Below are 55,053 nucleotides of genomic sequence, written 5' to 3'. Positions count from 1 at the left end.
CATGGACCTGTCGGAAGTCCATGCCGGTGGTGCGGGCAACGCGCCGATCCTCGGCCAGTACCTGGCCAAGATCATCCTGAACAAGGACACCCAGCGCTTCTCCAGCCCCGACTGGAAGATGATCCACTCCTACCTGATCGACTCCTGCGGCATCAAGGCCAACCAGTCGCGCCTGTACTTCTCGATCTTCAGCGCCGGCGGCGGTACCGGTTCAGGCATGGCCTCGGAATTCGGCCTGGCCCAGCAATACTCCTACATGAACAAAACCTTCGACACCAAGCCAGCCGACGAGCACGACAGCAAGAGCGGCCACTCCTTTGTGTTCGAACCGATCTTCACCAGCGGTATCTGCGTACTGCCGAACATTTCCGATCACCGCAGTGAAATGTCCGAAGCCCTGCACATCAACGCCGGCCGCCTGCTCTGCAAGTACCTGTCCGAAGAATGGGACTTCTCGTACAACTTCGACAATGACGACAGCAGCGAAGCCAGCGTCATGGGGCGCATTCGCCCGTGGAACGCGATGATGCTGATCTCCAACGACATCATGCGTTATGCCGAAGAGAGCGATGACGGCAACATCCAGAACATTGATGTCAATGCCATGGAGAAGCACGCCAACCAGTACATCTCCCAGCAGATCTTCAACATTCTCACTGCCCAGGCGGTGACCACCGACTACGACCAGAACTATTTCCGGCGGGCCGGCATCGACATCGGCGAGACCATTCGCCTGGATGCCAACGACCTGTTTATGAGCCTGGCTGGTCCCGTGGCCATTGCCTACGCCGAATCCGTGGTACCAGAACAGCCGACGCCCACTGGCGACAAGTTCAAAGTGTTCGAGAAAGAGCCCCAACGGCTGAACATCGACGACCTGTTCTTCCGCTCCATCGACCTACCGCACTTCAACAAGGTGACCCAGGCAATCGAAGGCATCAGCCTGCTGCCCATCGAGTCCAAGCGCTATCGCGCGGCCCTGGATCAGTACAAGACCTCGGGTTACGACGCCGCGGCGCTGCACGACCTGCACTTCTTCAAAAACTGCTCGTCGGTGGTCTCGATCGTCTCCCTGCCCAAGGACTACAAACTGTCCTATATGGACCTGAACCGGCTCAAGACCCACCTCAACAGCCTGTTCCCCAACACCACGCTCAAGCGCTACGCCCTGGTCATCGGCGCCTCGGCGAACCTCTCGCTGACCACCCTGATCGCCAAGAGCCCGTGCCTGTCGGACGATTTCCTGACGCTGATCGTGGCCTTTATCAAACGCTGCTTCGCGCGTAACCCGTACCGTTTCGACGATACGCTGGACAACGCGATGCTGGACTTCATCACCCGTGATGAGTTCGATGAAGACAGCCTCGACGAATTGCTCAACGAATTCGAAAACCCGGCGAAGATCCTCGACACCAACTGGTACGCAATCAAGCCGATGTACGAGAAGAAGTACCGCGAGCTGATCAACGACAAGGAAAAGTTCGTCTCGATCAACGATATCCGTCTGTCCCGCGACTGCGTGAAGAAGGCCATCAAGTACCTGCGCGAGATCTACCGTCACCGCATTGGCAAGACCAAGGTCATTTCGCTGAACAACCACACGGGCAAGACCGAGTACTGAGCACAGCCCTAAGTGTAGGAACCGGCTTGCCGGCGATTGCGATGTGATATTCACCACCGCTATCGCCGGCAAGCCGGCTCCTACAGGACAGCGTCGTATTCGAGAGAATCCGAAGTGACCGGACGATTGTAGATTTTCTCTACGGGCAAACTGCCATTACTGCGCAACGCAGTTACGGACCTACACACCGCCCGGCTATAAACGCACAAGGGTTATGCGCAATTACGGTGCACTGAATTATTTTGTTGCTCTTTCCTGGACCATCACCCAGGGCGAAACCACCACCGCCCACAGCGTCGGATCGCGCTCGAATAGATCCAGCGCCCGCGATTCAGACACCTTGCCCAGCTCCCCGCTGTCCAGCCATGCGGCGACTTTTGCGGCCTGGTTCTCGGCCACGGCCTCGGCGGCGGCGATCAGATCCAGTGCCGGCTCGACCCACAATAGGGCACCCCGGGCAAAGAACGGTTGCAGCTCTTCCCAGCGAATAGATGCGGTTTCACCAAGCAGTTTGGCATAGAGGGTGCTAGGTTCTTGAATCATGGGGGTCCACCTGAGAAAAAATCGGCGCAATGATAACGTCGAGACTCGCTTGGAAACACCCAGATGAAACTGAAGGGGTGATCGAGGGGATGGAAGGCGCCAGGGATTGCAGCTGAAAGCCAGCAACATCCAGATAAAAATCTGCATGACAATCTGCCGCTATTCTGTCTTTTTCTTTCACTTAGGCGACATATCTCGATTTTGCCTCCGGCTGCCCGCTATCCAATCGATGAGGGCGCACACTAAACTGTATCGGTACAGTTGCCGGAGCCAGAACCGGGATATCGGCGTTAAATCTGACCCGGTCCCACAGCCCCGGCCGTAGGACTCTAAAAACTACAACAGCAAGAGTGGAGCACTAATGACTAAGCAGATTTCCAAACTGTTCGCCGCTATGGTTCTGGCCGGTATTGCCAGCCATTCTTTCGCTGCAGACACCATCAAGATTGGTATCGCCGGCCCGAAAACCGGTCCTGTGACCCAGTACGGTGACATGCAGTTCATGGGCGCGAAACTGGCCATCGAACAGATCAACGCCAAGGGCGGCGTCGACGGCAAGATGCTCGAAGCCAAGGAATACGACGATGCGTGCGACCCTAAACAGGCCGTAGCCGTGGCCAACAAAGTGGTCAACGACGGCGTCAAGTTCGTAGTCGGTCACCTCTGCTCCAGCTCCACCCAACCGGCTTCGGATATCTACGAAGACGAAGGCGTGATCATGATCACTCCGGCCGCCACCAGCCCGGAAATCACTGCTCGCGGCTACAAAATGGTGTTCCGTACCATCGGCCTGGACAGCGCCCAGGGCCCTGCCGCCGGTAACTACATCGCCGATCACGTCAAACCGAAAATCGTTGCGGTCCTGCACGACAAGCAGCAATACGGTGAAGGCATCGCCACCGCGGTCAAGCAGACCCTCGAGAAGAAAGGCGTGAAAGTGGCCGTCTTCGAAGGCCTGAACGCTGGCGACAAGGACTTCTCCTCGATTATCCAGAAACTCAAGCAAGCCAACGTCGACTTCGTCTACTACGGCGGCTACCACCCGGAACTGGGCCTGATCCTGCGTCAGTCCAAGGAAAAAGGCCTGAACGCCAAGTTCATGGGTCCGGAAGGCGTCGGCAACGACTCCATCTCGCAGATCGCCCAGGACGCTTCCGAAGGTCTGCTGGTGACCCTGCCGAAGTCCTTCGACCAGGATCCGGCCAACAAGGCCCTGGTAGATGCATTCGCGGCCAAGAAACAAGACCCGACCGGCCCATTCGTGTTCCCGGCCTACTCGGCTGTGGAAGTCATCGCCGAAGGCATCAAGGCCGCGAAGAGCGAAGACACCGCCAAGGTGGCCGCCGCCATCCACGCCGGTACCTTCAAGACCCCGACCGGCGAGCTCTCCTTCAACGAGAAGGGCGACCTGAAGAACTTCAAGTTCGTGGTCTACCAGTGGCATTTCGGCAAACCGAAAACCGAAGTATCCCCTCAGTAAGTCAGGCCTGACCGGTCAAGAAGCCCACTGTGCAAGCAGTGGGCTTTGTTTTACGAGGTTTATGGGCCTGACACCCGCGATCCGGGAGCTGGCTCACCTGAAAATCTTAAAACCGTCACCAGCGGTTCGCTGGCAAACGCTCGTGCCGACGTGGCCACAGACCACGGCAGCGGGCCGGAATATGACTCCACCAGTGAAATGCGTATCGGGTTTTTAGGAGCGCTGTAATGCCTGAGATCTATCACTTCTTCCAACAGCTGGTTAATGGTCTGACCATTGGCAGCACCTATGCCTTGATTGCCATTGGCTACACAATGGTTTACGGCATTATTGGAATGATCAACTTCGCCCATGGCGAGGTGTACATGATTGGTTCCTACGTGGCCTTCATCGCCCTTGCCGGGCTGGCCATGCTGGGTATCCACTCCCTGCCGCTGTTGATGACCGCCGCGTTTATCGCAACGATCGTCGTGACCAGTGCCTATGGCTACAGTATCGAGCGCGTTGCCTATCGCCCCCTGCGTGGCAGCAACCGCCTGATCCCGCTGATTTCCGCCATCGGCATGTCGATTTTCCTGCAGAACACTGTACTGCTGTCCCAGGACTCCAAGGACAAGTCCATCCCCAACCTGATCCCGGGGAGTTTCTCCTTCGGTCCAGGCGGCGCAGAGGAAGTGCTGATTTCCTATATGCAGATCCTGGTATTCGTCGTCACCCTGGTGGCCATGACCGGACTGACGCTGTTCATCTCCCGTTCACGCCTGGGCCGCGCCTGTCGCGCCTGCGCCGAAGACATCAAGATGGCTAACCTGTTGGGCATCAACACCAACAACATCATCGCCCTGACCTTCGTCATCGGCGCCGCCCTCGCGGCGGTCGCAGCCGTGCTGCTGAGCATGCAATACGGCGTGATCAACCCCAACGCCGGTTTCCTGGTGGGCCTCAAAGCCTTTACCGCGGCAGTCCTGGGCGGCATCGGCAGTATTCCGGGCGCCATGCTCGGCGGGCTGGTGCTGGGGGTGGCCGAAGCCTTTGGCGCCGATATCTTCGGCGACCAGTACAAGGACGTGGTGGCATTCGGTCTTTTGGTTCTGGTGCTGTTGTTCCGGCCGACCGGCATCCTGGGCCGTCCGGAGGTTGAGAAAGTATGAGCAAATATCTCAAATCGGCGCTGTTCAGCGCCTTGCTGGTCTGGGCCGTGGCCTTTCCGGTGCTCGGGCTCAAGCTGAGCATCGTCGGGATCAACCTCGAGGTGGAGGGTACGGGTCCCGTCACCCTCGGCGTCATCGCCCTGTGCTCGGTCCTGATGTTCCTGCGGGTGCTGTTCAGCCGGCAGTTCAATGCACTGTTCAAGTCATCCCGTGGCCCGCTGGTCTCGCCCAAGGTCGGCCAGTTCCTGACCCTGCCGAGCACCCAGCGCTGGATCATCATCGCGCTGATCGCGACCGCGTTGATCTGGCCGTTCTTCGGCTCGCGCGGCGCGGTCGACATCGCCACCCTGATCCTGATCTACGTGCTGCTGGGCCTGGGCCTGAACATCGTGGTCGGCCTGGCCGGCCTGCTCGACCTGGGTTATGTCGGCTTCTATGCGGTGGGTGCCTACACCTACGCGCTGCTGTCGCACTACTTCGGCTTGAGCTTCTGGATCTGCCTGCCGCTCGCCGGCCTGATGTCGGCCAGCTTCGGCTTCCTGCTGGGCTTCCCGGTCTTGCGCTTGCGTGGTGACTACCTGGCCATCGTGACCCTGGGCTTCGGTGAAATCATCCGGCTGTTCCTGCGTAACCTCACCGGCCTCACCGGCGGTCCCAACGGCATCAGCAACATTCCCAAGCCGACCTTCTTCGGACTGTCGTTCGAGCGCACTGCCGCCGAAGGCATGCAGACCTTCCACGAGTTTTTCGGGCTGACGTACAACCCGGTGAGCAAGGTGGTGTTCCTGTACCTGGTGGCCCTGTTGCTGGCATTGTTCGCACTGTTCGTGATCAACCGCCTGCTGCGCATGCCCATTGGCCGTGCCTGGGAAGCGCTGCGCGAAGATGAAATCGCCTGCCGGGCACTGGGTCTGAATCCCACCGTGATCAAACTCACGGCCTTCACCCTGGGCGCCTGCTTCGCCGGTTTCGCCGGCAGCTTCTTCGCCGCGCGCCAAGGCCTGGTGACGCCGGAGTCGTTCACCTTCATCGAGTCGGCGATCATTCTCGCCATCGTCGTGCTGGGTGGCATGGGCTCGCAACTGGGGGTGATCCTCGCCGCCGTGGTGATGATCCTGCTGCCGGAACTGATGCGTGACTTCAGCGAATACCGCATGTTGATGTTCGGCGCCCTGATGGTGCTGATGATGATCTGGCGTCCACAAGGTCTGCTGCCCATGCAACGTCCTCACATGGAGCTGCGTAAATGAGCCGTGAGATCCTCAAAGTAACCGACCTGAGCATGCGCTTCGGTGGCCTGTTGGCGGTCAACAGCGTGGCCCTGACCGTCCAGGAAAAACAAGTAGTGGCCTTGATCGGCCCGAACGGCGCCGGCAAGACCACGGTGTTCAACTGCCTGACCGGTTTCTACAAGCCGAGTGCCGGCAGCATCCTGCTCGACGGCCAGCCGATCCAGGGCCTGGCCGGCCATGAGATTGCCCGCAAGGGCGTGGTGCGGACCTTCCAGAACGTGCGTCTGTTCAAGGACATGACCGCAGTGGAAAACCTGCTGATTGCCCAGCACCGGCACCTGAACACCAACTTCCTCGCCGGCCTGTTCAAGACCCCGGCGTTCCGCAAGAGCGAACGCGAAGCCATGGAGTACGCTGCGTATTGGCTGGACAAGGTCAACCTGACCGAGTTCGCCAACCGCCCGGCGGGCACCCTGGCCTATGGTCAGCAACGTCGCCTGGAAATCGCCCGCTGCATGATGACCCGCCCGCGGATCCTCATGCTCGACGAGCCCGCGGCCGGTCTGAACCCGCGGGAAACCGACGACCTCAAGGCGCTGATCAGTGTGCTGCGTGAAGAACACAACGTCACGGTGCTGCTGATCGAGCACGACATGAAGCTGGTCATGAGCATTTCCGACCATATCGTCGTGATCAACCAGGGCACACCGTTGGCCGACGGCACGCCACAACAGATCCGCGACAATCCCGAAGTGATCAAAGCCTACCTGGGGGAAGCGTAAATGCTGCAATTCGAAAACGTTTCCACCTTCTACGGCAAGATCCAGGCCCTGCACAGTGTCAATGTGGAGGTTCGCCAGGGTGAAATCGTCACCCTGATCGGTGCCAACGGCGCGGGTAAGTCGACCCTGCTGATGACACTCTGCGGTTCGCCGCAGGCCCACAGCGGCAGTATCCGCTACATGGGCGAAGAGTTGGTGGGGCAGGAATCTTCGCAGATCATGCGCAAGAGCATCGCGGTGGTGCCGGAAGGCCGTCGGGTGTTCTCGCGCCTGACCGTGGAAGAGAACCTCTCCATGGGTGGTTTTTTCACCGACAAGGGCGATTACCAGGCGCAGATGGACAAGGTCCTGGGACTGTTCCCACGCCTCAAGGAACGTTTCAACCAGCGCGGCGGCACCATGTCCGGCGGTGAACAGCAGATGCTCGCCATTGGCCGGGCGCTGATGAGCAAGCCGAAACTGTTGCTGCTGGACGAACCGTCCCTGGGCCTGGCCCCGATCATCATCCAGCAGATCTTCGATATCATCGAACAGCTGCGCAAGGACGGTGTGACGGTGTTCCTGGTGGAACAGAACGCCAACCAGGCGCTGAAAATCGCCGACCGTGCCTACGTGCTGGAAAACGGCCGAGTGGTGATGGAAGGCAGCGGCAACGACCTGCTGACCGACCCGAAAGTGCGTGAGGCGTATCTGGGCGGTTGATCCGCCCAGCGGCCAAAAAAAAGAAGCCCCGACCTGTTCGGGGCTTTTTCTTTTTAAAGAAACCTTAATTTTTTTCCAACAGGCTGTAACAAATCCTGCCGATGCCGCTCAAGTAAGGCAGGAAGGCAATGAAACCCACCCCACAACTGCTTCCCAACCTGACAACAACTGGAGATCTACCATGAGCGCCACTACCCGCACCCTGTCCGCCGCCACCCTGGCCCTGGCCCTCGGTTCCGCCCTGAGCATCGCCGCATTGCCGATGACCGCCCATGCCGCCGATGATATGGAAAAATGCTTCGGCGTCGCCATGAAAGGCAAGAACGACTGCGCCGCGGGCGCCGGCACCACCTGCGCCGGCACTTCGACCAAAGACTTCCAGGCCAACTCCTGGAAGTCCGTGCCAAAAGGCACCTGCTTGAACACGAAAAGCGAGACCTCGCCTACCGGCAAAGGTCAGTTGCAAGCCTTCACCCCCAAGGCCTGATCAACCAGAACCCCGTCACCCGCCAGCCTGAGCGCCGAAGATGCCCATGTCACTGCGACCCGCCCCCCTTCACCGCGCTCAGGCCGTTGTACCTGGGCTCCCGCCCCGCGCCGGGCTGGGGCTCAAGACCGAACACTTTCAAGTCGTACTCGAAACGCGTCCCGACCTCGGTTTTTTCGAGGTCCATGCCGAAAACTACATGGTCGCCGGCGGGCCGTTTCATCATTACCTGGGTTTGATCCGTGAACAGTATCCGCTGTCGCTGCACGGGGTCGGCTTGTCCATTGGCGCCGAAGGCCCGCTGGACCACGAACACCTCAAGCGCCTGGCGACACTGATCGAACGCTATCAACCCCAGTCCTTTTCCGAACACCTGGCCTGGTCGACCCACGGCCCGGTGTTTCTCAACGACCTGCTGCCGCTGGCCTACGACCAGGCCACCTTGCAACGGGTCTGCGAACATGTCGACCAGGTGCAAAGCGCCTTGAAGCGGCCAATGCTGCTGGAGAATCCGGCGACTTACCTGCAATTCCAGCGCTCGACCCTGGATGAGGCGGATTTCATCAGCCAAATCATCCGTCGCACCGGTTGCGGGCTGCTGCTGGACGTGAACAATGTCTACGTCTCCAGCATCAACCACCAGCGCGATCCGCTGGCCTACATCGAGGCGCTGCCACTGCACGCCGTGGGAGAGATCCATCTGGCCGGTTTTGCCGAAGATGCCGACAACCTCGGCGACCGGCTGCTGATCGACGATCATGGCGCGCCGATCGATCAGGCGGTCTGGGCCCTGTATCAGCAGGTGTTGGCGAAAATCGGGCCCATGGCGACCCTGATCGAACGGGACAACCAACTCCCCGCCTTCGCCGTGCTTCTGGCTGAAGCCGGCCAAGCCCAGGGGCTGCTGGACCGGAACGAGGTGCCAGCATGAGCGACCAAGCCACCTTCAGTGCCGCGCTGCTCGACCCACAACGGCCCTGTCCACCCGGCCTGTGCAGCCGCAATGGGGCCGATCCGGCCAGCCGCTTCGCGGTGTATCGCAACAATGTCCAGAGTTCGCTGATCAATGCCCTGGCGGACAGCTACCCGGTGATCAGGGTCCTGGTCGGCGATGAGTTCTTCCGCGACATGGCCGGCCTCTATATCCGCGATTTTCCGCCCATCAGCCCGATCCTCAACGACTACGGCCAGGACTTCGGCAGCTTTATCCAGGGATTTGCGCCTGCGGCGAGCGTGCCTTATCTGGCCGACGTGGCCCGCCTGGAGCGGCTGCGGATCAACGCCTATCACGCCGCCGATGCGCGCCCCTTGAGCCCGGAGCAGATTGGCCTCCACCTCGCCGCCCCCGAGGCCCTCAGCCGCCTGCGGGTTCGCCTGCATCCCAGCCTCGCCGTGCTCGATTCACCCTATGCCGTCGTGTCGTTATGGGAAGCCCATCAAGGTGAAGGCCAGCTGGAACAGATCGACCCGACACAGGGCGAAGCCGCGCTGGTCCTGCGCCAACACTGGCAAGTCGAGGTATTCAGGATCGATATCGGCACCCTGGTATTTATCCAAAGCCTGCAAAACGACTGTCCGCTGGAGTTGGCCATTGCCTACGCTTATGACGCCAGCGAAACGTTCGATCCGAGCCATGCCCTTGCCCTGTTGATTCGCTACAGCGCCATCATCCACCTGTACTCAGAAGAAAAGGCCCGCCCATGAACATCCGCACTGAACCGCAGAACCCCGTTGCGCGCCTGATCGGGCGGATCATCCAGCTCTTCGAGATGATTCCCTACAGCCTGATTGCCTTTGTCGCCCGCTTCTCCATCGCGGCCGTGTTCTGGAAATCCGGCCAGACCAAGGTCGAGGGCTTTGCCGTTGACCTGATCTCCGGCACTTTCGATATCGGCGTGCCGCGCCTGGCCGACTCCACCATCCCGTTGTTCGCCAGCGAGTACAAGGTGCCGCTGCTGTCGCCGGAGATTGCCGCCCATCTGTCCGCGTTTGGCGAACACTTTTTCCCGGTACTGATCCTGCTCGGTTTCGCCACGCGCTTCTCGGCACTGGCGCTGTTCGGCATGACCCTGACCATCCAGCTGTTCGTCTACCCGGGCGCCTACCCGACCCATGGCACCTGGATGGCGATCCTGTTGCTGTTGATGGCCAAGGGGCCGGGGGTGTTTTCCATTGATCAACTGATTGCCAGGCGTTATCGCTGAAGCCGCGCCAACGCCTCGCTGCTGCGCTTGAACCAGCCGACCAGATAGTCGGCGAGTACTTGCGTACGCCGAGGCAGGCCACCCTGGTAAGGGTGCACCAGGTACAACGGCATATCGCGGGTGCGGTAGTCGCGCAACAGCCAACGTAGACGCCCGTCGGCCAGTTCCGCAGGCAGGACGTAGGACGGCAGGCGGGCGATGCCCGCGCCCACCAGCGCCGCCTTCTTCAGCAGATTGTAGTGATTGCTGGCGAAGGGGCCCGCTACCCGCACCCGCAGGAGCTCATGTTCACGGTGGTATTGCCACTCCTCACGACCGCTGTAGTGGCTGTTGAGCAGACAACGGTGGTTCGCCAGCTCCTGGGGCGTCTGCGGTTCACCGTAACGCTCCAGATAGGCCGGACTGGCGCAGGTCAGTTCGTTCATCACCAGCAATGGCCGCGCCACCAGCCGTTCGTCACTGCCGACCTCGGTACGAATGGCCAGGTCGAAGCCCTCCCGTGCCAGATCGCGGAAACCATTGTTCAGGTCCAGTTCGATCTGGACATCGGGATAATCCCGGGAAAACTCCAGCAGCAGACCATCAAAGAAGGTTTCCCCGAGGGACACCGGCACGGTCATGCGCACGGGCCCGGCGATGTCGTCCTTGAGCCGGGCCAGGGCCTGATGCGCCCGCTCCACTTGTATCACCAACGCCTGGGCCTGGGGCAACAAGGCCGCACCGGCGGCGGTAAGGCTCAGGCGCCGGGTGGTGCGGTGCAACAACACCACGGCAAACTGTGCCTCCAATTGACTGATGCGCTTGGACAACTGCCCCTTGCTGCAACCTAATTGCTGGGCGGCCAGGGTAAAACTGCCCGCCTCGACCAACACGGCAAAAGCCGCCAGATCATCCATATCACTCATGGATTGTTTCCAAAAGAAAACCAAAGGTTGCCTATTAGTGCGCTTATCAGCAGGAAAATCCACTCTAGACTGAAGGCTCAATCACCCACTGGAGGAACCGCATCATGAAAATCCTATTGATTGGCGCCCACGGCACCATTGGCTCGGCCGTGGCAGAGGAACTCGGCCAGCGTCACCAGATCATCAAGATCGGTCGCAGCAGCGGTGACCTGCACGTGGACATCAGCGACAGCACATCGATTCGCCAGCTGTTCGAACAGACCGGCAAGTTCGATGCGCTGATCTGCGCCGCCGGCAACGTAAACTTTGTCCCCTTGGCCGACATGAGCGAAAAGGACTTCGCCCTCGGCCTGCAAGACAAACTGATGGGCCAGGTCAACCTGGTGTTGATCGGACGGGAATATGCCAATGACGGTGCCTCGTTCACCCTGACCAGCGGCATTCTGAACCGCGACCCGATCCGCACCGGCGCCTCGGCAAGCCTGGTCAACGGCGCCATCGACGGCTTCGTCAAGGCGGCGGCAATCGAACTGCCACGCGGTCTGCGGGTGAACTCGGTAAGCCCGAACGTGCTGGTGGAAGCCATGGGCAGCTATGCGCCGTACTTCCGTGGATTCAAACCGGTACCAGCGGCGGACGTGGCCTTGGCCTACGCCAAGAGCGTGGAAGGCTTGCAGACCGGTCAGACCTACTACGTCGGTTGAGTGCCCGCGAGTTTTTTGTCGGCCTTTAGGGCCCTTTCGCGGGCAAGCTCCGCTCCCACGGATTCTCGGTCGTACACAGACTTGAGGTTCGACACGAATGACTGTGGGAGCGGAGCTTGCCCGCGAAGAGGCCCCTAAAGACGCCACAAAACCTGGAGACTGGCGCCAAGGCTTGTGCAGCCCTCCCGGCCTGAGTAACGTGGCGGCACTTGCCTGGAGACCCCATGATGCGCGCCGCCCGTTCCTTGATGATTTTCGCCCTGCCGCTGTTCGCCGCCGGTTGCCAGATGCTTGCGCCAGCCACCTCGCCATCCACGGCGGGCCTGAGCCGGATGCAAGGTGAACTCGCCAGCGTCAACGGCAAGCTGATGTTCCAGCCCTGCCAGGAACAACGCCGCTATGTCGTCAGCGACAGCGGCAACACCAGCGTCCTGCAGCAGGCCGCAAGCCTCTCCGGCCCCTCGGGCAAGCTGTTCGCCGACCTGCGCGGACGGTTTTCCTCCAGCACCGCCGATGGCAGCGACGGCCAGTTGAACCTGCAACAGTACTATCGCCTGGAACGCGGCACCGGCAGTTGCAACGATCCCGACTTCAAATTCCAGACCGTGATTGCCAGCGGTCACAACCCGGACTGGAGCCTGAAGGTCGGCGGCAACGGCATGATCCTGCAACGCGAAAACCAGCCGCCCCTGGCCCTGCCTTACCTGGAAGAACAACTGGGTGACGGACGTTTCAGCCTGAGCAGCGAAGCCAATTCCCAGCGCATCGAGTTGTGGGTCGCGCCGCAGTCCTGCGTCGACAGCAGCACCGGCAGTGTGCGCCACCTGAGCGCCGAACTGCGGGTCAACGGCCAGGTCCAGCGCGGCTGCGGCTATTTCGGCGGCGCGCGTAACGACTGATTCGACGAGCTGCTGTTTTAGCCTCACGGAATCTGGCCGTTGGGGCTTATAATCGCCGGTTTGATGTAAAGCCGGCGCGCCCGCGTGGCCCGCACACTGGACCCTGTCATGTTACGAATCACCGAACTCAAGCTGCCAATCGACCATCCCGACGAAGACCTGCGCCCGGCCATCGTCCAGCGCCTGGGCATCGCCAGCGATGACCTGCTCGATTTCACCTTGTTCAAGCGCAGCTACGACGCCCGCAAGAAATCTTCCGAACTCTGCTTCATCTACACCATCGACCTCTCGGCCCGTGGCGAAGACGCCCTGCTGAAAAAGTTCGCCGAGGACCGCAACATCAACCCGGCCCCGGACGTCAGCTACAAGGTGGTCGGCCAGGCCCCGTCTGATCTGCAGGAACGTCCGCTGGTCGTGGGCTTCGGCCCCTGCGGGATCTTCGCCGGGCTGCTGCTGGCGCAGATGGGCTTCAAGCCGATCATCCTCGAACGCGGCAAGGAAGTCCGCGAGCGCACCAAGGACACCTGGGGCCTGTGGCGCAAAGGCGTGCTCAACCCCGAGTCCAACGTGCAGTTCGGCGAAGGCGGCGCCGGGACCTTCTCCGACGGCAAGCTCTACAGCCAGATCAAAGACCCGAACCACCACGGCCGCAAGGTCCTGCACGAGTTCGTCAAGGCCGGCGCGCCGGAAGAAATCCTCTACGTCAGCAAACCGCATATCGGCACCTTCCGCCTCACCGGCGTGGTGGAGAACATGCGCCAGCAGATCGAGGCCCTGGGCGGTGAAGTGCGCTTCCAGCAGCGAGTCACCGATGTGCTGATCGACGCAGGCCAACTGACCGGCGTACAACTCGACAGCGGTGAACAGATCAACTCCCGGCACGTGGTCATGGCCCTGGGCCATAGCGCCCGCGACACTTTCCGCATGCTCCACGGCCGTGGCGTGTACATGGAAGCCAAGCCATTCTCGGTGGGTTTCCGCATCGAACACCCGCAATCGCTGATCGACCGCGCGCGTCTGGGCAAGTACGCCGGGCACCCGAAACTCGGCGCGGCCGACTACAAGCTGGTGCACCACGCCAAGAACGGGCGTTCGGTCTACAGCTTCTGCATGTGCCCGGGCGGCACTGTGGTGGCAGCGACCTCCGAACCGAACCGGGTGGTCACCAACGGCATGAGCCAATACTCGCGCAACGAGCGCAACGCCAACTCCGGGATCGTCGTCGGCATCACCCCGGAAGTCGACTATCCGGGCGGTCCGCTGGCCGGTATCGAGTTGCAGGAGCGCCTGGAGTCCCACGCCTTTATCCTCGGTGGCAGCAACTATGAGGCTCCGGCGCAACTGGTCGGTGACTTTATCGCCGGCAAGCCTTCCACCGCCTTGGGCAGTGTGGAGCCTTCCTACAAGCCGGGGGTGGCCCTGGGCGACCTGGCCCTGGCCCTGCCGGACTTCGCCATTGAAGCCATTCGCGAAGCCTTGCCGGCGTTCGAGCGGCAGATCAAGGGCTATTCCCTGCATGACGCGGTGCTGACCGGGATTGAAACCCGCACCTCCTCGCCCCTGCGCATGACCCGTAACGAGTCGATGCAGAGCCTGAACGTCAAGGGCCTGTTCCCGGCGGGTGAAGGCGCCGGTTATGCCGGCGGAATCCTCTCGGCCGGTGTCGACGGTATCCGCATTGCCGAAGCCGTGGCCCGGGATATGCTGGGGATCGGGGCCTGAGGGGCCGGACCATGACCTACAACGTGTCGCCCATCGGTTTCGTGCGCTCCTGCTTCAAGGAGAAATTCGCCATCCCGCGCCAGCCACAGCTGGCGCCGGCCGCGCGCGGCGTACTGGAACTGGTCGCGCCATTCGACCAAGGCGAGGCCGTGCAAGGACTGGAACAGGTCAGCCATGTCTGGCTGTTGTTCCTGTTCCATCAGGCCCTGGAAGACAAGCCACGGTTGAAGGTGCGCCCGCCACGCCTGGGTGGCAACCAGTCCATGGGCGTCTTCGCCACCCGGGCGACGCACCGGCCGAACGGTATCGGTCAGTCGGTGGTCAAGCTGGACCGGGTCGAAGCCCAGCGCCTGTGGATTTCCGGAATAGACCTGCTGGATGGCACGCCGATTCTCGATATCAAGCCGTACGTGCCCTACGCGGACATCATTCCCGGCGCCGTCAATGGTATTGCCAGTGCCGCGCCGGCGCTGATTCCCGTGCTCTGGACGGACAACGCCCGGCAACAGGCCCATGGCCACGCACAGCGCCTTGAAGAGCCCCTGGTCGAACTGATCGAGCAATGTCTGGCCCAGGACCCGCGTCCGGCCTACCAGACACCGACACCCGATCGGGAATACGGCGCCCAGTTCTGGGACCTGGATGTGCGCTGGCATTACCCCGAAACCGGGACGATACGGGTACTGGAAGTGATCCCCGTCCGATAGAAACGCCAGAAACGCAAAAGCCCGCGTTGCCTTCTCAGGCAACGCGGGCTTTTTGTTTCAACGCGGACGCTTTTTTCTGTGGGAGCAAGCTTGCTCACGATGAACGATAACGCGGTGTACCTGATAAACCGCGTTGTCTGCATCGCCAGCAAGCCGGCTCCTACAAATAAACCGAGGCTTATTTCTCGACGAACGCGCGCTCGATCAGGTAATCACCCGGCTCACGCATACGCGGCGAAACCTTCAGGCCGAAGCTGTTGAGCACTTCGCTGGTTTCGTCGAGCATGCTCGGGCTGCCGCAGAGCATGGCGCGATCGTCCTGCGGGTTGATCGGCGGCAGGCCGATGTCGCTGAACAACTTGCCGCTGCGCATCAGGTCGGTCAACCGGCCTTCGTTCTCGAACGGCTCGCGGGTCACGGTGGGGTAGTAGATCAGCTTCTCACGCAGGGCTTCACCAAAGAACTCGTTCTGCGGCAGATGCTCGGTGATGAACTCACGGTAAGCCACTTCATTGACGTAGCGCACGCCGTGGCACAGGATCACCTTCTCGAAACGCTCATAGGTTTCCGGGTCCTGGATCACGCTCATGAAAGGCGCGAGGCCGGTACCGGTGCTGAGCAGGTACAGGTGCTTGCCCGGCTTGAGGTCGTCGAGCACCAGCGTACCCGTAGGCTTCTTGCTGATGATGATCTCGTCGCCTTCCTTCAGGTGCTGCAACTGGGAGGTCAGCGGACCATCCGGCACCTTGATGCTGAAGAATTCGAGATGCTCTTCCCAATTCGGGCTGGCAATGGAATAAGCACGCATCAGTGGTCGGCCGTTGGGCTGCTGCAGACCGATCATCACGAACTGACCGTTTTCAAAGCGCAGGCCCGGGTCGCGGGTGCACTTGAAGCTGAACAGAGTGTCGTTCCAGTGGTGAACACTGAGGACGCGCTCGTGATTCATGTTGCTCATTGGGATAGGGCTCCTGGAAATTTGGCCTGCGCCGTCAGTGAGCGCAATTGCATAGCATTCTAATGGCGGCGACAATATCTGTTAACTGAATTATTAAGATAAGGGTTATCGGTTATATAGATATGCGATTTACTCTCCGTCAACTTCAGGTCTTCGTCGCCGTCGCCCAGCAGGAAAGCGTGTCCCGTGCTGCCGGGCTATTGGCCTTGTCACAATCCGCCGCGAGCACCTCGATCACCGAGCTGGAACGCCAGTCGAGCTGTCAATTGTTCGACCGCGCCGGCAAGCGCCTGAGCCTCAACGCCCTGGGCAAACAGCTGTTGCCCCAGGCCGTGGCGCTGCTCGACCAGGCCAAGGAAATCGAGGACCTGCTCAACGGCAAGTCCGGTTTCGGCTCACTCGCCGTGGGCGCCACCCTGACCATCGGCAACTACCTGGCAACCCTGCTGATCGGCAGCTTCATGCAGGCGCACCCGGAAAGCCAGGTCAAGCTCCATGTGCAGAACACTGCCAATATTGTGCAACAGGTCGCGCACTACGAAATTGACCTGGGTCTGATCGAAGGCGATTGCAGCCACCCGGACATCGAAGTGCAAACCTGGGTCGAGGACGAACTGGTGGTGTTCTGCGCGCCTCGGCACCCGCTGGCCCAGCGCGGCCAGGCCAGCCTGGAAGAGCTGACCCATGAGGCCTGGATCCTCCGCGAACAGGGTTCCGGCACGCGCCTGACCTTCGATCAGGCGATGCGCCACCATCGTAGCGCCCTGAACATCCGCCTGGAGCTAGAGCACACCGAAGCGATCAAGCGCGCGGTGGAGTCCGGCCTGGGGATCGGTTGCATTTCGCGCCTGGCCCTGCGCGATGCGTTCCGTCGGGGCAGCCTGGTGCCAGTGGAAACCCCGGACCTGGACCTGTCGCGACAGTTCTATTTCATCTGGCACAAACAGAAATACCAGACCTCGGCCATGCGTGAGTTTCTCGAACTGTGCCGTTCCTTCACCGCCGGGGTTCAGCGCAGCGATGAAATCGTCCTGCCGACCATTGCCTGACGCCCGCGGCGTTTAAAGCAGAATCACCGCCCAGACCAGGGCAATCATGCTCAGGGCCACGAATTGCGCGGCACTGCCCATGTCCTTGGCATTCTTGGACAAGGGATGACGGTCGAGGGAGATGCGGTCAATGGCCGCTTCAACCGCCGAATTGAGCAATTCGACGATCAACGCCAGCAGGCACACGGCAATCAACAACGCGCGCTCGACCCGACTGACGTGGAACAGGAACGTCAGTGGGATCAGCACCACGTTGAGCCAGACCAGTTGGCGAAACGCCGCTTCGCCGGTAAAGGCCGCCCGCAAGCCATCGAAAGAGTAACCCGCTGCGTTAAGCATGCGCTTGAAACCGGTTTGACCTTTGAAAGGCGACGGCATAAGTAGGCAACTGCGTGAAATGGAGTAGGAAAGCTAACTCAACCAGCGTCAAACAAAGATGAATAAGCCCGCGATTACGGGCTCGAAATTGACTCAAGTTGTTGCAGCAACAGCGCCGCCTGGGTTCGGGTACGCACGCCCAGCTTGCGAAAAATCGCCGTGACGTGGGCCTTGATGGTCGCCTCCGAAACGCTCAACTCATAGGCAATCTGTTTATTCAACAAACCTTCGCAGACCATGGTCAACACCCGAAACTGCTGCGGCGTCAAACTGGCCAGGCCGGCACTGGCGGCCTTGGCTTCGGCGGACACGCTGACCGCTTCGAACGCCTGGGGCGGCCACCAGACATCGCCGTCGAGGACACTGCGCACCGCTTGCTGGATCACTTCCAGGGAACTGGACTTGGGGATAAAGCCGCTGGCGCCAAACTCACGGGAGCGCACCACCACCGAGGCCTCTTCCTGGGCCGAGACCATCACCACCGGAATCTGCGGGTATTGCCCGCGCAGCAGCACCAGGCCGGAAAATCCGTAGGCCCCCGGCATGTTCAGGTCCAGCAGGACCAGGTCCCAGTCGGCTTTCTCGGTAAGGCGGGTTTCCAGCTCGGCAATGCTGGCCACCTCCACCAGTCGTACGTCGGGCCCCAGGCCCAGGGTCAGCGCCTGATGCAAGGCACTGCGAAAGAGAGGATGGTCGTCGGCAATCAGGATGTCGTACGTGGTCATTTTTCCAATGATCCTGTTTTATGCGTCAGGCTCGACGCTGTGCGGCCACTAGATTACAGGAAAGTCTTCAGATGCTCGTGGGCTTCGTCTTCAGTGTTGATCGGCAGCTGAAACTTGGCGCCCAGGTAATGCGCGGTAAACACGTCCAGCAATGCATCCAAGCCTTGGGCCGCCCGGGTGTCCCCGGCCAGTTCCAGGCACAACGCCGCGACTTCCGCGGTACAGAAATGATCATCGCGCTTGGAACGACGCAGCTTGTAGCGGGACAACTGTTCGGATTCCAGGCTCAGCACCGGAAAACGCTCCAGGTAAGGGCTCTTGCGAAACATCTTGCGCGCCTCGGTCCAGGTCGCGTCCAAGAGGATGAACAGCGGGCGCTTGCCTGGCGCCGAGCGCACCTGTGTCACCACCCGTTCCGGCGCCACGAACTCACCCGGAAACACAATAAATGGCTGCCATTGCGGGTCGTCCAACAAGGCCAACAAGTGCGGATCGACTTCGGTCCGTGACCAACTGAAGGCGCTGGTGTCGGCGATCACATCGGCAATCAGCCAGCCGGTATTGCTTGGTTTCATCGGTTCGACGTCGTGCATCAGCAAGCACATGGCCGAATGCGCAGCCACCCGGGGACGCCAGGCGCACAGGCAATATTCGGGAATCACCCGGCAGCCCGGACAACGCTCGGCTCGCGAGCCGCGTGCGAGGAAAGGCGTTTTGGCACGGGCCAGGCGCTCGGCACGCAAGCGGGATACGGCGTGGCTCATCGCAAAAAAACGCTGGCAGGAGGAAGGGCTGAACACGAAAAATACGACTCGCGAGGGCAAAAGTGCGCGGAGTCTACCAGAGAGCCCTGCCACGTTTGAGCGTTCATCCGTCGACATTTCCGTCACTCTCACCCTAGTAGGGCCTACAACCGCCCTCTATACTTCGGGACCACTGAACGTACGCCCCGGTAACAGGTCGAAGCACCAATTACCGAATCAGGAGAGTTGCATGCTACGCCTTATCGTACCGTCCCTGGCCCTTTTACTGGCCCTGCCCTTCAGTGCCCAGGCGGCGTCGCTGAAGGATTTCGAACTGAACAAGATGCTCAAGGACGTCGCCGAGCAGAGCAACGAAGGCCTGCCCCGCGAACTCGACGAGCACATCCTCGACGTCGGCTACACCGTTGAAGGCGCCGAACTGATCGACCATCTGAGCGTCCAGGCCGATTACGCGCAAAATATGCGCGATAACGCCAAGGCGGCTTACCTGCAACTGGGGGCCAGCGTCTGCCGCAACGCCAACTACCGCAAGTTGATGGCCAAGGGCGCGGTGATGCGCTACGAATTCACCGAGAACAAGACCAACCGCCCCGTCACCTCCGCCCGGTTCGTGGAAAGCGACTGCCCGAAAGAAGCACAGGTGAAGAAAAAGTAACCCCTCTTGCCTCGCGCGCCTTTCTTCAGCATCGGCGCGCCGTTGCACCAGGAACGCCCACGCGGCGCTCCTGACAAGCCGCTAAAGTCCTTTGCAAAAGGGCAATAAGCGGTTGCCAGCCATGACTTTATAGGCTCATCATCAAATCGACATGGCACACATGCGACACATGCAGTGACGCGGCCTTGGCGAACGTTTCTTTCGGCCAAGCCAAGGGTTCCGTGCAGAAGGAGACGTTGAATGCCTTACGAACCGAATGACTTGCTGTCCCGTCATTTCCAGAGCAACGGTATCGACCTGACCCGGGTCGAAGAACAACTCAACCAGGTTGCTCCCGGTAGTCCGAATCTTGCGCTGTACCGAGACATGATGCTGACCGTCCTGCGCATGGCCCAGGATGACCGCAACCGCTGGAATGCCAAGATCGTCCTGCAGACCCTGCGTGAACTGGAGAACGCCTTTCGCGTACTCGACCAGTTCAAGGGGCGGCGCAAGGTCACCGTGTTCGGCTCGGCGCGAACGCCCACCGAACACCCGCTTTATGCACAGGCCCGGGCACTGGGAACGGCCCTGGCACGCTCCAACCTGATGGTCATCACCGGTGGTGGCGGCGGCATCATGGCCGCGGCCCACGAAGGGGCCGGCCTGGAACACAGTCTCGGCTTCAACATCACCCTGCCCTTCGAACAACATGCCAATTCAACCGTGGAAGGCACGCAGAACCTGCTGTCCTTCCACTTCTTCTTTACCCGCAAGCTGTTCTTCGTCAAGGAAGCTGACGCGCTGGTGCTCTGCCCCGGTGGTTTTGGCACCCTCGATGAAGCGCTGGAAGTGCTGACGCTGATCCAGACCGGCAAAAGCCCGCTGGTTCCGGTGATTCTGCTGGATGCCCCTGGGGGCAGCTTCTGGCAGGGCGCGCTGGACTTTATCCGCAATCAGCTGGAGGCCAATCACTACATTCTGCCCAACGACCTGAAACTGATGCGCCTGGTCTACAGTGCCGATGAGGCCGTGGAAGAGATCAAGCAGTTCTACAGCAACTTCCACTCCAGCCGCTGGCTGAAAAAGCAGTTCGTGATCCGCATAAATCATCCCCTCAGTGAGCGGGCGCTGGAGCAGGTACAAAGGGAATTCGCCGACCTGTGTCTCAGTGGCCACTTTCAGCAAAGTGCCCATGTCGACCTGGAACACAATGAGCCGCAGTTCAGTCATTTGACCTGTTTGTCGTTCGCCTTCACGGCCCGGGACCAGGGGCGCCTGCGAGCGCTGGTGGACTTTATCAACCGGACGGAAAACTGGAGCAAGGCCAAGGCATCAACCCAGGAACGCACACGCGAGACGATCAAGACGACGTGATTATCGCCTGACGTCAGTCATCCAGACCACGGCCGCTGAACAGGCGGCCGATCATTTCCATGGAATAACCCCGATAACTCAGAAAGCGTCCCTGCTGGGCACGTTCACGGCCATCGATGGGTAAATGTCCGGCGAATTTTCGGCGCCAGGTGTCTTCCAACTGGGCTTGCCAGTCAAAGCCGCTTTCACGCAAGGCCAGGTCGATATCGGCACGTTGCAGGCCGCGCTGGCTCAGCTCTTCGCGAATACGCAAAGGGCCGTAGCCGGAACGGGCACGGTAGGAAACAAAGCTTTCGAGGTAGCGGGATTCGGACAGCAGTCCCTCTTCCGTCAAGCGGTCGAGTTCTGTGTCGATCATTTCAGGCGGGGCGCCGCGCTGACGCAGTTTACGCGTCAGCTCGACTCGACCGTGCTCGCGCCGCGCGAGCAGGTCCATGGCCGTGCGCCGTACGGCGACCGGGGTATCCAGTACGGCGGTCATCGCTTTACTCAGAGATCAGCGTCAGCCAGGTCGTCTTCGGTGGCGACGACAGCGGCAGCGCCGGAGTTGGCCTTGGTGTCCACACCTGGAGTCAGCAGCTTGTCACGCAGTTGCTTCTCGAGGGTCGCGGCGATTTCCGGGTTGTCCGCCAGGAACTTGGCCGAGTTGGCCTTGCCCTGACCGATCTTGCTGCCATTGTAGCTGTACCAGGCGCCGGATTTTTCGACGAAACCGTGCAACACACCCAGGTCGATCATCTCGCCATTGAGGTAGATGCCCTTGCCGTAAAGGATCTGGAACTCGGCCTGACGGAACGGCGAAGCCACCTTGTTCTTCACGACCTTGACGCGGGTTTCGCTGCCGACCACTTCGTCGCCTTCCTTCACCGCGCCGGTACGACGGATGTCCAGGCGCACCGAAGCGTAGAACTTCAGCGCGTTACCACCGGTGGTGGTTTCCGGGCTGCCGAACATCACGCCAATCTTCATGCGGATCTGGTTGATGAAGATCACCAGGCAGTTGGCGTTCTTGATGTTACCGGTGATCTTGCGCAGGGCCTGGGACATCAGACGGGCTTGCAGGCCGACGTGCATGTCGCCCATTTCGCCTTCGATTTCTGCTTTTGGCACCAGGGCGGCCACGGAGTCGACGATGATCACGTCCACCGCGTTGGAGCGCACCAGCATGTCGGTGATTTCCAGGGCCTGCTCGCCGGTGTCCGGCTGGGATACCAGCAGGTCGTCGACATTGACGCCCAGCTTGCCGGCGTATTCAGGGTCCAGGGCGTGTTCGGCGTCGACGAAGGCGCAGGTCGCACCGGCTTTTTGCGCCTGGGCGATGACGGAAAGCGTCAGGGTGGTCTTACCCGAGGATTCCGGACCGTAGATCTCTACGATACGGCCTTTTGGCAGACCGCCGATGCCCAGGGCGATGTCCAGGCCCAGGGAACCGGTGGAGATCGAAGGGATCGCCTGACGGTCATGATCGCCCATGCGCATTACGGCACCCTTGCCGAATTGACGTTCGATCTGACCCAAGGCCGCAGCCAAGGCTTTCTTCTTGTTGTCGTCCATTAAAGTCCTCACGTAATCAATAAGGCCTGACGGCCAACACCTGTATAAGTAGCCAGTATTATTCCACAGCGTTGGCGGATCGCCTACCCCTGATTTGCGATTTCTGCTTCCGCCCGTCGTAACAGCCCTTCCAGCGCGACCAGAACCGTTTGTCGGCGGACCGCGTCGCGGTCGCCGGGGAAGCGCCGGAGCTCGGCGCTCACCTCGTCGCCGACCCCCCAGGCCAGCCAGACGGTGCCCACCGGTTTCTCGACGGAGCCGCCATCCGGCCCGGCCACGCCGCTGACCGCCACGGCGAAGCGCGCGTTACTGTGGGCCTGGGCACCACGGACCATGGCTTCGACCACTTCCTGGCTGACCGCACCGACCTGGCTGAACAAGGTCTCTGGTACCTTCAGTTGGAGGCTCTTCTGTCGATTGGAGTAGGTGACATAGCCGGCTTCGAACCAGGCCGAGCTGCCGGGAATCCGGGTGATCGCCTCGGCGATGCCGCCGCCGGTACAGGACTCGGCGGTGGTGACATCGGCCTTGAGGGTCTGCAAGCGCTTGCCGAGTTCGGCGGCAAGCCGGGTGATTTCGTCCATGTTTCTCTCCGGGTTAGGCAGCCCTCACCCCCCTGTAGGAGCGAGCTTGCTCGCGATGGTAGCCCAGGCACAGCGGGGTATCAGGTCCCCCGCGTTATCGTTGACGACCATCGCGAGCAAGCTCGCTCCTACAGGGAAGAGATGCCAGCCGATCAGTATTGGGTCAAAGGAACACCCTACACGAGCGGACTACGCTTTCAAGACACGAGATTGCATCAGGATGTCAGCGAGAAACCGCCCCGGCATACGCCTGACAGGCCTTCAAGGCAATCAGGGCGCGGTCGCCGTCGTCGGTGATGGCGATAATTCGTTGAGCATGCGCCGGGTCAAGTCGGGCACTTGTGGCTGCATGAACCACGCCGCTGGCGGCGGTGGCGGCTGGCACGTTGCAGCCACTGGCAGGATCGTTGGCGTCGAGGAGGACTGACAACCGCAGATCAGCAGTGGCAATACGATCACGCAGACGAGCTTGATCCTGTTGCACATCGTTCAGTTCCTTGGAATGGGTTTGGTCGCTGACCTGGAGCCGTTGCTCCAGGGCCAGGCGGTTGTCCTGCTCGGCTCGCTGTTGCGCGGCCGCGGCGAGGGAAAATTGGTTGAGCGTGTCGGCCTGCAACCGGGCTTGATGCTCCAGTTGCTGACCGTAACGCCAGTCTTGAATATGCCAGGCGCTGGCCGCCGCACCACCGGCCAACAAGGCCAGCAGTGCGACGACAATGCCCAGGCGCCAGGGTGCGGGGATCAGGTCGAGGAGGCGCATAGCACCGCCCTCGCCCGGGCCCAGATTTGCAGTCGATCCTCGAGGCCGTTCAGGCCGCCATTGATCTTGCGGGTGATGCTGTTGAACTGATCGGCGTCGGCCAATTCGTTCAACCCTTGCTGCTCCCAGAACCAGGCCGCCGACTCAGCGGCCCATTGCGGTTGTTCCAGCAGTTCCGGTTGCTGCAACAGGCGTTCGTCGCCGAACAGCCCGAGGCTGCATTGGCGATAGTTGCTGCGACCAGTGATCTGGATTAGCCCGCGACCGCGATAGTTCCAGCCATCGCCAGACGATGCATCGCCATTATCCATACGCGATGCGTAGACGATGTTCGCAATCTGCTCCGGCTGCCGGGCCACCTGCGCGGCCAGGGCCGGAGTAAATCGGTTTGGCCAGGTGGCGACCAGAGCCGGCGCGCCATAGTTCAGGTTCTCGACCACGGACTGCAGTTGGCCAGACTCGTGACCAGCTTGCGCCAGGAACGCTGCAACGCGTTGCGTGGTGACGATCTGATAAGCGTTCATTGCTGTGTTGAGCACAGGAACAAAAACGCCGGCTTGGTCGCCGGCGTTGGGGAGGATCTGCAGCAATTGCTGCTGGGTAATGGGCATGGCTTTCTCCGAGCACAAAAAACCGCTCGATGGCGGCGGGTGGTGGTCCGGGTGTTGATCAGGCCGGCGGCGCAGGCCAATCAATGGTTGCAGGGAAGCCGGTTTGCTCAGACACCCGATTGACAGCCACCCGGTATTGTTTCCACAATTTCAGGTTTGCCGTATCCGTATCTGTCGCGCTGCCCAGATCGACAGCATCCTGCAGCGGCGCAATGCGTAAACCTGCCACGGCTAGCAGCGAATCGCGCTGTGCATTGGCAGACTGCAAAACCTGCTCAGGTGTCGGAGCCGTTGCCGCTTCCTGAGCGGCACGAACCTCAGCCAAGCCCTGGTCGTCGAGCAATTCGAGATCAGGACTGATAAACGAGTCTTGCGAGCCGTCAGACTCATAGGCAAACACTTCATTATTTGTTCGATCCATATAATATTTCATTATTTTATGCCCTCAACGAAGCTCAAACCAAGTAACAACACTGCCAACACTAACATTAGCGGAGTAATTAGAACCAGCCGGCACAATAATAGAAACACACCCAATCTGACTATAATTAACCCCCCCAGAGTTACTTGTCGCGACTACAACACCATTGACTAACATGGAAAAAACTTGATAAGGCTGACCCGTAACACTCACTAAAATCATAATTGGGTTACCACTTGTATTTGTATAAGTAGTTCCAGACACCCGATTGGCAGTGACGTTCTGCCACGTCTGGCAGCGCCCAATGCTTGGCATATCAATAGCGTACCAAATCCCGTTACCGCTAACCAGTGTTATTGAAGCCCCGGTCTGAACAGAATACGCTGCCACACTGTATGGAACTGCGAGATTTTCCGCCCCAGCGCAGATTAAACTCATCGTTCCGATACCATAGTTCCAAAGCTTTATAACCGTCCTTAACGGCACACTAGAAGTTAATGGCAAGCTCACATTAAATGCCGCTGTACTACTACCGATAATGAGCGCCCCCGCATGCATCGCAGTAAGTGCGGCGTTCGCACCGATAGCGACAACAGAGCTAAACTGAAATCCAACCCCCTGAACAAATGCAGTGGTTGCAAGTTTGGTTGAATTATCGAATTGTGAAGGGGTTACACCAAACGCGCTTGGCAGCTGATCGAGCAAAACAATGTCGGTGCCGTCATACACAGCATCAGTCAGTTGTCCCTGGATGACAGCAGCAACTTTGTTGCCGTTGGCATCGTATTGCATGATGTTCTTCACCCCGAGGCCTGAGATATTCATCTTGTCAGAGCCGGCGCCTCCCGAATGGAACTTTACCTGAAAGCGCTGATTCACCGCATAGGCACTGATCGCTGGCACAGGGGCCAACGTAAATAAAGGTGCAGTGCCACCAGTCGTGAAAGCAACCAGTGCCTGACTTTGGACTGCCCCGGCCATTTTTTTGGGAGTGACGATGGTCGTATCATCAACACCTGAATTTGTCTGGGCCTGAGTTGCAATTTTCGCCACACCTGAGACGTTTTCAGCCGCTGGGACGACTGATTTTGAAATCGCTTGAGAAACTCGCAGATCAGCAATACTACCAATGGCATCTGTAAGTTGAGCATTATTGCTTTCAGTCGGAACAGCATTGGTGGAACGAATGACCGACAAAATTTCGTCAGTCACCGCATTCCCCCAACTGGAAGGAATCAACGATCCCGGCGTTCCATTCACCAGGTTCTCATCGACAAACTTGCCATTCACCAGCCCAACGCTGGGCACGCTTTTTGGGTAATCCACGTTTCTATCCTCTAGTCATAATTGATGTGCACGAGCGTGTGCGCTGGTGCGGCACGATGTATCAGGCATTCCAGGGCGCTGCCAGGATTAGCGCCAAACCGCTCGCCCCAATAGCTCGCACCGAAACGCCGGCCCATAAGCAACCGGCCACCGGTGTTGAGCGTCCACATGAACTGCGCCTGCCAGGTGCCAAAATGCGCCTTGCCGAACCGTGCCCGGCCCATGCGCGGGGTCTGCAGTTCGGTCACGCTGGCGTTCGGATAGCCCTGGCTGCGGGCGATATCGATGAAGTAACCGATGCTCTGATCACCCACCGCCAGCAACCGCCGACGCACCGCCACACGGCGATCGTCAAACAACGGATTGGGCCCCAGACACGGGTCGGGCAGGTTCATCACCCGCTCCCAATCCGGCACCAGTTCACTGACCGTCACCGGGTCGACTTCGTTGAGCAGGTCCACGGCCCGGGCATCAACCCGTGACAGTTCCTGGGCGATACCCAGCAACACCTGCTGGATCTCCGGCACTTGCTCCGTGTCCCAGGCCGGCCCCGCCGGCAACAGGCTGCGCAACTGCTCCTGGTATTGCGCGGCGGTTCTTACTCCAGCCATACGCAACCTCCGAAGGTCAGCAACTGGTTGGTGGCAGCTGGCACATCGGCGGACGGAGAGACCAGCAGGTGATCCTGCTCGCCGCTGGCACTGCTGATGGACTCGGCGATATGGGTCAGCAACAATGTTTCACCCAGGCCACCCTCACGGTCGTGCAGATCCTGCAACTGGGCCTCGACGGCAGCGCGGATGGCGCTGGTATCCGGGATCAGGCGCAAGGTGTAAGTCACCGGGACCAACACCGGCGCCAGCACATGCAACTCGGCAGTCACCGGGCGCAACGGATCGATATAGGCCTGGACCAATGCCAATTGCCCATCATCCGGCAGCGGCACGGGATCGTCGTCGCGCATCACGAACAAGCCCACGGTGCCCGGCCCCAGGTAGCTGCCGCGACACCAGGCCCGGGTGATCCCCGGGCACTCCAGTGCCCAGGTTTCGTAGTCGGCGGCCGAACCGCCATTGGGAATAATGCGATAAGAGCGAATCACCCGCGCCCGCAACGACTCGACACTTTCCGCCGCCACACCACCGCTCAAGCCCGGGTCCAGCACCGTGAAGGTATTGCCGATCCCTTGCACCGGCTGTACCGGAAACAAGGTCAGGCCGACATCGCCGTTACCCAGGCTGCCCGCATCCAGCGCCTGGATCTGCGCGGTATTGGTCCCACCACTGGTGGTACCACCAAGGGTCACGGTGTAACTGCGCCCATCACTGGTCTGCAGCAAGGTCCCGGCATCCAGCACTGCCCCCGCCGCAGCGGTATAGCTGACGCTGCCACTGGCCGATTGCGCCGCCTTGCGTGGTTGATGCAAACGCAGCGCGGCAATGCGCTCCAGGGTGGTCTCATCGGCGGTGTCGGGCAGGATCTGCTCGGCGATCCAGTCGAGGTAACCGTAGAGGCCGAAGGCCGCGCCACTCAGGGTGCGGGCCAGGACCTGTGCATCGGACTGGCGCAGCGAGTCGCCGGCCAGGTCGCCTTGGGTGCGGTTGATCAACACCGGTAGCGAAGGGGTTTCAAACGGCATAAGTCACCTGCCAACTATGGTTCGGGTTGATATCCAGGCGCTCGCCGCTGGCCAGGGTCAGAACCGTGCGCAGGTTCAGTCGCTGGGCGTCGAGCCGTTCGGTTTGAATCTCGATGGCGCTGCAATGGCCATCGTCAAGCAGCCATTGCAAGGCTTCGCGGGCATAGAACTCGGCGTCGAGCTGGGTCTGCGCGGTGAGCTTGACCCGCCGCAACAGCCACAGCCGCGAGCCGATACGGTCGTCGGTCACCGAGGGAAAACTGTCGCCCCACCAACCGAAACGCTCATCGTCATCAAGCGGGTCGTCGCTGTTGGCGCGACGCCAGCTAAACAGGCTGATCAGCACCGAACGGGTCAGCGCCGTCTTCAGGTCGTTGGATACGAACATCAGGCACCTCCCGTCGGCGCGCCGGTCTGGCCGTTACCCGGCTGGATGCCGCCGTGCACATGTTTCATCTGGCTGATGCCACCAGCGACCTGATCGCCCTGGGAGACGATCTTGCCGGTCTGGGTCAGGCTCGGGCTGTCGATGTTCACCGCGGTACTGGCGCGAATGTTCAGGGTGCCGGTTTCGATATCGATGATCCGGCCACGCTTGAAGTGGATCTTGTCGCCTTCATCGGTGTAGAGGGCGATTTCGCCGGGGGCGAGGTTCTGCAGGCGGTAACGGCGGTCGGCGACCACCAGGACAATGGCGTGGGAACGGTCGCCGCCGAGAAAGGTGGCGATACCTTCGGCGCCGGCCAGCGGGTTGCTGGTGAACCCGTAGGGCTCGAAGTGCTCCATGTCGTCGCTCACTTCACCGGCGGTCAGGCGCATTTGCAGCGATTGCAGTTTGTTGGCCGAGTTGGCGAGCACGACAATGCCGCGCGCCAGCAGGCGTGTTAGTAGGCTCATGGGGATTCCTTGGGCAAGCGGTGTGTCAGGAAGGCCGCCTTCGCGGGCAAGCTCCGCTCCCACAGGGTTGATGTCACGCCGCGAACTTTCGGCCAAACACGGACATTGTGGGAGCGGAGCTTGCCCGCGAAGGCGGCGGAACAGCATCCGGGGAAGACGGGGATGACTACTTATTGGCCTTCGCAGGCGCCGATGTAGCCTCGAAAACCTGCGGCGGCGCCACTTCCAGGGTGGTGATCGAACCCTGCGCGGACAACGACCAGGTCACCTTGGAAATAAGCATGTCCTGGTCCACGTCCAGCACCGGATCCTTCACCCGCACGGTCAGGTTGTGTCGCCACAGATCACCGTTGGACTGTCGCCAGCCCTGCACGGTGTAGGTGGTCTTCAGCACCCTGGCGCGGCGTGCCGCCCGCTCCCAGTCAGCCCGTTGCTGGGCCAGCACCGGAGTGATCTGCGCGCTTTCGCTGATCACCGTGACGCGCTTGCGATCCGGATTGGCCTCGCTGGACACCCCGAAGACTTCGCTCACCGCACTGCCGCTGTTCTGGTCGCTGCCCTTGTGCTGGCCGATCACCCGGTACTCGGAGAACACCGCGCTGTAGTCCCTCGGCGTATTGGCCGAAAGAATATTCTTGCCCAGTTCCAGTACATCAGTCGCCCGCCCGGCGCTGCCGGGTTTGGCGAGTACCAGGTTGCCGCTCGCATCATCGGTGGAGAACACCCGATACAAGGTCAGCAACCGATCGATGGACTTGAATACCGTCTCACCCGGCACGATGCTGTGGGTTTGCAGTTTGGTGGTTTCCGGGATCTCGCTGCGCACAGTGATCTTGTAGGGTTTGGCCAGCGCTTCGACGATCTTCAGCAGGCTCTGTTCACGCCACTGGCTCGGCTGGTTGACGGCCGCACAATCCACCAGGTCCTGGGTCAGCGAACTGCCCTCGACGGTCAGGCTGATCTGATTGCCGTCATAGCTGATAGGCGCCTTGAACACATAACCGGTCAGCACCAAGTCGCAGCCGATCAGCACCGAACAACGGGCACCGGCCTTGATCGGTACGGCCACGGTCTGTCCCGGCCATTTCCAGGTGATACCGAGCTTGAAGGTACGGAACTGACGCTCGAGATCAGCACTGATCTCGATGGTCTTCCAGCCCTCATAACTCAGGCCGTCGACCAACAGGACGACGGCATTGTCGATGTCGTTCATGGCTTACTCCCGGGAGATCTGCAACGGCGCCGGCGGGATGAAACCGGGGTGCGAAATCCGGTTGCGCTGCACCACCTCACCCACTCGCGTGGCATCGCCGAGTTTCTGGTAAGACACGACCAGCGCCGGCTGGGTGCTCTTGGGTGTCAGGTCAACCAGCCGCACCCCGTTGGATGCCACCGCGTTGAGATGCTGCGTTAGTGCCTGACGGACGGTACTGAGTGCCTGGTACTGCACCGCGTCGGCCTTGAGCGCCGCCTGCCAGATCACCTCGTTGAGGCTGTCACGCAGCGCCAGCACATCGTCGACCACCGGTACATCGGCCCGTTGCACCGGCTGCTGGGCTTGTTGGGCCAGTGACGGTGTGGTCGTCAGTTTCACCGCCGGCGTCGCCACCGGAATCATTGACACAAACTGGGAGATCTGGACCAGCAAGGCATCCTGGATCAGGTTCACCGTGGCCTGTGAGGCCGCGGCGGAGTCCTTGCCAATGGTCAGTTGTGAGGTGTCGAGGGACTTGGCGTCCTCGACCTGTTTCGAGAGGTCGGCCAGCATGCCGTGATAGCCCTGGACGGCAAAGTCTTTCAAGCCCCGTACTTCGCCCACAACGCTCTTGACTTCGCCGACCAAGCCCTTGAATTCGCCCAGCACGCCTTTAACCGCGGCACTCACTTGCTGGGGGAACTCCTTGATCGTGCGAACCAGGGCGTAGATGTTCGCGTATGTCTCGATCAGCGGCTGCAACTCCTGTTCGATCACGTGATACGCCAAGGTAATGCCCTTGCGCAGGTTTTCCAGGCCGACCCGCGCCTGGTTGATCTGTGACATCGCCCCATCGAAACGCGCCAGCGAAGAGTCGAGCAATGTGTCCGACGCCACCTGCAATTGCTTCTGGGTGTCGACGACGACCTTGGGGAACTGCAGCGGTTCATCCGGATAGAACTTCAGGTTGAAGGTCACCAGCCCGCCATCCTTGCGGGTCTGGGTCATATCACAGGCGCCGACCTTGACCTGCATCCGGCCCAGCCACGGGTGGACCAGTTCGCCACTGCCCTCCTCCAGAGCCTTGAGCAGGCTGTCGCGCTGCTCAAGGCAATCGGCACCGACGATAAACGCCGTCAGATCATGGATCTTCGCCTGCTGGCCGAGACCTTCGAAGAACGCTTGGTCACGCTGAGGGTATTCGTGCAACTGGCCTTTCTGGCCGACCGGGGTTTTCGCCACGTCGACCCAGAACGGTACGCCGCGAAACGACGCCGGCAACAAACGATCACGCCAGCTGGTCGCCATAGGTACCTCCGAGGGAAAGCGAGCGATAGCCGACGCGAGGCGTCAGGTCCAGGCCCGGTTGATTGGTTTGCGCTTGGTCGACGCGCAAGCCCGCTGGCGCGTCTTTGAAGCTCACGGTCAAACCGCCTTCAAGTTGTGTGCGGTTGTTGGCGGCGGTTTGCTGGACCAGGCCGCTGGCGTTGCTGGTCAGACCGGAGTCAGTACCGCTCGACGAATCGCCCCAGTTCCAGAAAGAAGAACCGCTGTCATTGGCCGCCTTGGCATTGCTCGCCTCTTGTTGCTGCGCCAGGCCCTCGACCTTGCCGGTGACCTTGGCGACAAAGTCACCGAAACCACCACTGAACAACTCTTTGATCGGCGTGATAAAGCTTTGCAACTTGCTCCACCAGCCCGCGAACCAGGCGACAATCGGATCCCAGTTCTTGATGATCATCCCCAGCGGCGACCAGTCGAACATCGTCTGGAAAAAGTCCATGACGGGGGCCGCCAGGCTTTGCAACACCTCCCACAAGGCAGAAAAGACCTGGCTGATGGGCTCCCAGTTGGCAACGATCAGCCCGACAGGAGACCAGTCGAACAAGCTCTGGAAGAAGTCCTTGAGTAACTGCGCCGGGTCTTGCAGTGCCGCCCAGATAGTGTCGAAGTAAGCGCTGATAGCGCCCCAGTTGTTGATGACCGGCCCCAGCGGTGACCAGTCGAACAGCGTCTTGAGAAAGTCCACCGCCGGTGCGCTCAGCGCTTTGATCGTGTCCCAGAACGCCCCGAAGTAAGCGCTGATCGCCCCCCAGTTATTGACGATCAGCCCCAGCGGCGACCAGTCGAACACGCCCTTGAGAAAGTCCATCACCGGCGCGGCCAAGGCCTTGAGCAAGCGCCAGATCGAATCGAAGAGCCCTGTCAGCGGCACCCAGTTGTCCATGACCAGGCCCAGCGGCGTCCAGGAAAACAGCGCCTTGAAAAACTCGAACACCGAAACGGCCGCCGTCGTGATCGACTCCCAAAGGCCAGCGAAAAACCCGCTGATCGTCTCCCAGCCCGCGGTAATCATCGGCATCGGCGACCAATCGAGCACCGCGTGCAATCCCGACATGAAGCTGGCCGCCGCGCTTTTGATGCCGTCCCAAAGCCCGCTGAAAAAGCCTGAAATCGGTTTCCAGTAAGCAACAATCAGCGCCGCGGCAAGGGCAAAGCCCACCACGACCAAACCGATCGGCGAAGCGAGCACAGCCACCACCGCCGCCACCCCGGCCACCGCCGCTTGCAGGACGGTGAACGCCACCGCACCCGCCGCCAGGCCCTGGACCAGATTCGGATTGGCCGCCACGAACTCGGCGACGCGGCTCACCAGCGGCACCAACGCCGTCACTACGGAGTTCACCACAGGCAACAACGCCTGGCCGAACTTCAGGGAAACCTTGTCGACCGCTTCACTCAAACTGGCCAGATTTTTTGCCGTGGGCCCTGAATCAGCCCCCTCGGCCCCCTCGGCCCCCTTGCGGGCCGAGGCCAGGGTGTTTTCTGCCTCGATCGCTGCCTTGACACCCTCGACAAAAGGCGCCGCCAGTCCTTCGCCCTTGAACAGCGCCGAGAGATCCAGCTCACCCAGGCCGCTGTCCTCGAGGCTCTTTTTGAAACTTTCGACTTTCTTGCTGACCGCTGACATGTCGTCGTCCATTTTCTGGACGCCATTCACGACAAGAGCCATGTTCACAACCGTCTGGGGATTTGCCGTGAGCGTATTAGTTGTCGTAGCCATCACTGCACCTGCTGCATCGCATTGATCCGTTGCGCGTGCTCCAGGGATTCCCGGAGCACATCCAGTGGCCTGGCCATCATCTGTTCGGGGTCAACCTTCCAGAACCAGGCCAGGTCATAGGCGACCGCAATCAGCTCGCCGATGGCTGCGATGCCGCACTCATGAAAAAACCCGCCACCGCCCAGCTCAAGGTGTTGAGGTCGGACAGGTCCAGCTGGTTGACCGACGATGGCGGGATACCGGCGCAGACCGCGATGTACTTGGCCGCGACATCCATGTCGAGGCTGACGTCTTCGCCCTTGTCGATCTTGTACGGCAGCGCCTTGATCGCCCGCACTTCCTGCACCGTCGGACGACGCAGGGTGAGTTCGCTCAGTGGTTCGCCGTGGGCCTCGATGGGCACCTGCAACTTCACTGGATCAGTCATTGCCAGGTCCCCTTGATGCCTTCGAATTTCAACGCGATGGTCGCATCGTCACCCTTGGCGGATGGGGTGTCGGTCAGATAGGCACCGGCCAGGACGTAGACCTTGCCATTGCTGAACTCGCAGGTGACGGTCATGTCGGTGCCGGCGACCAGTTGCTTGAGCGGGAAGTCCGGCGTGTACAGCGCGGTTACCGCAAAAGTGGGGGCGACGTCGGTTTCCTTGTAGAAACCCGGCACGACCGTTTCCCGTTTGACGAACATCAGCGGGGCTTCGCAACCGCCGTTGATAGTCAGTTGAGCGCCGTCCACTTTGACGTAGCAGGTGCCCGCAATCAGTTGACCCATGGTGTATCTCCAAAAAATAAGCCCGCGTTCGGCGGGCTGAAATTAAATAGTGAACGTTGAGTAACGCGCTTAAAGCTTTTCGACGATTACATTATCGATAAAAGCGTAGTAAACAAACGGATCTTGCTCGTTGGAGAATGCCAAAGTAGTTTGAGGTGTCGTCGCAGTGAAATCATAAGTGTTCACTCCCCATACCACTGTCGTGCCGGGTGCAACGGGCGTATTGAAAGTAACGCTTTGCCCCGCCACCTTGACCTGAATCAAACCGGTACCCGAACGGCCAGCATATTTTGCATTACCCGCACTAAACGTAAGCCGATATTTGGCTCCCACAACAGTTGCAAAATTCTGCTGGATTCCGCCACCGTTTTTGTAAACATAATTAGCCAGATCAACAATTGCGACCCCATCGGCAGCAACTGAACTCGGAATAGAGGCTGGCATATTGAAATATTCTGCTCCTGACAGAAATGTCGTCCATCCTGTAACAAAGTTCGCTTTCGTAGGGGTATCCAATACACAGCTACCCGTACAGCCCGGTAATTCAAAGCTACCGTTGACCAGTAGATTCTCGGCAAACGCGAAGTTACCCAGCCCTAGAATCGAAACCGACATCAGGAGCTTAAATAGGTATTTTTTTACCGCTTTCATTTTCCACCTATCAGGTTTAAATTTCTGATAACACTGTAAATGGCTTCCTTATTTCACTCGAAATAAGCCAGTCACGACGCTCTTCTTTTTACATTCAATGCAGCACCAGACTCAGGCCGCCGCGTCGTACTGCAGGCGGAACTGGTTGAGCAACGCAAACACCCGCAGGCCATTGATGTAGTCCGGCGGGAACAGCACGTTGACCCGGCTCGGGTCCAGGCTGTCGCGCTCGACGATCAGGTGCTCGGCGAACATTTCGGCGTTCTCTACGTGGCCTTCCAGTTCGAGCTTGGCGTACTGGGCGATCAGTTCACCGCGGATGGTGCTTGGGGTGATGATCGGCTGGCCGGCGCCGAAGCGGGTGCCGTCGGCCGCGAGCTTGTGCCGACCGTACTTGCTGGTGATCACGCTTTGCAGGCGGCGCACGATAAAGGCCGACTGGTGCATGGTCTCGCTGTCCAGGTAGGAGTTGTCCGCCTGGCCGTAAGCGTTCTTCTGGTAGGTGGTGATCGCCCGCTGGATACGCACGTAACCGCCTTCGTAGTACGCGGTGGCCAGACCGTAGCTGAGCAGCGACTGGCGTTCGGTCAGGGTGAAGCGCTCACTCGCGGCAGCCGGGTCGATACCCGGCAGGCTACCGCTCTGGGTCGGACGGCTGGCGTCGGCGGAGATGAACACCGAAGTGCGCGCGGCCAAGGCAGCGGCCTGGACCCAGACCGGTTGCGGCACACCCGGCTCCATGGCCAGGAGGGTCACGTGCTGGTCGTTGCGGGTTTGACCGGCGGCCACCAGGGTGCCGACAGTGCCGCGCTTGGCGCTGTAGACATGGCCGAACAGCTGCTTGGACCAGGACCAGCGACCGACGCTGTCGTCCATCGCCGCTTGCCAGGCATTCAGGGTCACCACATCGGACCAGGGCTGGCAGATGAACTCGAAGGGCTCGTCGCCGAGTGCCGCGAGCGCGGCAACTTGATCCGGTACACCGCTACCACCGGCCATTGGCGCGGTGACGATGGTCAGGCCGGCCGGGGTCTGCTCGCCATTGCTTTTGCCCAGGCGGTTGAACTGCAGGCTGATGTCGTTGCCGCTGTCACCGGTCCATTTGCAGCTCAGCGTCACGGTACTATCGACAGCCACGGCGCTGACCGGCAGGTCGGTAGCGGCATTGACTTGCAGCGCCAGGGTGGTGGCAACCTGGGCAGCGGTCGCTCCGTTGACCACGGCGGCCTGGACCCGCACACCACCGACATACAGGTTGAGCACGCCGCTTTCGGTGGCGGCGCCCGTCAGTTTCAGATCGGCCTTGGCCAGGCCGCCCACGGTATTGCGCAGTGGCAGGCACCAGATCTCGCCGACCGGATCGGTCTTGCGCCAGGTGTCGTACATCGCGGCGAGCATCGAGCCCTGGCCGCCAATGCTTTTCGCCAGGGCGACGCTGGAAACCAGTACCAGGCTGCCGACTTCGGTGCTGGTGACGTTGTCATTGACCTGGGCGACGATCAGCCGACGCAGGGTCGACGACGCGCTATTGGCCGCCGAGTTGTCCATTTCGGCGTAGAACAGCGGAACACGCAGGTCCGCGGGGATATTGCTGAATCCGATAGCCATTATTGGGCATCCTGTGGTTGTGCCGCTTGCACGGCGTTGAGGGTGATATCGCCATCGGCCAGACGACGGCGCCACCAGGCGCCGTCAGCCACTTCACGGCCTTCGAGCGGTAGCAGGTCGCCGGCTTCCGGGTCCGGTACGGCGCGGCCTGGGGCCGGCACTACGGTGATGCGTTGGGTCATTGCGTTACGTCTCCAGAGAAAGTCAGCTCCAGGCGCCCGTCGGGGCCTGGGCGGTGCAGATTGGGGTCGGCGGGATCGATGGCATCGACCTTCACCGTGACCCCGGTAAAAGACGGCAAGCCGTCCAATTCGCGCTCGTGCCAGGTTTCCGCTGGGTCCGTGGAGCGGTTGCGCCCCAGTTGGAACTCGGCGAAGAAATGCAGGCGATAGAGCAGGCGGCTGGCGTTGATCGAGATCAGTTCGCCACCGTCGTATTCGATGGGGTTGTAATCGGTGTCGGGTTTGAAACCGACCAGGGCGCGCCAGAGCTCGGCGCGCAAGCCGTGGAGTTGGTCGAAGGCTTGAGCGCCGTTGCTGGCGTCGAGCACCAGGGTCAGTTCCAGGCGATCGGTCAGGGTTTGGCGGGTGACGTTTTGTGAGGCGTCCTTGCTTGCCAGATCGGTGATCACGCTGACAAATGCCGCTGGGGTTTGCAGCGTGGTGTTGCTTTGCAACAGGTCGAGATCAAGGCCGGTCGAGATGTGTTGGGCAAGACTGGGGCATTGAGCACGCAGTTGCGTGAGGATCGGGGTGATATTCATCGGAGGCACCGGGTAATAAGAAACCGTCGATTGACGGGTTCGACAGACGATCACTCGCCTTCAGAAAGCCCGCGTCCTTGCGGGCTGGGCCCTGCTCTCGGGCCCGGCAGCTCCAGTCCGTTGGTGATATCCGAGGGGGGCATGAGCATTTTGTTCGGATCGCTGTCCGTCTATTGTTCCGGCCGGGTCTCCGGGGGAGGCACTTCGTCCACCCCCAGGCGCTTGGCCGCCCAGCGTTCATAAAGGCCGATGGCGGCATCCGCACCAGCCATGGCGGTCAGGCAGCCAAAGGCACCGGCGGTCCAGATCGACACCCCGGCGGCATACAGCAGCATGATGGTCGACACGCCACAGACCATGCAGGCCCCGGAACGCAGTACCAGGCGCCGCAGCAGCACCCAACCGCGGGCACCGTCCTTGTCGGCGCGCCACATTTCGCCGGAAACCCCGCCGACCACGGCCAGCAAGATGACCAGCCAGATAGGCATGTCCACCAACGCTTGTTGCTCGCTCGTCATGTCGCGCCTCCTGCAATAAAAAAGGGCCATTCATTGGCCGGTGATGGTTTGGGCTTGTCGTTCAAGGTGAAGGGTTCTCTTCAGAGCCCGCGTTCGGTGGGCATTCCAAAAAGCCCGGTCGCCCAGGCTTTTCAGTAATGCGGTCCTGATGCCCTGCCCTGAAACCGCTCGCGCTTTCGGCGATGGCGGCGCCAGCCGGACACCTGATCTTTCGGCGCTACTGGCGCGGTACGGATCGATGCAAATTGTTTCTCCGACCGCGACCCTGTCCGCCGGATAACTGCTTACGGTGCTTTACGCTGCACACCCGGGTCAGTTGCCAACCCTCTGAACCGTCAAGGCCGGTTCATCGCTGCCTGTTCTTTGAAGCGGTGCCACTAAAGAGCGCTGGGTTGCCCCTGGCATCTCTGCCTGTCACCAACCTTTCCGGCCGGCTTGAGACAAAGAATATGCATGTATGCATATACAGTCAATGCACAAATGCATTTATTTATGCATTGTCGATGCACGAACGCATGGAAGCCGCGCGGCTCAAGGGTTTGGGCTTTTTTGCAGGCGTAAAAAAACCCACATCGCTGTGGGTTTTTTCCGAATCAGGAAGGCTTAGCGGGCGTACATGCCCCACCAGAAGACATGCCCGAGGATGGTGATCTGCTCTTCCTGGATCTCCTGGAAGCTGTAGTCCTCATCTGGATGTTCGTCGCGATTGAAGCTGCGCAGGCGAATCCCGGTCGGTAGACGATAAAGCTGCTTCACCCGCAGTTGGCCGTTGTGGTTGATGGCGTAAAGGTCGCCGTCGACGATATCGCCGATGGCGCTCTTGCCGGCGTTGACCCCGACCGTGGCTCCGTCGCGCAGCACCGGCAACATGCTGTTGCCACGCACGGTCACGCATTTGGCCTGGTCGAACTGCACGCCGTTGTGGCGCAGGCTGCGCTTGCCGAAGCGCAGGCTGGCCTTCTCGCTTTCTTCTATGACGAATCTTCCTGATCCAGCAGCCAATTCAACCTCGCGAAGAAAGGGAACGGACACTTCGTCTTCATCGACGGGCGTGTCATCGTCCCACAGGCTTATATCCTTGAGTTCGGAGTGCAGCGTGCCCTGCTCCTGATCCCGGGCGACGGCAACCGCCGCGCGTCCGCGCAACTGGTCGGTACTGATGCCGAAGTACTCGGCGATCTTCGAAATGTGTTTGTCCGAAGGATCGACGATCTTCCCGCTGAGAATCCGCGACAAGGTGGATTGGGGCACGCCGGTACGACGGTGAAGCTCCGTGGGGGAGATCCCGTGGCGATCGAGCAATGCTCGTAGGACGGTAGAAACGTTGCGTATTTGCATAACGCGCATATTGCTTGCGCTTTTTGAGATTGGCAAATGCCGATTTGCATATTTTATGCATAACCATTTGCACAAGCTTCAAAAGGCCATGCCTGCGGACGCCGGACCGCCCGTGTTAACCTTGCCCTCATCGAAAAAGTCCCGCGCCAGGCGCTCGACTTCGCACTCCACTCAAAACGAATCCGCCTAAGTATCCGATGAGTAAAAATAGCCCCGATCTGTCCAGCCACACGCCAATGATGCAGCAATACTGGCGCCTGAAGAACCAGCACCCCGACCAGCTGATGTTCTACCGCATGGGCGACTTCTACGAGATCTTCTACGAAGACGCGAAGAAGGCCGCCAAGCTGCTGGACATCACCCTGACTGCTCGTGGGCAATCGGCCGGACAGGCCATTCCAATGTGTGGGATTCCTTACCATTCCCTCGAGGGTTATCTCGCCAAGCTGGTCAAGCTCGGCGAGTCGGTGGTGATCTGCGAGCAGATCGGCGATCCAGCCACCAGCAAGGGGCCGGTGGAGCGCCAGGTGGTGCGGATCATCACCCCTGGTACCGTCAGCGACGAAGCGCTGCTCGATGAGCGCCGCGACAACCTGATCGCCGCCGTGCTCGGCGACGAGCGCCTGTTCGGCCTGGCCGTGCTGGACATCACCAGCGGTAACTTCACGGTCCTGGAAATCAAGGGCTGGGAAAACCTGCTGGCGGAGCTGGAGCGGATCAATCCGGTCGAACTGATGATCCCGGACGACTGGCCACAGGGCTTGCCTGCGGAAAAGCGTCGCGGGACACGTCGTCGCGCCCCGTGGGATTTCGAACGGGACTCTGCGCTCAAAAGCCTCTGCCAGCAATTCTCCGTGCAGGATCTCAAAGGCTTCGGCTGCGAAACCCTGACCCTGGCCATCGGCGCCGCCGGTTGCCTGCTCAGCTACGCCAAGGAAACCCAGCGCACCGCCCTGCCGCACTTGCGCCGCCTGCGCCATGAACGCCTGGACGACACCGTGGTGCTCGATGGCGCCAGCCGCCGTAACCTGGAACTGGATACCAACCTCGCCGGTGGTCGCGAAAACACCCTGCAATCGGTAGTCGACCGTTGTCAGACCGCCATGGGCAGCCGTCTGCTGACCCGCTGGTTGAACCGCCCGTTGCGCGACCTGCGTGTCTTGCAGGCACGCCAGAGCTCCATCACTTGCCTGCTGGAAAGCTACCGCTTCGAAAAACTGCAGCCGCAGCTCAAGGAAATCGGTGACATCGAGCGGATCCTCGCGCGGATCGGTTTGCGCAACGCCCGCCCTCGTGACCTGGCACGCCTGCGCGATGCCCTCGGCGCCCTGCCGCAGTTGCAGGACGCAATGCTCGAACTGGACGCCCCGCACCTCAAGCAACTGGCCGTCACCACCAAGACCTATCCGGAGCTGGCGATCCTGCTGGAACGCGCCATCATCGATAACCCGCCGGCGATTATCCGTGACGGTGGCGTCCTGAAAACCGGCTACGACGCCGAGCTGGACGAGTTACTGTCGCTGAGCGAAAACGCCGGGCAGTTCCTGATCGACCTGGAGGCCCGGGAAAAAGCCCGCACCGGCCTGGCCAACCTCAAGGTCGGCTACAACCGGGTCCACGGCTACTTCATCGAGTTGCCCAGCAAGCAGGCGGAATCGGCCCCGGCGGACTACATCCGGCGCCAGACCCTCAAGGGTGCCGAGCGCTTTATCACCCCGGAACTCAAGGAGTTCGAGGACAAGGCACTGTCGGCCAAGAGCCGCGCCCTGGCCCGGGAGAAGATGCTCTACGAAGCCTTGCTCGAGACCCTGATCGGCGAACTGCCGCCCTTGCAGGACACCGCCGCGGCCCTGGCCGAGCTGGATGTGCTGAGCAACCTGGCCGAGCGGGCACTGAACCTGGACCTGAACTGCCCGCGCTTTGTCGACGAGCCGTGCATGCGCATCAGCCAGGGGCGCCACCCGGTGGTCGAGCAAGTGCTGAGCACACCGTTCGTGGCCAACGACCTGGCGCTCGACGACAACACCCGCATGCTGGTGATCACCGGTCCGAACATGGGCGGTAAATCCACCTACATGCGCCAGACCGCCCTGATCGTGCTGCTGGCCCATATCGGCAGTTTCGTCCCGGCGGCCAGCTGCGAGTTGTCCCTGGTGGATCGGATCTTCACCCGGATCGGTTCCAGCGACGACCTGGCCGGCGGGCGTTCGACCTTCATGGTGGAAATGAGCGAAACCGCCAACATCCTGCACAACGCCACCGAGCGCAGCCTGGTGCTGATGGACGAAGTCGGCCGCGGCACCAGCACCTTCGACGGCCTGTCCCTGGCCTGGGCTGCGGCGGAACGTCTCGCTCACCTGCGGGCCTACACCCTGTTCGCCACTCACTACTTCGAACTGACCGTACTGCCGGAAAGCGAGCCGCTGGTGGCCAACGTGCATCTCAACGCCACCGAGCACAATGAGCGGATCGTCTTCCTCCACCACGTGCTGCCTGGCCCGGCCAGCCAGAGCTACGGCCTGGCGGTGGCGCAGTTGGCCGGCGTGCCGAGCGATGTGATCAGCCGCGCCCGCGAGCACCTGAGCCGCCTGGAAACCACCAGCCTGCCCCACGAGCAACCGGTCGCCAAACCCGGGAAACCGGCCGCGCCGATGCAAAGCGATATGTTCGCCAGCCTGCCGCACCCGGTCCTGGATGAACTGGCCAAGCTCAACCTCGACGACCTGACGCCGCGTCGTGCACTGGAAATGCTCTATACATTAAAGACACGGATCTAACGCAGCGGACAACAAGCTGCTAGAATCTCGCGCGGTTTGGGATGCTGCGGACTATTAGCCTGGTTCGCAGACTATCGCTCCCAAACCTGGCGAGCCCATTCTGATAGGGTCTCGCTGCCGCCGCCTGAGGAGAGAACTAGAAATGACCTTCGTCGTCACCGACAACTGCATCAAGTGCAAGTACACCGACTGCGTAGAAGTCTGTCCGGTGGACTGCTTTTACGAAGGCCCGAACTTCCTGGTCATTCACCCGGATGAGTGCATCGACTGCGCGCTTTGCGAGCCGGAATGCCCTGCTGTGGCTATTTTCTCCGAGGATGAAGTCCCGGAGGACATGCAAGAGTTCATTCAGTTGAACGTTGAGCTGGCCGAGATCTGGCCCAACATCACTGAGAAGAAAGAGTCGCTGCCGGACGCTGAAGAGTGGGATGGCAAAAAAGGCAAGATCAAGGATCTCGAACGCTGATTGCAGCGTGTCCGACAAAAAGGCCCTTTGCGGGCCTTTTTTTGTGCGGCACTTTTCTACAGGCAAAAAAAAGGGGCGGTATGACCCGCCCACATTTTTTCCCTAGTCCCTTTTTTCCCTTTCATCGTCCTGATGAATCGCATCCCGCGATGTTCCTTCCAGCAATCTGTCCTTGATCGCCGTGTCTATCCGTCGACACAGGGGCGATATTAAAGACTTTCTGAGTTGCCGCAACAGGATCCAAAATGCCATCACTGCAATATTGGATCCATTAAAATAACAAAAAAACTATATATTTCAATTAGTTGAATGAAACACTCGGTAATCGAGACGGCAAATTATCCTCGATCGCTTACGCAAGATGTAAGCAATGGCTTACACACTCAAGCAGCTAAAAAAGAACTTCTGGATCCAACTCTGGTCTGGGACGCCCAGGAGCAACCGTGGATCAAGCAAAGGTCGCCCATAAAAAAGGCCTCGATCAATGCGAGGCCTGCGAGGCGGACAGAATGCTTTCAACTTTGCGGCTTGAGCCCTTGGGAAAGGCCGAACATGAACAACAGCAGATCGTGATCGGGTTTGGCATCGGTCACCTTGACGACACGGGGCAGAGGACAATGCCCCGCCCCCACCGCCGCGGTCAGCACCTTGGGACTTGGCTGCTCCCAGGCCACCAGGGCCAGGGAAGCCACAGCCAGCGCGCTGACCAGAAACAAACCTCGAGCGACTTCTAACTTCATTACCATAAGCCTTTGACAGGACTGCTGAACACCTATTCTCAAAATAGCTGAGTTTTCCTTGGGCCGTGGCACTCAACGACGAATGGCGTCGTGGCCGTTTGAGATCAAACTGCGTGTCTCAAGGCTTACCTGGGAGATCAGAAATCCGCCCCTTCCCAGGTGAAAATTTCGCCGCCGATCAGGCATCAGACCCGTGCAGGTCGACATGAAAACGGCAGCCGTTGGGTTGCATGGTGGTCAGGCTGACATGCCAACCCTGGTTTTCGCAGATCCGCTGGACCAGCGAAAGGCCCAGCCCGAGGCCTTCGCCGCGCTTTTCGTTACCCCGTACGAAGGGCTGGAACATGGCTTCGCGCTTCTCTTCGGGAATCCCCACGCCGCTGTCTTCCACCACGAACCCGGCAGGCTCCAGGCTCAAGCGGATAAAGCCCTGGTCGGTGTAGTGCAACGCATTGCGCAGCAGGTTACCCATCACCGCGTGCAAAAAGATGGCGTTGTAGCGGATATCCAGGGGGTTGCCAAGATCGACGATCAAGCTCAGGCCCTTTTCTTCAATGGGGCCGCGCCACAGACCGAGCAGGTCCTCCGCCACCGCGTTCAGGGAAACCTGCGGCGACATGCTCGCGTCCTCGCGCTGGGCCCGGGCCAGCATCAGGAAGGTCTGCACCAGCTCGCGCATTTCCTCGCTGGCCCGGGCAATACGTGCAACCTGATTGCGCCCGCGCGAGTCGATGGCCGGGTTTTCCAGCAGCAGTTCACAGGAGCTCGCCAACACCATCAACGGTGTGCGCAGTTCGTGGCTGACATCGCTGGTGAACAGCCGCTCACGGGTCAGGGCATCGCGCAAGCGACCCAGGGTGGCATCGAACGCCACCGCCAGCTCACCCACTTCATCGGCGGCGTAGTCGGGTGCCAAGGGCGGTGCCAGCCCCAGTAACTGATCGCGATGACGCACCTGGCGGGCCAGGCGCACCACCGGGGCCATCACTCGTCGGGCCAGGATCCAGCCAAGGAACACCGCCAGGACCAGGGCCAGGACGAAGCCCACCAGCACCACGGCAAACAGCACGCGCTCACGCTCTTCAAAATCACTCTGGTCCTGCAACAGCACATAACGCCGACCGTCGACCACCTCGACCATGGCGTGGTAGGACACCTGCTCGCGAAACACTTCATGGAACCCGGCATCCAGGTGACGAAGATCCCTTGGCAAGGCAAAGTCGCCCTGACCACCACTGAAGTAGAACAGCTGGTCGGGCTCGGGCCGGTGCTTCCAGTCGCTGACACTGTCCATCAGCAACAGACGTTGCAGATCGCCCCCCAGGCCGGCGGAAATCAGTTTTTCCTCAACCAGGTGAACCGTCGCCACGATGCCCAAGGCAAAAGTCCCCGCCACCAAGGCGCTCATCAGCGCAAAGGCGATGATGATCCGCTGGGCGAGGCTTTGTTTAAACTCCATCGCGGCCTTCGGCCAGGCGATAACCAACACCATGCACGGTATGCAGCAAGGCCTTTTCGAAGGGTTTGTCGATCACCTGGCGCAATTGGTGGACGTGACTGCGCAAGCTGTCGCTGTCCGGGCAATCGTCGCCCCACAGGGCTTCCTCGAGGACTTCGCGGCGTAGCACGTGGGGGCTTTTCTGCATCAGTACCGCCAGCAGTTTCAGGCCCACGGGGTTGAGCTTGAGCAGGCGCCCTTCTCGGGTCACTTCCAGGGTGTCGAGGTCGTAGCTCAGCTCACCGACCTGCAAGGCCCGCCGTCCACCGCCCTGAGCCCGACGCAGCACCGCTTCGATCCGCGCCGCCAGCTCCGACAAGGCGAACGGCTTGAGCAGGTAGTCGTCAGCCCCGGACTTGAAGCCCTGCAGACGATCATCCAGTTGGTCGCGGGCAGTGAGCATGATCACCGGGGTGTCGCGCCGGGCATCTTCACGCAGGCGCTTGCACAGGGTGAAACCATCGATCCCGGGCAACATGATATCCAGCACGATCAGGTCGTAGTGCTCGGTGGCGGCCAGGTGCAAGCCCGACAAGCCGTCCTGCGCACAGTCCACGGTATAGCCTTTAAGCCCCAGGTAATCAGCCAGGTTGGCGAGGATATCGCGGTTGTCTTCAACCAGTAGAATTCGCATGGGTACTCTCTCCGTACGCGGTAACGGCCATGTCTTGGCCCGCGCAGCTTAAGGGCAAGCCTGTGGTAGCTACAAGCTGCACGATAAAAGCAGCCGTTGCGTCTGTGGCTTGCCGAAAAAAAGAAACCCCGCACAAGGCGGGGTTTCTTTGTAGCGGGTGGGGCCGACTTACATCATGCCGCCCATACCGCCCATGCCGCCCATATCTGGCATACCACCGCCAGCTGGAGCGTCTTCCTTGATCTCGGCGATCATGGCTTCGGTGGTGATCATCAGGCTGGCAATCGACGAAGCCGCTTGCAGAGCCGAACGAGTCACTTTGGCCGGATCCAGGATACCCATTTCGATCATGTCGCCGTATTCGCCGGTCGCAGCGTTGTAACCGAAGTTACCCTCGCCTTGCTTGACCTTGTCGACCACGACGCTTGGCTCGTCGCCGGAGTTGGCAACGATCTGACGCAGTGGCGCTTCAACAGCGCGACGCAGCAACTGGATACCGACGTTCTGATCGGAGTTGTCGCCCTTCAGCTCGGAGATGGCCTGCAGAGCGCGAACCAGCGCCACGCCACCGCCAGGTACCACGCCTTCTTCAACGGCCGCACGGGTAGCGTGCAGGGCGTCTTCAACGCGGGCTTTCTTCTCTTTCATTTCAACTTCGGAACCGGCGCCAACCTTGATCACTGCAACGCCGCCGGACAGCTTGGCCAGACGCTCTTGCAGTTTTTCACGGTCGTAGTCGGAGGAAGTATCGGCAACCTGGGCACGGATCTGAGCGATACGGGCTTCGATATCGCCTTGTACGCCAGCACCGTCGACGATGATGGTGTTTTCCTTGGACAGGGTCACGCGCTTGGCGTTACCCAGGTGTTCCAGGGTGGCGCTTTCCAGGCTCAGGCCGATTTCTTCGGAGATCACGGTGCCGCCGGTCAGGACAGCGATGTCCTGCAGCATGGCCTTGCGACGATCGCCGAAGCCCGGAGCCTTGACGGCTGCGACCTTGACGATACCGCGCATGTTGTTCACAACCAGAGTCGCCAGGGCTTCGCCTTCAACGTCTTCGGCCACGATCAGCAGTGGACGGCCGGCTTTGGCAACGGCTTCCAGCACTGGCAGCATTTCGCGGATGTTGGAGATCTTCTTGTCCACCAGCAGGATCAGCGGACCGTCGAGCTCGGCGGTCATGGTCTCTGGCTTGTTGACGAAGTACGGGGACAGGTAGCCACGGTCGAACTGCATGCCTTCTACAACCGACAGTTCGTTTTCCAGGCCCGAGCCTTCTTCAACGGTGATCACGCCTTCTTTACCGACTTTTTCCATGGCTTCGGCAATGATGTCGCCGATGGTGCTGTCGGAGTTGGCGGAGATGGTGCCGACCTGAGCGATGGCCTTGGTGTCAGCGCAAGGCTTGGACAGGGCTTTGAGCTCTTTGACGATGGCGATGGTCGCCTTGTCGATGCCGCGCTTGAGGTCCATCGGGTTCATGCCGGCAGCGACAGCCTTCAGGCCTTCGTTGACGATCGACTGGGCCAGTACGGTGGCGGTGGTGGTGCCGTCGCCAGCGTCATCGTTGGCACGGGAAGCAACGTCCTTGACCAGCTGCGCGCCCATGTTTTCGAAACGGTCTTTCAGCTCGATTTCCTTGGCAACGGAAACGCCGTCCTTGGTGATGGTCGGAGCGCCGAAGCTCTTCTCGATGATCACGTTACGGCCTTTCGGACCCAGGGTCGCTTTTACCGCGTCAGCCAGGACGTTGACACCTTTGAGCATTTTTTTGCGGGCGGAGTCGCCAAACAGAACTTCTTTAGCAGCCATGATCGTAATTCCTTGAATACTTTGTCGTAACGGGAAAAATGAGCGGGAATCAGCCTTCGAGAACAGCGAGAATCTCGTTCTCAGCCATTACCAGCAGGTCTTCGCCGTCTACTTTCACAGTGTTGCTGCCGGAGTAAGGGCCAAACACCACCTTGTCACCCACTTTCACGGCCAACGCACGGACTTCACCGTTGTCCAGCACGCGGCCGGTGCCTACAGCGAGAACTTCACCGTGGTTGGCTTTCTCGGCGGCCGAACCTGGCAGCACGATACCGCCTGCGGTTTTCTTCTCTTCTTCGCTGCGACGGATGACGACGCGGTCATGCAGAGGACGAAGCTTCATTGTCGATCTCTCCTAATTATGGTTTTCAAGGGCCGATGTCGATACCGACCGGTTTAGCAAATCCGGCGTTGCCGGTTGCGGCTCGCCAAGCGAACCGCGAAAGACTGTCTGGCGATTTTCGCCAAAACCTTGCGGTGACCGTTACATGAGGTCACCCAAGGCGATTTCAAGGGCAAGGTGACGTTTTTTTTACCTGAGCGTGTCGAAAACCAACACCGCAGCCGAAGGTGCCGTGTCGATGCCATGACCATCAGGAGTCGCGGTGTTCGAACTCGCCTTCGATCACCTGGGGTTGCCGGCTATTGGCCGGTACCGACCCCGACGGACCACGAGATTGCAAGTCGTCGGCAAAGGCCCGCTGACGCAGCGCCTGCTCTTCGACCCGCCGACGCATCCGGTCGGCCAGCAAGCGACGGCTCATCGGCAGCAGCAGGACCAGGCCGATAATGTCGCTGATAAACCCCGGCAGCAGCAGCAGGCCGCCGCTCAGGGCCAGCATCAGGCCCTCGAGCATGGTCTGCGCCGGCAGTTCGCCACGGTTCAGGCTTTCCCGCGCCCGCAACGCCGTGGCGATCCCCGCGACCCGCAGGACCAGCCCACCGAGCATCGAACCGAGAATGATCAACGCCAGGGCCGGGAAAAACCCGATCGCGGTGCTGACCTGGAAAAATACATACAGCTCTAGCACTGGAAACAGCAGAAAGAGCAATAGAAAAGCGCGCATCAAATGGTTCCTCTACGGAAGAATGCCTTCCACTTCACCTTAGATGACGTCGGCAGTTCGTGAATTCAAGCTCAAACCACTGCGTTTTTTGGCCAATGCTCGGCGTGAGCCAGGGAAACCAAGGCTTCGCGAACTTGTGTCGGCGTGTTGCAAGGTGCTTCGAAGGGCAGCCAGTACAGCGCCTGGCCAATGCGCAGGTGCATGCCTTCGGTGTCGATACCCGCCAGTTGTGCCGGCACCACATCCGGCAGGCCGGCCAGGGCGACGTAGTGGGCGATGGCCTTGGCGTGGTCGCTGTTCATGTGCTCGACCATGCCAGCCTCGGCCTTGCCGGCGAAGGGATTGGCCAGGGTCACCTGATCCAGCCAGTGGATCGCCCCGAAGCCGCCAATGTAACGATGCCGCACCGGGTTGAGCACCCAGAAATCGAAATCGTGGGCCTGGTGGTAGTTCTGCGAGTCGGGGAAGTAACGGTAGTAGCGCACGGCCGCCGCTTCGATCGCCTCGGGATCGCTGAGTTTTTCGGCCTCGGCCAGGTAGGTCAGGCGCCCGGCAGCCTGCACGTCCGCGGCTTCGCGCTCGCCCACCAGCAAGGAACACTTGGGGTCCTTTTGCAGGTTATGGGTGTGCTGGGCGATCCGGCTGATCAGGATCAGCGCCCGGCCCTGGTCGTCAAGGCAGTAAGGCACCACGGAGCCAAACGGGAAACCGGGCATGGCCTTGGAGTGCGTGGACAACACACCCCGGTACTCCTTGAGCAGCAGCTCGCGGGCATTCTTGGCAACTTCAACGCTCACCTTTTGACTCCTCGTCAGAAACCGTCGACAAGCCCTGAGACCCGCGAATGGAAATCAATGACAAAATAAACGTTATCCGCGACGGATGCCAGGCTCGGCAAGGCCGATCTTACCGCTCAGGCAATCGCCGTTCTTCAACCGGACGCTATCGGCCAGCAACGCCGTCGAGGCGCTGAAAACGGCAAGCCCCAGCAGGGTTCTGGATAATATAAGCAGAGAGAGGACTCGGGTTTGCGCGAAAGAACCTACACCTACAGCCAAATCCCTGAACAGGATTGCCCCCGATGACAGAACACAGCAGCGCAGCCGAAAGCCCCGCGCAGATGCGCCGCACGGCCCTTTACCTGACCCTGGCGCAAGTCCCCGCAGGCCGGGTCGTGACCTATGGCCAACTCGCCGAGCTGGCAGGCCTCGGGCGTGCCGCGCGCTGGGTCGGACGGACCTTGAGCCAATTGCCCGCCGACACGCGACTGCCCTGGCACCGGGTACTGGGTGCCGGCGGTCGGATCAGCCTGCCCGCCGGCAGCCCATCCGGCGACGAACAGCGAGCCCGGCTGCGGACTGAAGGCCTGAGCGTGCTGAACAATCGTGTCGATATCAAGCGCCATGGCTGGCGCCCGATAGAGCACAGCGGTTAGAGTGCGCGCTTTGTTTCCGTCAACCTGAGGCAGATTCCAGCCCATGCCCCGTAAAACCTGGCGCGCCGCGCTCGCCGCTTATGCCAGCCCCTCGACACTCGTGCTGTTGCTGCTCGGCTTCGCCGCCGGCCTGCCTTATATGTTGGTGTTTTCCACGCTTTCCGTCTGGCTGCGTGAAGCCGGCGTGGCCCGCGAAACCATCGGTTATGCCAGCCTGATCGGCCTTGCCTACGCCTTCAAATGGGTGTGGTCGCCGCTGCTCGACCAATGGCGCCTGCCGTTGCTCGGCAAGCTCGGTCGACGCCGTTCCTGGCTGGTGCTGGCACAGATCCTGATCGTCCTCGGATTGATCGGCATGGGTTTCTGCGATCCACAGAAACATCTGTCCTGGCTGATCGCCATTGCCGTGGTCGTGGCCTTTGCCTCCGCGACCCAGGACATCGCGGTGGACGCCTATCGCCTGGAAATCGCCAACGACAGCCAGCAGGCCGCCCTGGCCGCCAGCTATATGTCCGGCTATCGGGTCGCCGCCCTGCTGGCCACCGCCGGCGCGCTGTTTATCGCCGAAGGCTTCGGTTCCACCGGTTTCAGCTACAAGCATTCGGCCTGGACCGGCACCTACGTGTTGTTCGGCCTGCTGATGGTCCCGGCGCTGCTCACCACCTTCTTCATGCGCGAACCGCCGGTGCCGCTGCGCACCCAGCTCTCCGCCGGACGCTACAGCTTTGTGCACCAACTGGCCTCGGTCTTCGTGCTGATCGTCCTGCTGGTCTCGGTACCGGCGATGTTCACCCAGCTCTACAACACCGATTTCGCCAGCGTGCTGTTCCAGGGCCGAAGCATGCTCAACCTGCTGCTGGAAGACCGCGCCTTCCTGCGCGCCATCCTCTATACCCTCCTCACCACCCTCTGCCTGTCGAGCATGGGCCGCCGCGGCCTGGCGCCGGTACTGACGCCGGTCAATGATTTCATCGTCCGCTATCGCTGGCAGGCCCTGCTGCTGCTGGGGCTGATCGCCACCTACCGGATGTCGGACACGGTCATGGGGGTGATGGCCAACGTGTTCTATATCGACCAGGGCTTCACCAAGGACCAGATCGCCGGAGTCAGCAAGATCTTCGGTCTGATCATGACCCTGCTGGGAGCCGGCATGGGCGGCCTGCTGATCGTGCGCTTCGGCATCCTGCCGATCCTGTTCATCGGCGGCGCGGCCTCGTCGGCGACCAACCTGCTGTTCATGCTGCTGGCCGACATGGGTCCGAACCTGAAGATGCTGATCGTCACCATCTCCCTGGACAACTTCAGTTCCGGCATGGCGACCTCGGCCTTCGTCGCCTACCTGTCGAGCCTGACCAACCTGAAGTTCTCCGCCACCCAGTACGCCCTGCTCAGCTCGATCATGCTGCTGTTGCCGCGCTTGATCGGTGGTTATTCCGGGGTGATGGTGGAAAAGTTCGGCTACCACAAGTTCTTCATAATCACTACCGTGATAGGCATACCGACCCTGATCCTGATTGCCCTGCACTGGTATCAATCCAGTCGTGGCGAAGGCCCGGAACCTGCCGCCGTCGGCGAAGAAACCCCGTAAACACTGGCCCCCGCCGCCCTCCTCCGGGGCGGCGCGGCGACACGCCTGTACGTCGCCGGATCACACCCGTACAATGCCCAGTCATTTTCAGTCATCAGCAAGCGACAACGGCCAACCATGCGCACCAGTCAATATTTGCTCGCCACACAGAAAGAAACGCCTTCCGACGCGGTTGTGATCAGCCATCAGTTGATGCTGCGCGCCGGGATGATCCGCAAACTCGCTTCCGGCCTGTACACCTGGCTGCCCATGGGCCTGCGCGTGATGCGCAAGGTCGAAGCCATCGTGCGCGAGGAAATGAACGCGGCCGGGGCCCTGGAAGTGCTGATGCCCGGTATCCAGCCGGCTGAACTGTGGCAGGAATCCGGTCGTTGGGAACAATACGGCCCTGAGCTGCTGCGCCTGAAAGATCGCCACGACCGCGACTTCTGCGCCGGCCCCACCCACGAAGAAGTGATCACCGATCTGTGCCGCAACGAGCTGAGCAGCTACAAGCAGCTGCCGATCAACCTGTACCAGATCCAGACCAAATTCCGTGACGAAATCCGTCCACGCTTCGGCTTGATGCGCGGTCGCGAATTCATCATGAAGGACGCCTACTCCTTCCACGTCGACCAGGCCTCGCTGCAGGTCACCTACGACCGCATGCACCAGGCGTACTGCAACGTCTTTACCCGCCTGGGCCTGAAGTTCCGCCCGGTGGAAGCGGACAACGGCTCCATCGGCGGCGCGGGCTCCCATGAGTTCCACGTGCTGGCCGAGTCCGGCGAAGACGATATCGTCTTCAGCAACGGTTCCGAGTACGCCGCGAACATCGAGAAGGCCGAAGCCGTGCCTCGCGAAACCTCGCGCGCGGCGCCGAGCGAAGCGCTGCGTCTGGTCGATACCCCGGACGCGAAAACCATCGCGCGACTGGTCGAAGGCTACAACCTGGCGATCGAAAAGACCGTCAAGACCCTGATCGTCCACGCCGAAGAAGAAGGTAAGCTGATTGCCCTGATCATCCGCGGCGATCACGAACTGAACGAAATCAAGGCCGCCAACCAGCCTGGCGTCGCCAGTCCGCTGGTCATGGCCTCCGATGCCGAACTGCGTGACGCCATCGGCGCCGGTGCCGGCTCCCTCGGCCCGCTGAACCTGCCGCTGCCGATCATCATCGACCGCTCGGTCGAGCTGATGAGCGACTTCGGTATCGGCGCCAACATCGACGACAAGCACTACTTCGGCGTCAACTGGGAACGCGACCTGCCGGTCCCGACCGTGGCCGACCTGCGCAACGTCGTGGCCGGCGATCCGAGCCCGGACGGCAAGGGCACCCTGGAGATCAAGCGCGGCATCGAAGTCGGCCACATCTTCCAGCTGGGCACCAAGTACAGCGAAGCGATGAAGTGCCAGGTACTGGGCGAAAACGGCAAGCCGGTAACCCTGACCATGGGCTGCTACGGTATCGGCGTATCCCGCGTGGTCGCCGCCGCCATCGAGCAGAACAACGACGCCAATGGGATCATCTGGAGCGACTCCCTGGCGCCGTTCCAGATCGCCCTGGTACCGCTGCGCTATGAAACCGAGCAGGTTCGCGAAGCCACCGACAAGCTCTACGCCGAATTGACGGCCGCTGGCTTCGAAGTGCTGCTGGACGACCGTGACAAGAAAACCAGCCCGGGCATCAAGTTCGCGGACATGGAACTGATTGGCATTCCCCATCGGATCGTGGTCAGCGACCGCGGCCTGGCCGAAGGCAACCTGGAATACAAGAGCCGTACCGAGGCCGAGGCGCAAGCCCTGCCGGTCGCCGAGGTGCTGTCGTTCCTTCAGGCCCGTATCCGTCGCTAAGTCCAGATAGAGCGCCCATGTTCAATCGAAGTACCTTAGCCCTCGGGGGCGCCGCCTTGTGCGGCGCCCTGCTGGTCAGCGGCTGTGCCAACCAGATGTCACAACGCACCGAGCATGAAGAGCGCGTCGAGCGCAAACTGCTCGAACACAATCTGCAGATCGATGTCGGTGATCCCAAGGTCCTGGAGCTGCCGCAACGTCGCGTGCGGATTCACGAGCAAAAAACCTTCGAAGTCACCGAGTTCGACGTCACCCGTCGCTATGAGCGCTACACACCCTATCAAGGCTGGCGCAAGGTCTATGAAATCCCGCTGGGGGCCGTGGCGCTGGTCGGCGGTATCGGTGCCAACGTGGCGAATATCTTTGCCCTCGGCCACCTGCCGGACAACATGACCCATGGCTGGCTCAAGGACGGCATCGACGGCCTCAATCCGTTCATGAACGTCGAGTCCGGCGGGCGTGCCCAGCAGAACCTGGCCGGGGTCGAGGAAGTCCAGCGCGACAAGCGCCTGGAACACTCAAGCCTGCCGTGGTCCGAACGGCCGGTGGAAGTGCTTGCCGGCAAGCAGACCGCCGAACTGACCACCGACCGCAATGGTGTGTTGCGCCTCAACCTGCTGGACAGCCCGTTTGCCGAGCAGGACCTGTATCGCATCGGTAATCTGCAGATCCGCGTGGAAGATGCCCAGGGTCAAGCCCACTCGGACTCGAGCCTGTCCATCAGCAGCAAGCTGCGCGGTAAGCTGCTGGAGGCCCATGACCTGATCTACAACGACCTGGAGGGTGACGACGTCAACCAATGGGTGCACCGGGTCAAGCGCCTGTCAGAGCTGGGACTGGAGGACGAAGCCAGTGAGCTGGAACAGAGCCTGATCGAACTGACCCGCAACGATCCCGAGTTGCAGCGTGAGTTTCTCCAGACCCTGACCAAGAAGGCCGGGCGACTGGTGGCGGACCCCGGGGCCAACTAAGGCGTTCAGACGAAATACTGAATCTGTAGGCGCCCGGCTTGCCGGCGATAGCGTCCGCGAGAGCGATGCAAGGCCCAAGGGCCCCATCGCCGGCAAGCCGGGCGCCTACAAGTTGCTCGGTGCGTCCAGGAAAGCAAGCGCCGGCCTCAGCCGCTGAACAACTCCAGCTGCTCATGCCCACCGCGCAAATCCTGCAGCCGCACCCCAATCCCCAGCAGCCGCACCGGCCGCTCGCCTCGGGCAAAGGCCTGGCTCAGCAACTGCCGATAACTCTCCAGGTCCCGCCCGGCTCCGGCCTGCTCCAGGGTCGTCTGGGTAAAGTCGTGAAACTTTATTTTGACGAACGGCTTGCCCGGTCGATAGCTGCTGTCGAGTCGGGCGACACGTCCCGCAAGGGTCTCCATCAGTTCGGGTAGCTTTTCCAGGCAACTGGCAAGGTCCGGCAGGTCGGCATCGTAGGTATTTTCGACACTGACCGACTGGCGCCGGTTGTCGTTATGCACCAGTCGCTCATCGATCCCCCGAGCCAGCCCCCACAGACGCTCGCCAAAACTGCCAAACTCGCGGACCAGGGCCAGCTTGCCCCACTCGCGCAATTGCCGGCAATCGACAATCCCCAGCCGCCCGAGCTTGTCCGCCGTGACCTTGCCAACCCCGTGCAATTTGTTGACCGGCAAGCCGGCGACGAAATCCTCCACCTGGTCCGGAGTGATCACAAACAACCCATTGGGCTTTTTCCAGTCGCTGGCAATCTTGGCCAAGAACTTGTTTGGCGCCACCCCGGCAGAGACGGTGATATGCAATTGCTTCGAGACCCGACGCCGGATGTCCTGGGCAATGCGCGTCGCGCTGCCGGCAAAATGCGGGCTGTCGGACACATCCAGATAGGCTTCATCCAGAGACAAGGGTTCGATCAGGTCGGTGTAGTCGCGAAAGATCGCCTGGATATCTTTCGACGCTTCCTTATAGGCATCCATCCGCGGCTTGACGATGACCAGGTCCGGACACAGGCTCAAGGCATGCCGCGACGACATCGCCGAACGCACGCCAAAGGCTCGCGCCTCGTAATTGCAGGTGGCGATCACCCCACGCCGATCCGCTGAGCCGCCCACCGCCATGGGCTTGCCGGCCAGGCTCGGGTTGTCACGCATCTCGATGGCGGCGTAGAAGCAATCACAGTCAACGTGGATGATTTTGCGTTGCGTCATGAAAACACGGGTTCATTCAGGGAACGGAAACGGTACAGGCCAGCAGTATCTCACTGACACCTGTATATAGCACCAGTAGTTTGATTCTTCCTCTTTGCCCGTAGGAAATAGCCCTATTGAATTTAGTTTCTCAATCGAAAAGCATCCGCCGATAGAGCTGCAACCCTTGCCCGGCATGGCCCCGGGGCTTGGCACAGGCACCGCCTCAAGCGCTAAGCAATTGAACAATAAAGGGGTTTTCCTAATTAAGGTTTGACAGCCGAGCGTTTCGCTGTAGAATACCGACACACAGACGCGGGA

Annotated in this window: 59 protein-coding genes and 1 pseudogene (1 of these 60 cut by a window edge); 23 read left to right on the top strand and 37 right to left on the bottom strand. The window is 60.6% G+C overall.

All coding sequences use genetic code 11. The features are described 5' to 3' along the window. A protein-coding gene (locus AC07T0_RS01300; RefSeq protein ID WP_494999491.1) for a hypothetical protein crosses the window boundary here: on the top strand, positions 1-1,621 show its 3' portion. It extends 554 nt beyond the left edge of the window; 1,621 of the gene's 2,175 nt are visible here — the last part of the coding sequence; its start codon lies beyond the left edge, outside the window; the stop codon is at positions 1,619-1,621. 237 nt (positions 1,622-1,858) lie between these two features. Here the strand turns inward: AC07T0_RS01300 and AC07T0_RS01295 are convergent, their stop codons facing one another. Continuing rightward, positions 1,859-2,164, bottom strand: coding sequence for a DUF2288 domain-containing protein (locus AC07T0_RS01295; protein ID WP_494999490.1), 306 nt, complete (start codon positions 2,162-2,164; stop codon positions 1,859-1,861). 361 nt (positions 2,165-2,525) lie between these two features. Between AC07T0_RS01295 and AC07T0_RS01290 the strand changes: the two genes are divergently transcribed. The 9 genes from AC07T0_RS01290 (at position 2,526) to AC07T0_RS01250 (ending at position 10,202) form a co-directional block, all read left to right on the top strand. Further along, entirely contained in the window at positions 2,526-3,644 is a 1,119-nt protein-coding gene (locus AC07T0_RS01290; protein ID WP_494999489.1) for a branched-chain amino acid ABC transporter substrate-binding protein, read from the top strand. Positions 3,645-3,871: 227 nt separating this feature from the next. Then, entirely contained in the window at positions 3,872-4,795 is a 924-nt protein-coding gene (gene livH / locus AC07T0_RS01285) for a high-affinity branched-chain amino acid ABC transporter permease LivH (protein WP_494999488.1), read from the top strand. After that, positions 4,792-6,045: a high-affinity branched-chain amino acid ABC transporter permease LivM gene (locus AC07T0_RS01280; RefSeq protein WP_494999487.1), complete on the top strand. Its 1,254-nt coding sequence runs from the start codon at positions 4,792-4,794 to the stop codon at positions 6,043-6,045. The genes livH and AC07T0_RS01280 overlap by 4 nt, the downstream gene beginning before the upstream one ends. Continuing rightward, positions 6,042-6,809 carry a high-affinity branched-chain amino acid ABC transporter ATP-binding protein LivG gene (gene livG / locus AC07T0_RS01275; RefSeq protein WP_494999486.1) on the top strand — a complete coding sequence of 256 codons (768 nt, stop codon included), beginning with the start codon at positions 6,042-6,044 and terminating at the stop codon, positions 6,807-6,809. Before AC07T0_RS01280 ends, livG begins: the two co-directional genes overlap by 4 nt. Beyond that, positions 6,810-7,511: an ABC transporter ATP-binding protein gene (locus AC07T0_RS01270; protein ID WP_494999485.1), complete on the top strand. Its 702-nt coding sequence runs from the start codon at positions 6,810-6,812 to the stop codon at positions 7,509-7,511. It begins immediately after the preceding gene. Positions 7,512-7,692: 181 nt separating this feature from the next. Continuing rightward, the gene (locus tag AC07T0_RS01265; RefSeq protein WP_494999484.1) at positions 7,693-7,998 is read left to right on the top strand and encodes a BufA1 family periplasmic bufferin-type metallophore; all 306 of its coding nucleotides are present in this window, start codon (positions 7,693-7,695) and stop codon (positions 7,996-7,998) included. A gap of 46 nt (positions 7,999-8,044) precedes the next feature. Further along, positions 8,045-8,929, top strand: coding sequence for an MNIO family bufferin maturase (gene bufB / locus AC07T0_RS01260; protein ID WP_494999483.1), 885 nt, complete (start codon positions 8,045-8,047; stop codon positions 8,927-8,929). Next, positions 8,926-9,702 carry an HvfC/BufC N-terminal domain-containing protein gene (locus tag AC07T0_RS01255; protein ID WP_494999482.1) on the top strand — a complete coding sequence of 259 codons (777 nt, stop codon included), beginning with the start codon at positions 8,926-8,928 and terminating at the stop codon, positions 9,700-9,702. Before bufB ends, AC07T0_RS01255 begins: the two co-directional genes overlap by 4 nt. Next, positions 9,699-10,202: a DoxX family protein gene (locus tag AC07T0_RS01250; RefSeq protein WP_494999481.1), complete on the top strand. Its 504-nt coding sequence runs from the start codon at positions 9,699-9,701 to the stop codon at positions 10,200-10,202. Before AC07T0_RS01255 ends, AC07T0_RS01250 begins: the two co-directional genes overlap by 4 nt. Here the strand turns inward: AC07T0_RS01250 and AC07T0_RS01245 are convergent. Beyond that, a complete protein-coding gene (locus AC07T0_RS01245; protein WP_494999480.1) occupies positions 10,193-11,107 on the bottom strand; it encodes a LysR family transcriptional regulator in 915 nt (304 codons plus the stop codon). The genes AC07T0_RS01250 and AC07T0_RS01245 overlap by 10 nt on opposite strands. A 104-nt stretch (positions 11,108-11,211) precedes the next feature. On the opposite strand from AC07T0_RS01245, the gene AC07T0_RS01240 reads away from it, so the two are divergent. The 4 genes from AC07T0_RS01240 to tsaA all read left to right on the top strand — a co-directional run bounded on the left by AC07T0_RS01240 (position 11,212) and on the right by tsaA (position 15,139). Beyond that, positions 11,212-11,811: a short chain dehydrogenase gene (locus AC07T0_RS01240; protein WP_494999479.1), complete on the top strand. Its 600-nt coding sequence runs from the start codon at positions 11,212-11,214 to the stop codon at positions 11,809-11,811. A gap of 224 nt (positions 11,812-12,035) precedes the next feature. After that, entirely contained in the window at positions 12,036-12,710 is a 675-nt protein-coding gene (locus AC07T0_RS01235) for a COG3650 family protein (RefSeq protein ID WP_494999478.1), read from the top strand. A gap of 108 nt (positions 12,711-12,818) precedes the next feature. Next, positions 12,819-14,432: an NAD(P)/FAD-dependent oxidoreductase gene (locus AC07T0_RS01230; RefSeq protein ID WP_494999477.1), complete on the top strand. Its 1,614-nt coding sequence runs from the start codon at positions 12,819-12,821 to the stop codon at positions 14,430-14,432. A gap of 11 nt (positions 14,433-14,443) precedes the next feature. After that, on the top strand, positions 14,444-15,139 hold the full coding sequence (tsaA, locus tag AC07T0_RS01225) for a tRNA (N6-threonylcarbamoyladenosine(37)-N6)-methyltransferase TrmO (protein ID WP_494999476.1): 696 nt from the start codon (positions 14,444-14,446) through the stop codon (positions 15,137-15,139). A gap of 178 nt (positions 15,140-15,317) precedes the next feature. Here tsaA and fpr read toward each other — a convergent pair whose 3' ends face one another. Then, on the bottom strand, positions 15,318-16,097 hold the full coding sequence (gene fpr, locus AC07T0_RS01220; RefSeq protein ID WP_019827846.1) for a ferredoxin-NADP reductase: 780 nt from the start codon (positions 16,095-16,097) through the stop codon (positions 15,318-15,320). Between the two features lie 122 nt (positions 16,098-16,219). Here fpr and AC07T0_RS01215 point away from each other — a divergent pair, with 122 nt between their 5' ends. Then, positions 16,220-17,146, top strand: coding sequence for a LysR family transcriptional regulator (locus AC07T0_RS01215; RefSeq protein WP_494999475.1), 927 nt, complete (start codon positions 16,220-16,222; stop codon positions 17,144-17,146). 12 nt (positions 17,147-17,158) lie between these two features. Here the strand turns inward: AC07T0_RS01215 and AC07T0_RS01210 are convergent, their stop codons facing one another. From AC07T0_RS01210 to AC07T0_RS01200, 3 genes are all read right to left on the bottom strand, one after another. Beyond that, the gene (locus AC07T0_RS01210) at positions 17,159-17,524 is read right to left on the bottom strand and encodes a diacylglycerol kinase (RefSeq protein ID WP_494999474.1); all 366 of its coding nucleotides are present in this window, start codon (positions 17,522-17,524) and stop codon (positions 17,159-17,161) included. Positions 17,525-17,598: 74 nt separating this feature from the next. Then, on the bottom strand, positions 17,599-18,249 hold the full coding sequence (gene erdR / locus AC07T0_RS01205) for a response regulator transcription factor ErdR (protein ID WP_494999473.1): 651 nt from the start codon (positions 18,247-18,249) through the stop codon (positions 17,599-17,601). Between the two features lie 53 nt (positions 18,250-18,302). After that, complete coding sequence (locus tag AC07T0_RS01200) at positions 18,303-19,013, bottom strand: tRNA-uridine aminocarboxypropyltransferase (protein WP_494999472.1); 711 nt, start codon at positions 19,011-19,013, stop codon at positions 18,303-18,305. A 229-nt stretch (positions 19,014-19,242) separates the two neighbouring features. Between AC07T0_RS01200 and AC07T0_RS01195 the strand changes: the two genes are divergently transcribed. Next, on the top strand, positions 19,243-19,668 hold the full coding sequence (locus AC07T0_RS01195) for a PA3611 family quorum-sensing-regulated virulence factor (RefSeq protein ID WP_494999471.1): 426 nt from the start codon (positions 19,243-19,245) through the stop codon (positions 19,666-19,668). Between the two features lie 240 nt (positions 19,669-19,908). Beyond that, positions 19,909-21,024: an LOG family protein gene (locus AC07T0_RS01190; protein ID WP_494999470.1), complete on the top strand. Its 1,116-nt coding sequence runs from the start codon at positions 19,909-19,911 to the stop codon at positions 21,022-21,024. A 13-nt stretch (positions 21,025-21,037) separates the two neighbouring features. Here the strand turns inward: AC07T0_RS01190 and recX are convergent, their stop codons facing one another. The 22 genes from recX to AC07T0_RS01080 all read right to left on the bottom strand — a co-directional run bounded on the left by recX (position 21,038) and on the right by AC07T0_RS01080 (position 38,733). After that, positions 21,038-21,505: a recombination regulator RecX gene (gene recX / locus AC07T0_RS01185; RefSeq protein ID WP_494999469.1), complete on the bottom strand. Its 468-nt coding sequence runs from the start codon at positions 21,503-21,505 to the stop codon at positions 21,038-21,040. Positions 21,506-21,513: 8 nt separating this feature from the next. After that, positions 21,514-22,578, bottom strand: coding sequence for a recombinase RecA (recA, locus tag AC07T0_RS01180; RefSeq protein ID WP_103499726.1), 1,065 nt, complete (start codon positions 22,576-22,578; stop codon positions 21,514-21,516). Between the two features lie 83 nt (positions 22,579-22,661). Further along, the gene (locus tag AC07T0_RS01175; RefSeq protein ID WP_494999468.1) at positions 22,662-23,162 is read right to left on the bottom strand and encodes a CinA family protein; all 501 of its coding nucleotides are present in this window, start codon (positions 23,160-23,162) and stop codon (positions 22,662-22,664) included. Between the two features lie 223 nt (positions 23,163-23,385). Beyond that, complete coding sequence (locus tag AC07T0_RS01170; protein WP_494999467.1) at positions 23,386-23,922, bottom strand: lysis system i-spanin subunit Rz; 537 nt, start codon at positions 23,920-23,922, stop codon at positions 23,386-23,388. Further along, the gene (locus tag AC07T0_RS01165) at positions 23,904-24,533 is read right to left on the bottom strand and encodes a glycoside hydrolase family 19 protein (protein WP_494999466.1); all 630 of its coding nucleotides are present in this window, start codon (positions 24,531-24,533) and stop codon (positions 23,904-23,906) included. The genes AC07T0_RS01170 and AC07T0_RS01165 overlap by 19 nt, the downstream gene beginning before the upstream one ends. A 58-nt stretch (positions 24,534-24,591) precedes the next feature. Beyond that, positions 24,592-24,966, bottom strand: a complete 375-nt coding sequence (locus tag AC07T0_RS01160; protein WP_494999465.1) for a tail fiber assembly protein — start codon at positions 24,964-24,966, stop codon at positions 24,592-24,594. A gap of 12 nt (positions 24,967-24,978) precedes the next feature. Continuing rightward, complete coding sequence (locus AC07T0_RS01155; protein ID WP_494999464.1) at positions 24,979-26,280, bottom strand: hypothetical protein; 1,302 nt, start codon at positions 26,278-26,280, stop codon at positions 24,979-24,981. A gap of 11 nt (positions 26,281-26,291) precedes the next feature. After that, entirely contained in the window at positions 26,292-26,891 is a 600-nt protein-coding gene (locus AC07T0_RS01150; RefSeq protein WP_494999463.1) for a YmfQ family protein, read from the bottom strand. Beyond that, positions 26,879-27,919: a baseplate J/gp47 family protein gene (locus AC07T0_RS01145; RefSeq protein WP_494999462.1), complete on the bottom strand. Its 1,041-nt coding sequence runs from the start codon at positions 27,917-27,919 to the stop codon at positions 26,879-26,881. Before AC07T0_RS01145 ends, AC07T0_RS01150 begins: the two co-directional genes overlap by 13 nt. After that, positions 27,909-28,307, bottom strand: coding sequence for a phage GP46 family protein (locus AC07T0_RS01140; RefSeq protein ID WP_494999461.1), 399 nt, complete (start codon positions 28,305-28,307; stop codon positions 27,909-27,911). The genes AC07T0_RS01145 and AC07T0_RS01140 overlap by 11 nt, the downstream gene beginning before the upstream one ends. After that, positions 28,307-28,816 carry a phage baseplate assembly protein V gene (locus AC07T0_RS01135; RefSeq protein ID WP_494999460.1) on the bottom strand — a complete coding sequence of 170 codons (510 nt, stop codon included), beginning with the start codon at positions 28,814-28,816 and terminating at the stop codon, positions 28,307-28,309. The genes AC07T0_RS01140 and AC07T0_RS01135 overlap by 1 nt, the downstream gene beginning before the upstream one ends. Positions 28,817-28,982: 166 nt before the next feature. Beyond that, positions 28,983-30,029 carry a phage baseplate assembly protein gene (locus AC07T0_RS01130; protein ID WP_494999459.1) on the bottom strand — a complete coding sequence of 349 codons (1,047 nt, stop codon included), beginning with the start codon at positions 30,027-30,029 and terminating at the stop codon, positions 28,983-28,985. Between the two features lie 3 nt (positions 30,030-30,032). Beyond that, on the bottom strand, positions 30,033-31,319 hold the full coding sequence (locus AC07T0_RS01125; protein ID WP_494999458.1) for a DNA circularization protein: 1,287 nt from the start codon (positions 31,317-31,319) through the stop codon (positions 30,033-30,035). Continuing rightward, on the bottom strand, positions 31,300-33,024 hold the full coding sequence (locus tag AC07T0_RS01120; RefSeq protein WP_494999457.1) for a phage tail protein: 1,725 nt from the start codon (positions 33,022-33,024) through the stop codon (positions 31,300-31,302). The genes AC07T0_RS01125 and AC07T0_RS01120 overlap by 20 nt, the downstream gene beginning before the upstream one ends. A gap of 181 nt (positions 33,025-33,205) precedes the next feature. Beyond that, a complete protein-coding gene (locus AC07T0_RS01115) occupies positions 33,206-33,502 on the bottom strand; it encodes a phage tail assembly protein (protein WP_100938666.1) in 297 nt (98 codons plus the stop codon). Further along, complete coding sequence (locus AC07T0_RS01110; RefSeq protein ID WP_248794566.1) at positions 33,499-33,846, bottom strand: phage tail tube protein; 348 nt, start codon at positions 33,844-33,846, stop codon at positions 33,499-33,501. Before AC07T0_RS01110 ends, AC07T0_RS01115 begins: the two co-directional genes overlap by 4 nt. 69 nt (positions 33,847-33,915) lie before the next feature. Next, the gene (locus AC07T0_RS01105) at positions 33,916-34,497 is read right to left on the bottom strand and encodes a DUF642 domain-containing protein (RefSeq protein ID WP_494999456.1); all 582 of its coding nucleotides are present in this window, start codon (positions 34,495-34,497) and stop codon (positions 33,916-33,918) included. A 111-nt stretch (positions 34,498-34,608) separates the two neighbouring features. Further along, positions 34,609-36,105, bottom strand: a complete 1,497-nt coding sequence (locus AC07T0_RS01100; protein ID WP_494999455.1) for a phage tail sheath subtilisin-like domain-containing protein — start codon at positions 36,103-36,105, stop codon at positions 34,609-34,611. Then, positions 36,105-36,287 carry a DUF2635 domain-containing protein gene (locus tag AC07T0_RS01095; protein ID WP_248794568.1) on the bottom strand — a complete coding sequence of 61 codons (183 nt, stop codon included), beginning with the start codon at positions 36,285-36,287 and terminating at the stop codon, positions 36,105-36,107. The genes AC07T0_RS01100 and AC07T0_RS01095 overlap by 1 nt, the downstream gene beginning before the upstream one ends. After that, a complete protein-coding gene (locus tag AC07T0_RS01090; RefSeq protein ID WP_494999454.1) occupies positions 36,284-36,868 on the bottom strand; it encodes a phage tail terminator protein in 585 nt (194 codons plus the stop codon). Before AC07T0_RS01090 ends, AC07T0_RS01095 begins: the two co-directional genes overlap by 4 nt. 170 nt (positions 36,869-37,038) lie before the next feature. Then, on the bottom strand, positions 37,039-37,386 hold the full coding sequence (locus tag AC07T0_RS01085) for a phage holin family protein (protein ID WP_100938660.1): 348 nt from the start codon (positions 37,384-37,386) through the stop codon (positions 37,039-37,041). Positions 37,387-37,989: 603 nt separating this feature from the next. Further along, positions 37,990-38,733: a LexA family transcriptional regulator gene (locus AC07T0_RS01080; RefSeq protein WP_494999453.1), complete on the bottom strand. Its 744-nt coding sequence runs from the start codon at positions 38,731-38,733 to the stop codon at positions 37,990-37,992. A 188-nt stretch (positions 38,734-38,921) separates the two neighbouring features. Between AC07T0_RS01080 and mutS the strand changes: the two genes are divergently transcribed. Together mutS and fdxA are read left to right on the top strand one after the other, a co-directional pair. Then, positions 38,922-41,501, top strand: a complete 2,580-nt coding sequence (gene mutS / locus AC07T0_RS01075) for a DNA mismatch repair protein MutS (protein WP_494999452.1) — start codon at positions 38,922-38,924, stop codon at positions 41,499-41,501. A 142-nt stretch (positions 41,502-41,643) separates the two neighbouring features. Next, entirely contained in the window at positions 41,644-41,967 is a 324-nt protein-coding gene (fdxA, locus tag AC07T0_RS01070; RefSeq protein WP_100938647.1) for a ferredoxin FdxA, read from the top strand. Between the two features lie 515 nt (positions 41,968-42,482). On the opposite strand, the gene AC07T0_RS01065 is transcribed toward fdxA, so the two are convergent. The 8 genes and pseudogenes from AC07T0_RS01065 to AC07T0_RS01030 form a co-directional block, all read right to left on the bottom strand. Then, a complete protein-coding gene (locus AC07T0_RS01065) occupies positions 42,483-42,707 on the bottom strand; it encodes a hypothetical protein (protein WP_494999451.1) in 225 nt (74 codons plus the stop codon). A gap of 178 nt (positions 42,708-42,885) precedes the next feature. Then, entirely contained in the window at positions 42,886-44,166 is a 1,281-nt protein-coding gene (locus AC07T0_RS01060; RefSeq protein WP_494999450.1) for a sensor histidine kinase, read from the bottom strand. After that, complete coding sequence (gene colR / locus AC07T0_RS01055) at positions 44,156-44,839, bottom strand: two-component system response regulator ColR (RefSeq protein WP_494999449.1); 684 nt, start codon at positions 44,837-44,839, stop codon at positions 44,156-44,158. Before colR ends, AC07T0_RS01060 begins: the two co-directional genes overlap by 11 nt. Before the next feature lie 168 nt (positions 44,840-45,007). Continuing rightward, the gene (gene groL / locus AC07T0_RS01050) at positions 45,008-46,651 is read right to left on the bottom strand and encodes a chaperonin GroEL (protein WP_494999448.1); all 1,644 of its coding nucleotides are present in this window, start codon (positions 46,649-46,651) and stop codon (positions 45,008-45,010) included. A gap of 49 nt (positions 46,652-46,700) precedes the next feature. Beyond that, the gene (locus tag AC07T0_RS01045) at positions 46,701-46,994 is read right to left on the bottom strand and encodes a co-chaperone GroES (RefSeq protein WP_121137262.1); all 294 of its coding nucleotides are present in this window, start codon (positions 46,992-46,994) and stop codon (positions 46,701-46,703) included. Positions 46,995-47,244: 250 nt separating this feature from the next. After that, positions 47,245-47,718 carry an FxsA family protein gene (locus AC07T0_RS01040; RefSeq protein WP_494999447.1) on the bottom strand — a complete coding sequence of 158 codons (474 nt, stop codon included), beginning with the start codon at positions 47,716-47,718 and terminating at the stop codon, positions 47,245-47,247. Positions 47,719-47,789: 71 nt separating this feature from the next. Continuing rightward, on the bottom strand, positions 47,790-48,515 hold the full coding sequence (locus AC07T0_RS01035; protein ID WP_494999446.1) for a HugZ family pyridoxamine 5'-phosphate oxidase: 726 nt from the start codon (positions 48,513-48,515) through the stop codon (positions 47,790-47,792). 87 nt (positions 48,516-48,602) lie between these two features. Further along, a pseudogene (locus tag AC07T0_RS01030) lies at positions 48,603-48,725 on the bottom strand (DUF481 domain-containing protein); the annotation flags it as partial. 74 nt (positions 48,726-48,799) lie between these two features. Between AC07T0_RS01030 and AC07T0_RS01025 the strand changes: the two are divergent. The 4 genes from AC07T0_RS01025 (at position 48,800) to AC07T0_RS01010 (ending at position 53,545) form a co-directional block, all read left to right on the top strand. Next, positions 48,800-49,153 (top strand): MGMT family protein, encoded by a 354-nt coding sequence (locus tag AC07T0_RS01025; RefSeq protein ID WP_494999445.1) that lies wholly within the window; start codon positions 48,800-48,802, stop codon positions 49,151-49,153. A 43-nt stretch (positions 49,154-49,196) separates the two neighbouring features. After that, positions 49,197-50,741: an AmpG family muropeptide MFS transporter gene (locus tag AC07T0_RS01020; protein ID WP_494999444.1), complete on the top strand. Its 1,545-nt coding sequence runs from the start codon at positions 49,197-49,199 to the stop codon at positions 50,739-50,741. A 117-nt stretch (positions 50,742-50,858) separates the two neighbouring features. Next, on the top strand, positions 50,859-52,574 hold the full coding sequence (locus AC07T0_RS01015) for a proline--tRNA ligase (protein ID WP_494999443.1): 1,716 nt from the start codon (positions 50,859-50,861) through the stop codon (positions 52,572-52,574). A gap of 17 nt (positions 52,575-52,591) precedes the next feature. Continuing rightward, the gene (locus AC07T0_RS01010) at positions 52,592-53,545 is read left to right on the top strand and encodes a hypothetical protein (protein WP_494999442.1); all 954 of its coding nucleotides are present in this window, start codon (positions 52,592-52,594) and stop codon (positions 53,543-53,545) included. Between the two features lie 146 nt (positions 53,546-53,691). Here AC07T0_RS01010 and dinB read toward each other — a convergent pair whose 3' ends face one another. After that, positions 53,692-54,753: a DNA polymerase IV gene (gene dinB / locus AC07T0_RS01005; RefSeq protein ID WP_494999441.1), complete on the bottom strand. Its 1,062-nt coding sequence runs from the start codon at positions 54,751-54,753 to the stop codon at positions 53,692-53,694. Positions 54,754-55,053 lie beyond the last annotated feature (300 nt).

Source organism: Pseudomonas sp. GW821-FHT04D07, from assembly GCF_059420225.1.
This window is presented reverse-complemented; position numbering and strand designations above follow the sequence as displayed.

Excerpts from the sequence above, each read along its gene's own strand:
- AC07T0_RS01295 (WP_494999490.1), bottom strand. The coding sequence starts at position 2,164 with ATGATTCAAGAACCTAGCACCCTCTATGCCAAACTGCTTGGTGAAACC.
- AC07T0_RS01290 (WP_494999489.1), top strand. The coding sequence starts at position 2,526 with ATGACTAAGCAGATTTCCAAACTGTTCGCCGCTATGGTTCTGGCCGGT.
- livH (WP_494999488.1), top strand. The coding sequence starts at position 3,872 with ATGCCTGAGATCTATCACTTCTTCCAACAGCTGGTTAATGGTCTGACC.
- AC07T0_RS01280 (WP_494999487.1), top strand. The coding sequence starts at position 4,792 with ATGAGCAAATATCTCAAATCGGCGCTGTTCAGCGCCTTGCTGGTCTGG.
- livG (WP_494999486.1), top strand. The coding sequence starts at position 6,042 with ATGAGCCGTGAGATCCTCAAAGTAACCGACCTGAGCATGCGCTTCGGT.
- AC07T0_RS01270 (WP_494999485.1), top strand. The coding sequence starts at position 6,810 with ATGCTGCAATTCGAAAACGTTTCCACCTTCTACGGCAAGATCCAGGCC.
- AC07T0_RS01265 (WP_494999484.1), top strand. The coding sequence starts at position 7,693 with ATGAGCGCCACTACCCGCACCCTGTCCGCCGCCACCCTGGCCCTGGCC.
- bufB (WP_494999483.1), top strand. The coding sequence starts at position 8,045 with ATGTCACTGCGACCCGCCCCCCTTCACCGCGCTCAGGCCGTTGTACCT.
- AC07T0_RS01255 (WP_494999482.1), top strand. The coding sequence starts at position 8,926 with ATGAGCGACCAAGCCACCTTCAGTGCCGCGCTGCTCGACCCACAACGG.
- AC07T0_RS01250 (WP_494999481.1), top strand. The coding sequence starts at position 9,699 with ATGAACATCCGCACTGAACCGCAGAACCCCGTTGCGCGCCTGATCGGG.
- AC07T0_RS01245 (WP_494999480.1), bottom strand. The coding sequence starts at position 11,107 with ATGAGTGATATGGATGATCTGGCGGCTTTTGCCGTGTTGGTCGAGGCG.
- AC07T0_RS01240 (WP_494999479.1), top strand. The coding sequence starts at position 11,212 with ATGAAAATCCTATTGATTGGCGCCCACGGCACCATTGGCTCGGCCGTG.
- AC07T0_RS01235 (WP_494999478.1), top strand. The coding sequence starts at position 12,036 with ATGATGCGCGCCGCCCGTTCCTTGATGATTTTCGCCCTGCCGCTGTTC.
- AC07T0_RS01230 (WP_494999477.1), top strand. The coding sequence starts at position 12,819 with ATGTTACGAATCACCGAACTCAAGCTGCCAATCGACCATCCCGACGAA.
- tsaA (WP_494999476.1), top strand. The coding sequence starts at position 14,444 with ATGACCTACAACGTGTCGCCCATCGGTTTCGTGCGCTCCTGCTTCAAG.
- fpr (WP_019827846.1), bottom strand. The coding sequence starts at position 16,097 with ATGAGCAACATGAATCACGAGCGCGTCCTCAGTGTTCACCACTGGAAC.
- AC07T0_RS01215 (WP_494999475.1), top strand. The coding sequence starts at position 16,220 with ATGCGATTTACTCTCCGTCAACTTCAGGTCTTCGTCGCCGTCGCCCAG.
- AC07T0_RS01210 (WP_494999474.1), bottom strand. The coding sequence starts at position 17,524 with ATGCCGTCGCCTTTCAAAGGTCAAACCGGTTTCAAGCGCATGCTTAAC.
- erdR (WP_494999473.1), bottom strand. The coding sequence starts at position 18,249 with ATGACCACGTACGACATCCTGATTGCCGACGACCATCCTCTCTTTCGC.
- AC07T0_RS01200 (WP_494999472.1), bottom strand. The coding sequence starts at position 19,013 with ATGAGCCACGCCGTATCCCGCTTGCGTGCCGAGCGCCTGGCCCGTGCC.
- AC07T0_RS01195 (WP_494999471.1), top strand. The coding sequence starts at position 19,243 with ATGCTACGCCTTATCGTACCGTCCCTGGCCCTTTTACTGGCCCTGCCC.
- AC07T0_RS01190 (WP_494999470.1), top strand. The coding sequence starts at position 19,909 with ATGCCTTACGAACCGAATGACTTGCTGTCCCGTCATTTCCAGAGCAAC.
- recX (WP_494999469.1), bottom strand. The coding sequence starts at position 21,505 with ATGACCGCCGTACTGGATACCCCGGTCGCCGTACGGCGCACGGCCATG.
- recA (WP_103499726.1), bottom strand. The coding sequence starts at position 22,578 with ATGGACGACAACAAGAAGAAAGCCTTGGCTGCGGCCTTGGGTCAGATC.
- AC07T0_RS01175 (WP_494999468.1), bottom strand. The coding sequence starts at position 23,162 with ATGGACGAAATCACCCGGCTTGCCGCCGAACTCGGCAAGCGCTTGCAG.
- AC07T0_RS01170 (WP_494999467.1), bottom strand. The coding sequence starts at position 23,922 with ATGCGCCTCCTCGACCTGATCCCCGCACCCTGGCGCCTGGGCATTGTC.
- AC07T0_RS01165 (WP_494999466.1), bottom strand. The coding sequence starts at position 24,533 with ATGCCCATTACCCAGCAGCAATTGCTGCAGATCCTCCCCAACGCCGGC.
- AC07T0_RS01160 (WP_494999465.1), bottom strand. The coding sequence starts at position 24,966 with ATGAAATATTATATGGATCGAACAAATAATGAAGTGTTTGCCTATGAG.
- AC07T0_RS01150 (WP_494999463.1), bottom strand. The coding sequence starts at position 26,891 with ATGGCTGGAGTAAGAACCGCCGCGCAATACCAGGAGCAGTTGCGCAGC.
- AC07T0_RS01145 (WP_494999462.1), bottom strand. The coding sequence starts at position 27,919 with ATGCCGTTTGAAACCCCTTCGCTACCGGTGTTGATCAACCGCACCCAA.
- AC07T0_RS01140 (WP_494999461.1), bottom strand. The coding sequence starts at position 28,307 with ATGTTCGTATCCAACGACCTGAAGACGGCGCTGACCCGTTCGGTGCTG.
- AC07T0_RS01135 (WP_494999460.1), bottom strand. The coding sequence starts at position 28,816 with ATGAGCCTACTAACACGCCTGCTGGCGCGCGGCATTGTCGTGCTCGCC.
- AC07T0_RS01130 (WP_494999459.1), bottom strand. The coding sequence starts at position 30,029 with ATGAACGACATCGACAATGCCGTCGTCCTGTTGGTCGACGGCCTGAGT.
- AC07T0_RS01125 (WP_494999458.1), bottom strand. The coding sequence starts at position 31,319 with ATGGCGACCAGCTGGCGTGATCGTTTGTTGCCGGCGTCGTTTCGCGGC.
- AC07T0_RS01120 (WP_494999457.1), bottom strand. The coding sequence starts at position 33,024 with ATGGCTCTTGTCGTGAATGGCGTCCAGAAAATGGACGACGACATGTCA.
- AC07T0_RS01115 (WP_100938666.1), bottom strand. The coding sequence starts at position 33,502 with ATGACTGATCCAGTGAAGTTGCAGGTGCCCATCGAGGCCCACGGCGAA.
- AC07T0_RS01110 (WP_248794566.1), bottom strand. The coding sequence starts at position 33,846 with ATGGGTCAACTGATTGCGGGCACCTGCTACGTCAAAGTGGACGGCGCT.
- AC07T0_RS01105 (WP_494999456.1), bottom strand. The coding sequence starts at position 34,497 with ATGAAAGCGGTAAAAAAATACCTATTTAAGCTCCTGATGTCGGTTTCG.
- AC07T0_RS01100 (WP_494999455.1), bottom strand. The coding sequence starts at position 36,105 with ATGGCTATCGGATTCAGCAATATCCCCGCGGACCTGCGTGTTCCGCTG.
- AC07T0_RS01095 (WP_248794568.1), bottom strand. The coding sequence starts at position 36,287 with ATGACCCAACGCATCACCGTAGTGCCGGCCCCAGGCCGCGCCGTACCG.
- AC07T0_RS01090 (WP_494999454.1), bottom strand. The coding sequence starts at position 36,868 with ATGAATATCACCCCGATCCTCACGCAACTGCGTGCTCAATGCCCCAGT.
- AC07T0_RS01085 (WP_100938660.1), bottom strand. The coding sequence starts at position 37,386 with ATGACGAGCGAGCAACAAGCGTTGGTGGACATGCCTATCTGGCTGGTC.
- AC07T0_RS01080 (WP_494999453.1), bottom strand. The coding sequence starts at position 38,733 with ATGCGCGTTATGCAAATACGCAACGTTTCTACCGTCCTACGAGCATTG.
- mutS (WP_494999452.1), top strand. The coding sequence starts at position 38,922 with ATGAGTAAAAATAGCCCCGATCTGTCCAGCCACACGCCAATGATGCAG.
- fdxA (WP_100938647.1), top strand. The coding sequence starts at position 41,644 with ATGACCTTCGTCGTCACCGACAACTGCATCAAGTGCAAGTACACCGAC.
- AC07T0_RS01065 (WP_494999451.1), bottom strand. The coding sequence starts at position 42,707 with ATGAAGTTAGAAGTCGCTCGAGGTTTGTTTCTGGTCAGCGCGCTGGCT.
- AC07T0_RS01060 (WP_494999450.1), bottom strand. The coding sequence starts at position 44,166 with ATGGAGTTTAAACAAAGCCTCGCCCAGCGGATCATCATCGCCTTTGCG.
- colR (WP_494999449.1), bottom strand. The coding sequence starts at position 44,839 with ATGCGAATTCTACTGGTTGAAGACAACCGCGATATCCTCGCCAACCTG.
- groL (WP_494999448.1), bottom strand. The coding sequence starts at position 46,651 with ATGGCTGCTAAAGAAGTTCTGTTTGGCGACTCCGCCCGCAAAAAAATG.
- AC07T0_RS01045 (WP_121137262.1), bottom strand. The coding sequence starts at position 46,994 with ATGAAGCTTCGTCCTCTGCATGACCGCGTCGTCATCCGTCGCAGCGAA.
- AC07T0_RS01040 (WP_494999447.1), bottom strand. The coding sequence starts at position 47,718 with ATGCGCGCTTTTCTATTGCTCTTTCTGCTGTTTCCAGTGCTAGAGCTG.
- AC07T0_RS01025 (WP_494999445.1), top strand. The coding sequence starts at position 48,800 with ATGACAGAACACAGCAGCGCAGCCGAAAGCCCCGCGCAGATGCGCCGC.
- AC07T0_RS01020 (WP_494999444.1), top strand. The coding sequence starts at position 49,197 with ATGCCCCGTAAAACCTGGCGCGCCGCGCTCGCCGCTTATGCCAGCCCC.
- AC07T0_RS01015 (WP_494999443.1), top strand. The coding sequence starts at position 50,859 with ATGCGCACCAGTCAATATTTGCTCGCCACACAGAAAGAAACGCCTTCC.
- AC07T0_RS01010 (WP_494999442.1), top strand. The coding sequence starts at position 52,592 with ATGTTCAATCGAAGTACCTTAGCCCTCGGGGGCGCCGCCTTGTGCGGC.
- dinB (WP_494999441.1), bottom strand. The coding sequence starts at position 54,753 with ATGACGCAACGCAAAATCATCCACGTTGACTGTGATTGCTTCTACGCC.